Raw genomic sequence first — 55604 nt, 5'->3', positions numbered from 1 at the left:
GCCGACGCTCCGCCACTGCGGCCGGTCGACGCTCCCGGCGTCTGGCACTGGCTCGACGTGTAGGCGCCGATCGACCGGCATCGACGCACGTCGCCGCCTTGCACGTCGACCTGGGCGGCGCGCCAAGGCGCGCTCGTTAGTGTCCCCCACATGCCCAATCCCCTCAAGGACGACGCCCTCCTGCTCCTCACCCGCGGCTACGACGCGGGAGCCGAGATCTGGAAGCGCGCTCGGCCGGGGGCCAGGGCGGCACCCATGCGCGTGCTCGGCAAGGACGCGATGTTCGTGCGCGGCGCCGAGGGCGTGCGGCTCTTCTACGACGAGCAGAGCGTGCGCCGGCACGGCGCGATGCCGTCGTTCATCCAGGAGTCGCTCTTCGGCCACGGCTCGGTGCACACGCTCGACGTCGGCGAGCACCGCCACCGCAAGGAGACGTTCCTCGGCCTCGCCTACGACGACGCGCAGGTGACTCGGCTCGAGCCGTTCCTCGAGCAGGAGTGGCGGCGCGAGCTCGAGGCGTGGCGGGGCGGTGTCGAGCGCTCGGCGTACGACGCCGCCGTCGGCGCGATCGGCCGCGCGATGCAGCGCTGGGCGGGACTGCCCGGCACGCCGGATGCGCAGACCCGGTGGGCGCGTCGGCAGGCGCAGATCGTCGACGGCTTCGGCGTGCCCTACTCCCCCGAGTACCTGCTGACGATCGTCAATCGCACCTGGTCGGATCGCCATGCGCGCAAGCTCATCGAGGCCGTGCGCGACGGCCGGCTCGAGGCGACCGCCGGCACCGCGCTGCACGCGTGGGCGTGGCACCGCGACCCGGACGGCGAGCTGCTCGACGCGCGCCTCGCCGGGATCGAGCTGCAGAACTCGTTCCGACCGGCGATCGCCGTCGCCCGGTTCGTCGCGTTCGCCGCGAAGGCGCTCCACGAGCGGCCCGACTGGCGAGCGCGGATCGCCGCCGAGACGGCCGAGCGCGGGATGCTCACGGGCGGCCCGCTCGCGACGGCGTTCGCGCACGAGCTGCGGCGCACCGTGCCGTTCGTGCCGATGCTGCCCGCGGAGGCGATCCGCGACCTCGAGCTCGACGGCCAGCGCGTCGCCGCGGGTGACAGCGTGTTCATCGACGTGCTGGGCACCGACACCGACGACGCGAGCTGGTCGACGGCGCAGTCGTTCGACCCCGAGCGGTTCGTCGGCGTCGACGACTTCGAGTCGATCGAGGCGTTCGTGCCGCAGGGCGGCGGCCACCCCAGCACGGGGCACCGCTGCCCGGGCGAGAAGGTCACGCTCGCGACGCTCACGAGCGCGATCGCGGCGCTCAGCGACCCGAGCGTGGCGATCGACGGCGAGGGCCTCGGCGTCGACCGACGCCGCATGCCCACGAAGCCGGCCTCGGGCGGGCGCGTGCGCGCAGCATCCGCCGAGCCCGCCGCGACCGGCGGGAAGTGCCCCTTCCACTGAGCGGCCGGATGCGCGGCGCAGACGGTGCAAATTGCTCCACCGCGCCTGAGCATGACTCGATAGGGTCGGGTGACATCCGACGAGGAGGTCGCCATGGCCCAGAGGCCCACGCAGACAGGGATCCAGCGGACGTCGCCGGAGGCCCCCGCGCTCGCCGTGCAGCGCACGATCGACAGCTCCGGCCGGCGCGCGCCCTCACCGAGCGCCAGGCACAGGGCAGCCGCGATCGGCATGCTGATCGCGGGGTGCGCGCTCGTGGCCGCAGGGCTCCTCGGGGCGGGCGCTCGCCTCAACGCCGCGGTCGCCACTGCGCGGGAGGGCTCGCTCGACCCCATGGCAACCTTCTTCCTGGGTGCCGACGGCGCCTCGGTGCCGGAGCTGCTGCTCACGATCGCGCTGCTCGCGCTCATCCCCCTCGGCCTCGTGGTGGCCTGGCTCGGCTACCGGCGAGTCACCGACGACGGCCCGTCGCTGCCGGGCGTGCATGTGTCGAACACGCCCAACGGCGTCATCGGCCAGGGCCGCGGGGGCGTCGGGTACTGACGGCCGCTCACCGTCGGCGAGGCTCGAAGACCCTGCCCGAGGCGATGTCGGCCTCGAGCGCCTCGAGGCTTCGACCGCGCGTCTCGGGCACCTGCGTGGCGATGAACGCGAGCGCGAGCGCACCCACGCCGGCGAAGAGGAAGAACGTGCCGGTGATGCCGAGCCCGCCGAGCAGCGACGGGAACGACAGCGCGAGCGCACCGTTCGCGAGCCAGTGCGCGAACACGGCGATGCCGATGCCGAGACCGCGCATGCGCAGCGGGAAGATCTCGGAGAGGTAGACCCACACCGCGACGTTGAGGAACGTCTGCATCGAGCCGACGAAGGCGACGACGAGCGCGAGGATCACGAACGGGCGCGCCGAATCGCCCGGCTCGAGCAGCATCGAGGCGGCGCCGATGAGCAGGTGGCACGCCGTCGTGAGGCTGAAGCCGATGAGCAGCGTCGTCCGGCGGTCGAGCCGGTCCATCATCCACAGCGCCACGAAGCCGCCCAGCACGGCGATGACGCCGGGCGCGACGTTCGCGATGAGCGCCGCCGACTCCGAGAAGCCCGACTCGACGAGCACCGTCTGCCCGTAGTACATGATCGAGTTGATGCCCGTGAGCTGCTGCGCGACGCCCACGCCGATGCCGACGAGCAGGATGCGACGCAGCCAGCGGCTGCGGAGCACCGCGGCGAGCGACATCCGCCCAGTCTCGTGAGCCGCCACACGATCGACGGCCGCGAGCTCTGCCTCCGCCCGCGCCGGCGCCCGCACGCTGCGCAGCACCGCGAGCGCCTCGTCGTGCCTGCCGCGCGCCGCGAGCCAGCGCGGCGACTCCGGCATCCGCAGCATGCCCGCGAACAGGGCGATCGCGGGCAGCGCGCAGACGGCGAACATGACGCGCCAGACGCCGTCGAGGTGCCCGAGCGTGCTGCCGATCACCGCGTTGACGACGAACGCCGCGAGCTGCCCCGAGACGATCGCGAGCTCGTTGCGCCCCGAGATCGACCCGCGGATCTCGAAGGGCGCGAGCTCGGCGAGGTACACGGGCACGACGGTCGACGCCCCGCCGACCGCAAGACCGAGCAGCACGCGACCCACGACGAGCAGCGCGAAGCCTGGGGCCGCGACGAGCACGACCGTGCCGACGAAGAACAGCAGCGCGAGCGCGAGGAGCACCGTGCGGCGGCCGAAGCGATCGGAGCAGCGCCCGCCGACGAGCGCGCCGACCGCGGCGGCGAAGACGAGCGAGCTCGTCACGATGCCCTCGGTGAGGGCCTCGAGGCCGAGCTCGGCGCTCATCGGGCGCAGCGCCCCGTTGATGACGCCGGTGTCGTAGCCGAACAGCAGGCCGCCGAAGCACGCGACGATCGAGATCACGCCGAGCCGGCGCCCGTGCGGTCCGGGCGTCAGGGGCGGGAGCGCAGGCTCGACAGCGATGGGATGCGGTGCGACAGCCACGATCGTTCCTCCGGTCTCGTGCGCGATCGCACCGCTTCGATCATGCCGTGCCGCGGATGCCGCGAGCGACGTGCCGGCCTACAGCTCGTCGAGCGGCTCCGCGTCGATCACCTCGTCGCCGTCGCCCTCCGCATCGAACGACCACTGCGCCGGCCGGTCGGCGCCCTGCGCACCGACCCACAGGCCCGAGCCCCCCGGCTGCACGTCGACCACGACCGTGTCGCCGTCGCGCACCTCACCCGCGAGCAGCGCCCGCGCGAGCCGGTCGTCGATCTCGCGCTGCATGAGCCTGCGCAGCGGTCGCGCGCCGTACATCGGGTCGTAGCCGCGCTCCCCCAGCCACTGCCGCGCCGCATCCGTCACCTCGACCACGAGCCGGCGCTCGCGCAGGCGGCGGTCGAGGCCGCGCACCTGGATGTCGACGATCGAGCCGAGCTCGTCGATCGACAGCGAGTCGAAGATCACGATGTCGTCGAGGCGGTTGATGAACTCGGGCTTGAACGCCGAGCGCACCGCGCCCATCACCTCGTCGCGCGCCTGCTCGGGCGCGACCGTCGGGTCGGTCAGGTACGCAGAGCCGAGGTTGGAGGTGAGGATGAGGATGGTGTTGCGGAAGTCGACCGTGCGGCCCTGGCCGTCGGTGAGCCGGCCGTCGTCGAGCACCTGCAGCAGCAGGTCGAAGACCTCCGGGTGCGCCTTCTCGACCTCGTCCATGAGGATCACGGAGTAGGGACGGCGGCGCACCGCCTCGGTGAGCTGCCCGCCCTGCTCGTAGCCGATGTAGCCGGGAGGGGCGCCGACGAGCCGCGCGACGGAGTGCTTCTCGCCGTACTCCGACATGTCGATGCGCACGAGCGCCTTCTCGTCGTCGAAGAGCAGCTCGGCGAGCGCCTTGGCGAGCTCGGTCTTGCCGACGCCGGTGGGGCCGAGGAAGAGGAACGAGCCGGTGGGCTTGTCGGGGTCGGAGACGCCCGCGCGGGTGCGGCGCACCGCGTCCGACACGGCCGAGACGGCCTGGCGCTGCCCGACGACGCGGTGCCCGAGCTCTGCCTCGAGGGCGAGCAGCTTCTCGGTCTCGCCCTGCAGCAGGCGACCGACCGGGATGCCCGTCCATGCCGCGACGACACCGGCGATGTCGTCGGCCGTCACCTGGTCGCCGACCATGCGCGCACCCGCCTCGGCGGCGGTCGCCTCGGCCTCCTTGAGCTGCGTCTCGATCTGCGGGATCTCGCCGTAGAGCAGGCGCGACGCGCGCTCGAGGTCGCCCTCACGCTGGGCCCGCTCGGCGCGGCTGCGCAGCTCGTCGAGCTGCTCGCGCAGCCCGCCGATGCGGTTGAGGCTCGCGCGCTCGGTCTGCCAGCGCGCGTCGAGCTCGGCGAGCTCCGCGCGCTGCGTGCTGAGCGACTGCTCGAGCTGGGCGAGGCGCTCCTTCGAGGCGTCGTCGCGCTCACGCTTGAGGGCGAGCCGCTCGATCTCCATGCGATCGACCGTGCGGCGCAGCTGGTCGATCTCGGTCGGCGCCGAGTCGATCTCCATGCGCAGGCGGCTCGCCGCCTCGTCGATGAGGTCGATTGCCTTGTCGGGCAGCTGCCGGGCGGTGATGTAGCGGTTCGAGAGGGATGCGGCGGCGACGAGCGCGCTGTCGGCGATCGTGACCTTGTGGTGCGCCTCGTACCGCTCCTTGAGCCCACGCAGGATCGCGACGGTGTCCTCGACGCTCGGCTCGCCGACGTAGACCTGCTGGAAGCGGCGCTCCATGGCCGCGTCCTTCTCGATGAACTCCCGGTACTCGTCGAGCGTCGTCGCGCCGATGAGGCGCAGCTCGCCGCGCGCGAGCATGGGCTTGAGCATGTTGCTCGCACCCTGGCTGCCCTCGGCGGCGCCGGCGCCCATGATGACGTGCAGCTCGTCGATGAACGTGACGATGCGGCCCTCGGCCTTCGCGATCTCGGCGAGCACGTTCTTCATGCGCTCCTCGAAGTCGCCCCGGTACTTCGAGCCCGCGATCATCGCGTTGACGTCGAGCGAGACGAGCGACTTGCCCTTGAGGCTCTCGGGCACGTCGCCGGCGACGATGCGCTGCGCGAGCCCCTCGACGACGGCCGTCTTGCCGACGCCGGGCTCTCCGATGAGCACGGGGTTGTTCTTCGTGCGGCGCGAGAGCACCTGGCTGATGCGACGGATCTCCGCGTCGCGGCCGATCACCGGGTCGAGCCTCCCCGACCGCGCGACCGCCGTCAGGTCGGTGCCGAACTGCTCGAGCGCCGTCCGCTGATCCTCCTGACCAGGCATCATGCCGCCCATCCGTGCCATCGATTCCCCCATCGTCCGAAACTTGAGTGGTGTTGACTCAAGTTTACTCCGGATGCTGGACATTCGCTAGGTGCGAATGACTCCGCCGCCGCACTAGGCACACGGCAGTCGCGCAGTGCAGACTTCGCTCACGGCCGAGAGGAGCCCGCCATGGCGACGTCAGGCAGCATCTGGGCGATCGCGCCCCTCATGGCGCTCTCGCTCACGCTCGCTGCGTGCCAGCCGGGCGCCCTCGCGGCAACGACGAGCGCCGCGCCGAGCCCCCCGGCGTCGGCGACTTCGACCCCGACGCCGGCGACGTCCCGCACCCCGACCCCGACCCCGTCGCTCGCGCTCGACACCGGCGCCGGTCCGGACCCCGTCGGCGAACCGGCAGCGGAGCCCCCGCCCACCCCTACGAGCTGCGCCGAGATCGACGCCTCCCCGCTGGCCGAGCATTGGCGGTCGTCGGGCTACGTGCTCGAGCCCTTCGACGGCGTGATCGTAGGCGGCAGCTTCCCGCCGGCCGACGGCAACGGCGGAACGCTCGCCGTGCACTGCATCCTCTGGACCGCGGATGGCGCCTTCGGGCCGCACGTGCTCGTCGAGCTGTATCGCGGCGCCGATGCCGCGGCCGCGGTCGCGCATCCCTCGCTCGTCGACCACAGCTCCGCGCTGCTCGCCACGGCGCACGGCGAGATCACCCTCGTCGACAGCTCCCACGAGGGCGTCTCGTCCTCGCAGGAGACCGTGGGCGGCCACGGCGACGCGCTGCTGCGCACCTTCACCGTCGGCATGCCGCTCTCGTTCCCCGAGATGACGGGCCCGCATGCCAGGATCCTCCTCTTCGAGAGCGTCTTCGGCCCGGCGCTCCCGGCACCCTGATCCTGGACGCCACCTGGGAGAACCGGCTCCGCAGGTGCGGGCGACGGATACTGGGGTACGGGACGCCGACAGCGACACCCGTCGAGCACGTGACGTGAGCGATCGAGGAGAGCGACATGAGCACCACAGACCCGCACGACGACACCCCGCGAAGCCGGCCCTACGACCCGAACCCTGGCGGGCAGGGCGCTGCCGCAGCGCCCGCCGCGCGCCCGGCCCGCGATGGCGACCGCGACGGCGACGGCATCACCGATCATCGCGAGCGCCAGCAGCACGAGGATCGCGACCGCGACGGCATCGCCGATCACCGCGAGCGTGCGCACGCCGACGCGGCCCCAGCTGCCGCCATCCGGCACGATCGCGAGGCCGTGGTCGCCCGCGAGCGCGAGCGGTTCGGCGGCGTCAAGGTCGGGTCGGCGTTCTTCGGCTGGCTCACGGCCACGGGCGCGCTCGTGCTGCTCACCGCGCTCGTCGCGGCGGTCGTCGCGCTCATCGCCTCGTTCTCCGGCGAGGTCGCTGACGCGGTCGAGGGTGCGCAGCGAGACCTGCAGTCGACCGGCATCTGGGGCATCGTCATCCTGCTGGTGATCTGGTTCGCCGCCTACTACTGCGGCGGCTACGTCGCCGGGCGCATGGCGCGCTTCGACGGCGCGAAGCAGGGCGTGGCGGTCTGGGTGTGGGCCGTCGTCATCGCGATCGTCGCCGCCGTCGTCGGCCTCGTCGCCGGCCAGAACTTCGCGCTGCCGGAGGGCACGATGCCCACGCTGCCGCTGCCGGAGGACCAGGCGACGCTCGCCGCGATCATCTCCGCCGTCGTCGTCGCCATCGTGGCGCTCGTCGGCGCCGTGCTGGGTGGCCTCGCGGGGATGCGCTTCCACCGCCGCGTCGACCGGGCGGGCTTCGAGACCGCAGCGCCGCGCTAGCCGGACGGCGCGCAGAACCGCACCCGCGCAGACGCGGGCGACCTCGCGGCCGCGCGTGCTAGACACGGCGCATGTCGGCTGTCGCGCCCAGAGCTGGCGAGGAGCGCAGCGCGAGGGCTCGGATCGTCGGGATCGCGCTCATGGTCGCGAGCGCCGTCGTCGCCGTCGTCGCCGCGATCTTCGTCGCGCGCCCGCCGTGGGGTGTGCCGGCCGCGGTCGTCCTCGCGCTCGGCGCCGTCGGCGTGGCCGCGGGACTCCTGCTGCAGCGGCGCGGAGCCGCGCGAGCGGAGGTGTCGCACGACGGGATCGTGCGCTGGACCGCGGTGCGCGAGCGTCGCGCCGCGCTGCTCTACGGCGGGTTCCTGCTCGTCGCGAGCGCCGCGACGGGCGTCGGCCTGCTGCTCCCCGGCGTGGACAGCGAGCTGATGCCCGCGCACGCCTGGGCCATGATCGGCGTCCTCGGCGTGTGCGGCGCGGTAGTGCTCGGCCTGGGGCTGCTGCGGACCCCCGCAGCCGTGACCGCGAGGGAACGGCCGACCGAGGAGCCCGTGGTCGACGCCGCAGGATGGATGCGCCTGGGGCCGCGCGGTCCAGCGCTCGACCCTCGCGCCCTGACGTCGTCGCTCTTCGCCGTCCAGCTCGCCCAGGCACCGCTGCTGCTCGTCGGCCTCCTGCCCGTCGTGCTCGACCTCGGGCCGTCGGCCGTCGTCGCGGCCATCGCGGTCGCGGTGCTCACGGTCGTCACCGTCACGCTCGTCGTCGCGCGGCGCGCGCGCCCGGCGTGGATCGCGCCCGACGGCTCCGCGATCCGACAGGGCTCGCGAACGGTGCCGGCCGCCGAGGTGGCGTGGGCCTCGCTCTCGCCCATGCCGCTCGCGCCCGACGCGACAGCGCGGAGCCTCGCCCTCGCGCTCGGGTTCCAGCGCCGCGGCCGGGCGACCATGCACCTGCGCCGCCGCGGTCGGCTCGCACTGTCCGAGCGGGAGACGGTCGCGCTCCTCGCACTCGTGGAGCGCTCCTCGATCGAGCTCCCGCACGACGCGCACGATCCCACCGGTCGCTTCTCGAAGTCGTTCCACCCCAACCACCTGACGAAGGCCGAGGCGCTCGCCGTGGTCGCGCATCCGCCGGGCGACGGCGAGGCACTGCCCATCGCCTCCGGGTAGTGTCCGCGAGCGCGGTGCCGACCGCCGGGCGCGCGCCACGGCTACGCTCGCGGTGATCGGACGAGCATCCGCTCGACCACGATCCCGCGAGCGTCAGGAGCGCGCATGCAGAGCACCCCGATCCGGGCGTCGCCCCTCCGCCGCATCCTGCTCGTCGGCCGGGCCGTCATCGCGCTCGCGATCCTCGCGGCCATCGTCGGCCAGCTGATCACGAGCATCGGCTACTGGACCGCTCGCGGCGACGCCTCGATCCCGCTCGACCTGCTCAACTTCTTCAGCTTCTTCACGATCGAGTCGAACATCATCGCCATGGTCGTGCTCGCGGTCCTCGTCGCCGCGCAGCTCGGCCGCCCCCGCATCGGGCGCCGCTTCGACGTGCTGCTGCTGTGCGCCTCGACGTACATGGTCGTCACGGGCATCGTCTACAACACGCTGCTGCGCGGCATCGAGCTGCCGCAGGGTGCGACGCTCGGCTGGTCGAACGAGGTGCTGCACCTCATCGCGCCGCTGTGGCTGCTCGTCGACTGGCTGCTCAGCTCGGCCAAGCGCGACGTGCGCTTCGCCGATGTCAGCATCGTCGCGATCTTCCCGGTCGTGTGGCTCGGGTACACCCTGCTCCGCGGCCCGAGCACGCTCGACCAGGCGACCGGTCGAGACTGGTGGTACCCGTACCCGTTCCTCGACCCGGCCACCCACGCCAACGGCTACGCAGGCGTCGCGATCATGTGCGTCATCGTCGCCGCGACGGTGCTGCTGGTCGCCGCGGGCCTCGTCGCCGTCTCGCGCGCTCAGCGCCGACGCGCTGACGCTCCGTCCCCGATCCCTGCCTGAGTCTGGTCATCCCCCGGGATCCCGCACCATCGAGCGTCAGGAGCGAGCATTCCGGCCACCCGGGTCATGACGACGACCGTCCGGCGCGTGCTGCTCGCCGGGCGGGCGATCGTCGCGGTCGCCATCCTCGCCGCGATCGTCGGCCAGCTCGACACGAGCATCACGTTCTGGACGGCTCGTGGCGACGCCTCGATCCCGCTCGACGTGGCGAACTTCTTCAGCTTCTTCACGATCCAGGCGAACCTCATCACGATGCTGGCGCTGGTCGCACTCGTCGTCGCGCAGCTGCGACGGCGACGCCGGGTCGGTCGCCTGCTCGACGTCGTGCTCCTGTGCGCGACGACGTACATGGTCGTGATGGGCCTCGTCTACAGCACACTGCTGCGCGACGTCGAGCTGCAGCAGGGCGCGACCCTGGGCTGGGCGAACGAGGTGCTGCACCACGTCGCGCCGCTCTGGATGCTCATCGACTGGCTCCTCAGTGCGCGCAAGCGGGCCGTGCGCTACCGGGACCTGGGCATCGTGGTCGTCTTCCCCGTGCTGTGGCTCGTGTACACGCTCGCTCGCGGACCGGTCACGCCCAATCAGGTCAACGGCCGAGGATGGTGGTACCCGTACCCGTTCCTCGATCCGGCGATCCACACGAGCGGCTACGCGAGCGTCGCGATCGTGTGCATGGTGATCGCCGCGGTCGTCATGCTCAGCGCAGCCGTGCTCGTCGCGTACGCACTGTGGCGCGGACGCGCATCCGGCAGACTCGTGTGACCATGAGCGCACTCCACACCACGCACCTCGGCGAGCAGGGCTCCCCGGTCGTCTTCTGCCACGGTCTCTTCGGGCAGGGCAAGAACTGGACCCAGATCGCCAAGTCGCTCGCCGACTCGCACCGCGTGACGCTCGTCGACATGCCGAACCACGGGCGCTCCGAGTGGACCGACCGGCTCGACTACGTCGAGATGGCGGATGCGGTGGCGGACGTCATCGACGAGCCCGTGACCCTCGTCGGCCACTCGATGGGCGGCAAGGCGGCGATGCTCACGGCGCTGCGGCATCCCGAGCTCGTCGAGCGGCTCTGCGTCGTCGACGTGTCGCCCGTGCAGTACCGCGAGAGCGACGAGTTCCGCGGCTTCATCGACGCGATGCTGGCGATCGACCTCGGCGCGCTCGACTCGCGCGGCGAGGCCGATGCAGCGCTCGCGGCTGCCGTGCCGGACCCCGGCGTGCGCGCGTTCCTGCTGACGAACCTGCGCCGCGAGGGCGACGGCTGGCAGTGGCTGCCCAACCTCGAGGTGCTGCGGCGCGACCTGTCGACGCTGCGCGGCTGGCCCGAGACCGACGCCGTCTACGACGGGCCGGTGCTCTGGATCGCGGGCGCCGACTCCGGCTACGTGCGCGACGAGTTCCGCGAGGCCATGGAGGCGCGCTTCCCGCGCGTGCGCCGCGTGACGGTCAAGGGCGCCGGCCACTGGGTGCACTCGTCGCAGCCGGCGGTCGTCGCCGAGCTGCTCGACCGCTTCGTCGACGCCCCGGCCTGAGCACCGGCCTGACCACCGGCATGCGGAACGCCGCGACGTGGTGGACGTCGCGGCGTTCGCGGGTGCAGGGGCCGTCAGCTCAGCGCTTGACCTCGATCACGGAGAGGTCGCTGCCGAGCTCGACGTCGACCTCCTGGCCGTCCTGCGCGAGCTCGACCTCGAAGCGGCCGTCGTCCTCCGACTCGATCGACAGCACCGTGCCGCCGCCCGCGGCCGCGATCGCGGCCTCGCTGATGTCAGCGATGCGGGCCGTGTCGAGCGGCGCGTCGTTCGAGGTATCGCCGTCGTCGTCGGCCGTGACCACGGCGTCGCCCGACTCGGGCACGCGCACGTCGACATCGCTGCCGTCGTCGAGGCGCACGTCGACGCTCCAGCCGCTGCGCTCGACCTCGACGCTCGTGGCGCTGCCGCCGCCTGCCGCTCGGATGGCGGCCTCGATCGCGGTGACGAGGTCGGTCGGCTCGGAGGATGCGGCGTCGCCGGCGGCGATCGCGGCGTCGTCGCGGTCGTCGCTGTCGTCGCTGTCGTCATCGGTCGCGGTGCCGGTGCCGGTGCCGTCGGCCGACTGCGTCGCGACGGGCTCGTCTCCGTCGTCGATCGCCTCGGCGACGGTGAGCCCGACGCCGGCGACGGCGAGCACGACGAAGGCCGCGCCGGTGCCGACGAGGATCGGCTTGACGATGCCGCGGCCGCGCTTCTGCGTGGATGCGGCGGCCGCGTCGTGCTGCTCGGTGGCGGTCGCGTCGGCCGCGACGGCGCCGGACGCCTCGGGGCTGCGGGGCTGCGGGTCATTGGAGGACTGCGCGTCGTTGGACGACTGCGCGTCGTTGGAGAACTGCGCGTCGATGGGCTGCGGGTCGTTGGACTGCGGGTCGTTGGGAGTCTGCTCGTTCATGAGGACCACCTTCCCCGTCGGGTGCTGACGCGAGTCTGAACGATGCTGAACGCGCGTTCAGGCATCGCGCTCGACGCTCGGCGCTGCCGGGAGCTCGAGCACGAACCGCGCGCCGCCGGCGGGTGAGCTCGAGACCCAGGCGTCGCCGCCGTGCGCCCTCGCCACCTCGCGCACGATGGCGAGGCCGAGCCCTGAGCCGCCGTCGTCGCGCGCCCTGCCCTCGTCGAGCCGCACGAACCGCTCGAAGACGCGCTCCCGATCCTCGACGGGCACGCCGGCGCCGTCGTCGTCGACCCACAGCAGCGCGCGGCCCGCCCGCACGACCGAGCCGAGCGCGATCCGGTCGCTCGCGTGCCGGAGCGCGTTGTCGACCAGGTTGCGGCACGCGCGCACGAGCAGCCGCTCGTCGCCGAGCACCGGAGCGCTCCGCACGGCCGAGCCGTCGACCGCGCGCCCGAGGCTCCGCACGCGCGACAGCTCGGCGTGCGCGATGTCGTCGAGGTCGACCGGTCGGCGCTGCCCCACCTCGTGCTCGTCGAGGCGCGCGAGCAGCAGCAGCCCCTCGACGATGGCGTGCATCCGCTCGCCCTCGTCGACCACGACGTCCGCGAGCTCGCCGGGCGCGACCTCGTCTGGGTGCGATCGCGCGAGCTCGGCGAACTGCCGCATGGTCGCGAGCGGCGAGCGCAGCTCGTGCGACGCATCCGAGACGAAGCGCCGACGCGACCGGGCGCCCTCCTCGACGCGCGCGAGCATCCGGTTCATGGTGCCCGCGAGCCGATCGAGCTCGTCACCGCGACCCGTCGCCTGCACGCGCCGGTCGAGCGCGCTCGCATCGATCGCGTCGACCTCCGAGCGGATGCGCTCGACCGGTGTGAGGGCGCGGTCGACGACGATCCAGACGACGGTGCCGACCAGGATCACCGCGAGCGGCACCGCGACCGCGAGCAGCGCCGTCGCCGAGCGGACCGCGTCGTCGATCGCGGCAGTCGAGCGGGCGACGACGATCGTGCCGGCGTCGACCTGCTCGGCGACGACGATGTAGCGCTCGTCGGCGACCGTCGCCACGATCGGGTCCCGGCCGCCGGGCACGGGCACCTCCGCGGCAGGATCGGCGTTCACCACGACGCCCGCCTCGGAGCGCAGCGCCACCAGGAGGTCGTCGTCGCGCTCCACGAGCGCAGCGGTCTGGATGGTGCCCTGGTCGATGCCCTCCGCGAGCGCCGCGAGCTCGTCGGCGAGCTGCTGCGCGGCGGAGGCCTGCAGCATCCGATCGAGCGTCCACACGATGGTGACGGCGCCGAGCCCGAGCGCGACGGTGACGACCGCGAGCGCCGCCGCGAGGATCCGCAGCCGGATGGATGCGCCGCGGCGCGACCGCGACGCATCCGCGGCTCGCTCAGCCACCGTCGGCCGCCAGCCGGTAGCCCGCGCCGCGCACCGTCTCGATCGCCTCGCGCCCGAACGGCCGATCGACCTTGCGCCGGATGCGCCCGACGTAGACCTCGACGATGTTCGGATCGCCGTCGAAGTCCTCCGACCAGACGTCGTCGAGCAGCTCGCTCTTCGTCACGACCTCGCCGCGGCGGCGCATGAGCAGCTCGAGCACCGCGATCTCGCGTGCCGTGAGCTCGAGCGCGACGTCGCCCCGGTGCACGGTGCGCGCGGCGGGGTCGAGGCGCAGGTCGCCCGCCTCGAGCACGACCGGCCGAGCGCGGCCGCCGCGGCGGGCGAGCGCCCGGATGCGCGCGACGAGCACGGGGAACGAGAACGGCTTCGTCAGCCAGTCGTCGCCGCCGGTGTCGAGGCCCTCGACCTCGTCCCACTCCCCGTCCTTGGCGGTGAGGAAGAGCACGGGCGTCCAGATCCCCTCCGCCCGCATCGTCTGGCAGACGCGGTAGCCGCTCATGCCCGGCATCATCACGTCGAGCAGCACGACGTCGTACGAGAACTCGCGCACGCGCCAGAGCCCGTCGACCCCGTCGTGCGCGACGTCGACGGTCATGCCCTCGGCGCGCAGGCCGCGGCGGATGCCGTCGGTGAGGCGCGCTTCGTCGTCGACCAGGAGCACGCGCATGCGTCGAGCATGGCCCGTGCGCACTGACGCGCGGCTGAACACCGCGCGTGTCGACGCTACGCGCGCGGCGCGAGCAGGGCGGCGGCGTGCTGCAGCCGCCACTCGAGGCTCGGATCCGGCGGCGAGCCGGTCGAGTCGAGCGGCACGGTCCGCACGCCCGCACCGATCTCGACGGCGAGCGAGGCGCGCGCATTCGGCGTCCACTCGGACGGAGCATCCACCGAGACCTCCACGGGCGTGCCGCGCCAATGGAGCATGCGGATCGGATGGGCCGTCTCGAGCACGATCGGGTCGGCCCACGGCACGTCGTACTGCGCGACGGCGGTGTCGTCCGGCAGCACCGAGAGCCACTCGAGGTTCGCGGCGATGCTGTCGACGAGCGCCGCGGTCACCGCGCCCCGGTCGACGCCCGGCTGGATGCCGAGCAGCGCGACGTGGATGCGCACCGGCGTGCCCTCGATCTCGCGCGTCGCGCCGACGAGCACCGTGCGGCCGTGCGCGTTGAGGCTGCCCGTCTTGCCGCTGTCGATGCCGGCGGAGCCGAGCGCCTCGTTGGAGTTCGTCACGGCGCCGACCCGCGGGAGCGTCGTCGCGGCCATCCCGGTGATCTCTCGCAGCGCGGGCCGGGCGTCGACCTCGTCCATGAGCTGGATGAGCCCCGCGGTCGTGGCGAGGCCGCGATCGCTCAAGCCGCTCGCGTCGGCGACCGTGACGCCCTCGATGCCGTGCTCGGCGAGCCACTGCTGCGCGGCGGCGACGTAGGCGTCGTGGCTGCCGAAGGCCCAGTCGGCGAGCGTCACCGTCGCGTTCGACGCGCTCATGAGCATGGCCGCCTCGAGCAGCTGGCGCTGCGTCAGCACGTCGCCCGCGGCCACCGGCAGCACGGTCGCGCCGTCGCGGACGCCCGCGGCGAGGTGCGCGACATCGCCGTCGTCGAGCACGATCGACGGCCCCTGCTCACCGACCGCCAGGGGTCGCGCGTCGAGCAGCACGAGCGCGAACAGCAGCTTGGCGATGCTCGCCATCGGTCGGGCCGCCGGATCGCCCGTGGCGCCCGCCGCGCCGGCGACGCCCTCGACCTCGAACCCCGCGGCCTCGATGCCGGCGGGCCACGCGATGCCGCTCGCCGCGCCGACGTCGACCAGCACCTCGTCGACGCTGAGCGCCGGGGCAGGCGGTGCTGCGCTCGCGACGGTCACGCCGCCGCCGACAGCGAGGGCGATCGCCGTGAGCCCCGTGAGCGCGACGTGTGCGCCGCGGATGCGGCGCGGTCGCCGCGCGGGCGGTGCGGGCTCGAGCGGCGGTCGGTTCGACAGGGATCGGGGGCGGTGTGTCTGCAGCGTGGTCACGTCCTCGGCTCGTGGCGGGTGTGCTGGTGCGGGGGCAGCTGGTGCGGGGCTGGTGCAGCGGTGCGATGGCGGGGCTCGCTCGCGACATGCGCTCACCGCGCGCGGCTCCGCAGGGGTGCAACCGATAACAGCGTGCGCATATTCCTCCCCGCCGCCCGCGCGGGCCCGGTCGCGGCATCCGGCAGAATCGTCTCCATGCCCGCAGCCGACGAACCGCTCGCCAAGGTCGTCCTCATCGGCGGAGCGTCGGGCTCCGGCAAGTCGCGCATCGCCGAGCAGTCGGGACTGCCCGTGCTGCGGCTCGACGACTTCTACCGCGAGGGCGACGACCCTGCGCTCCCCCGCCTCGAGACGGGCGAGATCGACTGGGACCACCCCGGCTCGTGGCACCTCGACCGAGCGATCGACGCACTTGAGGAGCTCGCCCGCACGGGCCGCACGGCCGCCCCGGTCTACGACATCTCGCGCAGCGCATCCGTCGGCTCCCGCGACGTCACCCTCGACGGTGCCCCGCTCTTCGTCGCCGAGGGCGTCTTCGTCGGCGAGGTCGTCGCCCTCGCCGAGCGCCGCGGGATCCTCGCCGACGCGATCTGCGTGCACCGCTCCCGCTGGGTGACGATGGGGCTGCGGTTCGTGCGCGACCTGCGCGAGCGTCGCAAGGCGCCGCTGTTCCTCGTCAAGCGCGGCATGCTGCTCGCGCGCCGCGAGCCGGTGATCGTCGCCCGGCTGACGGATGCGGGGTGCCGGCCCGTGCGCGTGCACGCGGCCAGTCGGATGCTCGCGCGCGCCGCGCGTCGGGGCTGACGCCGCTACTCCTCGATCTGCACCTCCTTGCCGTCGACGACCACGTAGGTCGCCGTGCGGAAGGGGGCGGGGGTGAGCGCCATCGCGACGGCACCGCTCGCGGCGACGCGCACGTCCGTCACGTCGAAGCCCGAGGGGCGGGCGACGTCGTCGAAGAGCCGCTTGCCTGGCCCGACGACCGTGGGGAAGACGATCAGGCGCAGCTCGTCGAGCAGCTGCTCGGCGATGAGCGTCTGCAGCAGCTGCCACGAGCCGTGCACCTGCAGCTCGCCGTCGCCCGCGTCCTTGAGGCGACGGATGCGCGCGACCACGTCGTCCGCGATGATCGCCTCGGTGCCGGCCCACGAGGCATCCGCCGCTCCCATCGTCGTCGAGACGACGTGCTTCGGCGCCGTGTTGAGGCGCTGCGCGACGGGGTCGGCCGGGTCGGTGACCTGCGGCCAGTAGTCGGCCATCATGCGGTAGGTGACCCGGCCGAACAGCAGCGCGTCAGTGCGCTCGAACCAGCCGACGACGACCTCGCCGACCGTCTCGTCGAAGGCCGGCGCGACCCAACCGCCGTACCGGAAGCCGCCGCTCGTGTCCTCGTCGGCCCCGCCCGGGCCCTGCATGACGCCGTCGAGCGTCATGAACTCGTGCGCGATCAGGCGCATCGCTCCTCCTCGTCCGGGGCCGCGACCGCGCTCGTCGCACTGCGGCGTGGTCGAGCATGCTCGCGGCGGCGGCACCTGGCAAGGGGCGCGATCGGCGGACCGCCGCGCGGCCCAGCGTCAGGTGCCCGGGACTCCCTGCTCGCCGCCGAGCATCTGCACGACGTCGGTGCGCGGCACCCGGATCGCCGAGGGCAGTGCCGGATCGATCACGATGTCGTCGACGTGCGCGAGCGCCTCCAGCAGCGGGAGCAGCGTGCGGTGCGTCAGCAGCTGCGGATCGCCGGGCAGCCCGAACGCGCGCCAGGAGTCCATGTCGAGGAACACCGGCAGCACGCGGAGCGCACCGTCGAGTGCGACGCGCGGCTGCCCGCCGTCGACCGCGATCGCGACGGGCACCTGCTGCAGGCCGAGCGCGACCGCTGCGATGTCGCCGCGGTGCAGGCCCTCGCGCAGGCGCGCGACGGCATCCATCGCCGCTGGACTCATGTCGGTCATCGTCGCCTCGCCATTCGTGATCGTACCGGGCGGCGATCGCTGAGAGCCCACCGTCGGACGCCACCCCGACGTCACAGATCGCCACGTTCTGTGTCAGAGATCCCTGTGAATGAACCGAATCTGACTGGCAGTCGACGGGCGAGAGTGCTAATCTGGCTCCGCTCCTCGGGGCCAGCCCCGAGGGTGGCCAGAGACACCGGGACCGTCGCATGGGGGCGGCGGCCCGACGTTGAGGAGGTGGTTGTCAATGGCACTGACCTTCGACCCGTTCCGCGAGATGGACCGCATGGCCGCTCGACTGCTCACGAGCGGCGGCTCGGAGCGAGCCTCGAGCTGGATGCCGATGGATCTCTACCGCGCGGGCGATCACTACATCGTGAACGTCGACCTGCCGGGCGTCGACCCCGGCTCGATCGACCTCGATGTCGACGCGAACACGCTGACGATCCAGGCCGAGCGCACGATCGGTGCGCAGGACGGCGCGCAGTGGCTCGCGCAGGAGCGACCCGCGGGTCGATACATGCGGCAGCTGGGGCTCGGCAACGACGTCGACCTGGAGCAGATCCAGGCGCACTACGAGCACGGCGTGCTCATGCTCACCATCCCGGTCGCCGAGCGCGCGAAGCCCCGCAAGATCACGGTCGAGCAGCGGGAGCGGCAGTCCGAGATCAGCTCGGGCGGCGACTCGCAGCAGAGCGACGCCCTCGCTGGAGCCGGCGCCTCGACCGACAGCTAGCGCGGCTCTACGCCCCACGCGGCGGCGCCCTCGTCCCCAGCGGACGGGGGCGCCGCCGCGCGCGCATGCGCTCGCCGCGCCTCGCGGCGCGCGATCGCGAGCCACGTGCGCGGCCCCGCGAGCCATCCGATGACGGTCGAGACGACGATCGACCCGACGACGTAGATCGCGGCGACGATCCAGAAGCCCACGACGCCCGTCAGCAGCACGACGAGCCCGAGCAACCAGCTCGAGAGCGTCGACAGCACCGCCTGCAGCGCGGTGCCGATCGCGGCGCCGCGGAAGGTGACGGCCACCGCCGACGGCACGCCGGCCCGCCGCATACGGCGCGTGCTGAGCCAGCAGCCGAGCGCCATCGCGCCCACCGCGAGCAGCACGAGCCCGAGCACGAGCGGCACGAGCGGCGAGCCGTCGAGCTGCTCGACCCACTCGACGACCGGGCGGCCCCACTCGACGTCGTCGAACAGGTCGACGACCGCCGAGCGCACGATGAGCAGCACGATCGCCGCGACGAGCAGGCCCCACACGAGGCTCGCGCCCGCCGCGACCAGCGAGAGCCCGGCCGCACCAGCGGCACGGACCGCCGCGCGCTGGCCCGCGTCGAGCGGATCGGGCGGAGCCGGCCTGTGCGCACGGCTCACCGCGGCCCCGGCTCCCCGCGCAGCTCGACACGCGTGAGCTCGGCCTCGTCGCGCGCCCGGGCCTCGGCCTCCTCCGCCTCGGCGAGGGCGCGGAAGTCGACGCGCGGCCGGGCGGTCGAGAGGAAGAGCCAGCCGAAGAGCAGGCCGACGCCACCCGTGAGCACGATCGCGATCGCGAGCAGCGAGAACAGCAGCGTCCACATCGAGCCGATCGTGAGCGACGCCGAGCTCGACGCGAGCACGAAGAAGAGGCCGCCGAAGAGCGCGCCCGGCCACACGACGATGCCGATGAGCCCGGTCGCCGCCGTGGTGCAGAGCCAGGCGAGCCACGTCGAGCGGTGCGGCTTCGCGAGATCGGCCGACTTCGCCCACAGCGCGTTCGCCAGCCAGCCGAGGGCGAGCACGACTCCGCCGATGAGCAGCCCGATGAGCACCGTCGCGCCGACGCGCTCGGGCGTCGACCAGAGCGAGACGACGGTCGTGAAGGAGTCGGCCTCGAAGTCGGCCACGTCGTCGCCGGTGCTGTGCAGCAGGTACGCGAACCCGACGATCATGAAGAACGCCGTGAGGAAGTGCGTCGCGAGCGCCATGAGCGTCTGGCCGACCCACGAGCTGAGGATGGCCGCGGTGCGCTGCCGCTTCGTCCACTGGATGCGCGGCGGCACCATGACGAGCTGGACCGGCTGGGCGCCGTAGGGCGAGGCGCCATACGGGCCAGCACCATACGGGCCAGCGCCGTACGGGCCAGCGCCGTACGGGAGCGGCTGTCCGTAGCCGGGCGCCACCTGTGGGTAGCCGTACGCGGGCGGGCCGTAGCCGGGCGCCGGCTGGCCGTAGCCGCTCGGCACGAACCGCTGCGGCATCGAGTCGGCCACCGCCGGCACGAGCCCCGGCGGCAGCATCGCGCCCTGCGGCGGGAAGCCGGCTGCGGGGTTCACGACGCCGTGCGCGGGCACGCCGACCGGGCCGAGCGCGAGCCGCTCGCGACGCAGCCGAGCTCGCTCCTCGGCGCGCGTCTCCAGCGCCTTCGCGGGCACGAGCGTGTCGGCCGGCGGCGGAGCCTGCGCCCGGAGCTGCCGGGCGCGCCCTGCCGCGGCGGCGCGCGAGGCGGCGTCCGCGGGCACGGGGGTGTCGGCGCCGGGCGGCGGCGGAGCGCCGGCCGGGTCGCCGGGATCGGTGAGCGCCACGATCGATCAGTCCCTGATCGATGCGCCGCGCGGCTCGGACCGCGGCCGAGGAGAGTCGGTCACGCCGACATCATCGCATCGCTCGCTGGAGCGGCGGCGAGCGGCCGGGCCGGACGCGTCAGCGGCTCGGGCGCCAGAGCACGACCGAGCCGGGCTTCGACGGGCGCGCGCCCGCGCGGATCGTCGTGATGCCCGCGGTGCCGGCCGCGAAGACGCGGCGTCCCTGCTGCTGCATCACGGCATCCGCCAGCGCCGACTCGAGCTCGCGGACGCGCGTGCGCAGCTCGCGGTTCTCGTCGCTCATCTCGAGGATGCGACGGATGCCCTCGAGCGAGACGCCCTCGCCCGACAGCATCTGCACCTGCTTGAGCCGCCCGATGTCGCGCATCGAGTAGCGGCGGGTGTTGCCCGCCGTGCGGCTCGGCTGCACGAGGCCCAGCCGGTCGTACTGGCGCAGCGTCTGTGCGTGCAGGCCGGCCAGCTCGGCGGCCGCCGCGATCGAGAAGATCGGCGACGTCTCGTCGAAGCCGGCCGGCACGGGCGCCATCAGGCAGCCTTCGCCTTCGCGAGCAGCTCGGCTCGCGGCGACTCGCTCGGTCCGGCCTCGACGAACTTCTCGAGGTGCTCGACCTGCTCCTTCGTGAGGTGGCTCGGCACCGCGACCTGGATGGTCGCGAGCAGGTCGCCCGTGCCCTTCCGGCCCGCGACCCCGCGGCCCTTCACGCGCAGCACGCGGCCCGAGGGCGTGCCGGGTGCGACCTTGAGCCGCACCGGGCCGCCGCCGAGCGTCGGCACCTCGATCGTCGCCCCGAGCGTCGCCTCGGCGAACGTGACGGGCACGTCGACGCGGAGGTTGAGGCCGTCCATCGTGAAGACCGGGTGCGGCCGCACCTGCAGGGTGAGGATGAGGTCGCCGGGCTCGCCCCCGCTCGGCGAGGGGTCGCCCTTGCCGGCGAGCTTGATCTTCTGGCCGTCGTGCACGCCCGCAGGCACCTTGACGGTCATCGACTTGCCGGCGACGGTGAGCTTGAGCGTGTCGCCCTGCACCGCCGACGTGAAGTCGAGCGCCGCGCGAGCGGTGACGTCGCGCCCCTTGGCCGGTCGGCGGGCACCGAAGGGGCTGCCGCCGCCGAACATGCCGCCGAGCAGGTCGTCGAAGTCGCCCTGCGAGTACTGCACCCGCGGGCCGCCGCCGAAGCCGCCGAACACGTCCTCGAAGCCGCCGGAGCCGCCCGGCGCGAACCGCGGACGGCCACCGGCCATCGCGCGGACCGCGTCGTACTCCTGCCGCTGCTTCGGGTCGGAGAGCACCGCGTGCGCCTCAGAGATCTCCTTGAAGCGCGCCTCGGCCTTGGCGTCGCCCGGATTGGAGTCCGGGTGGAACTGCCGCGCGAGCTTGCGGTACTGCTTCTTCAGATCGGCAGGCGCGACGTCCTTCTGCACGCCGAGGGTGGCGTAGAAGTCCTTGTCGAACCAGTCGTTGCTGGCCATGCGCCTCCCCCGACTACTCGGCCGGGACGAACACCGCGACCTTGGCGGCGCGCAGCATGCGGTCGCCGACGCGGTAGCCCGACTGCACGACATCGGCGACGACCATCTCGGTCACCTCCGGGTTCGGCAGCTGGGCGATCGCCTCGTGCTTGTCGATGTCGAACGCCTCGCCGACCTCACCGAGCTTCACGACGCCCAGCTGCTCGAACGAGCCGCGCAGCTTCTGCGCCACGATCGCGAGCGGTCCCTCGGCGAGGTCGCCGTGCTTCTCGGCGAGGTCGAGGTCGTCGAGCGCCGGCAGCATCGCCTTGATGACGGATGCGGTCGTCGCGTCGCGGTCGCCCGCACGCTCCCGCTCGGTGCGATTGCGGTAGTTGACGTACTCGGCCCGCAGCCGGGCGAGCTCGTCGAGCTGCGCGGCCGACTTGGCCTCGAAGCTCGCCCGCTCGGCCTCGATGGCCGCGGCCTCGCTCTCGAGCAGGGCACGGTCCTCGTCGGTCAGGTCGTCTTGTCCTGAGCCTGCCGAAAGGTCGGAGGCAGGCGCCTCGTCGGTGCCTGCGGCCGCGCCGTCAGCCGCATCCGCTGCCCCGGCGTCGGCCGAGGCGGACGCCGCCGCGGGTGCGGCGGCGTCCGTCGACGCGTCGGGGGCCGAAGCGGGCTCGACGGGCTCGGTGGGCTCGTTCTGCATGTTCGACTCCTCGCGCTCGCTCACGGCTGCTTCTTCTCGTCCTCGTCGTCCACGACCTCGGCGTCGACGACGTCGTCCTCGGCGGAGGGGGCGTCGCCCTGGGGCGCCTCGCCGCCCTCGGCACCGTCGGCCGGCTGCTGCGCCTGCGCCTGCTGGTAGATCGCCTCGCCGAGCTTCGACTGCGACTGCTGCAGCCGCTCGACGGCCGTCTTCACGGCCTCGTCGTCGTCGCCAGCGAGGGCCGACTTCACCGCATCCACATCGGTCTGCACCTCGGACTTCACGTCGTCGGGCAGCTGCTCCGCGTTGTCGGTCAGCACCTTCTCGACCGAGTAGACGAGCGTCTCGCCGGTGTTGCGCAGCTCGGCGGCCTCGCGGCGGGCGTGGTCGGCTGCCGCGTTCTCCTCGGCGTCCTTGACCATGCGCTCGATGTCGTCCTTCGAGAGGCTCGAGCCGCCCGTGATCGTCATCGACTGCTCCTTGCCGGTGCCCTTGTCCTTCGCCGACACGTGCACGATGCCGTTCGCGTCGATGTCGAACGTGACCTCGACCTGCGGGATGCCGCGGGGCGCCGGTGCGATGCCGGTGAGCTCGAACGTGCCGAGCGGCTTGTTGTCGCGGGTGAAGTCGCGCTCGCCCTGGAAGACCTGGATCGCGACGGAGGGCTGGTTGTCCTCGGCGGTCGTGAAGGTCTCGGAGCGCTTCGTCGGGATGGCGGTGTTGCGCTCGATGAGCTTCGTCATCATGCCGCCCTTGGTCTCGATGCCGAGCGACAGCGGAGTGACGTCGATGAGCAGCACATCCTTGCGCTCACCCTTCAGCACGCCGGCCTGGAGGGCGGCGCCGACGGCGACGACCTCATCCGGGTTCACGCTCTTGTTGGGCTCCTTGCCGCCCGTGAGCTGCTTCACGAGCTCGGTGACGGCGGGCATGCGGGTCGAGCCGCCGACGAGCACGACGTGCGCGATGTCGCCGACCTTGATGCCGGCCTCGCGGATGACGTCCTCGAAGGGCTTGCGGGTGCGCTCGAGCAGGTCCTTCGTCATGTTCTCGAACTGGGCGCGCGTGAGCGTCTCCTCGAGGTTGGCGGGGCCGTTCTCGGTGAGCGAGAAGTAGGGCAGCTGGATGCTCGTGGTCGACGACGACGACAGCTCCTTCTTCGCCTGCTCGGCGGCCTCCTTGAGGCGGCGCATCGCGATCTTGTCCTTCGACACGTCGACGCCCGACTGCTCCTGGAAGCGCTTCTTCAGCCACTCGACGACGCGGTCGTCCCAGTCGTCGCCGCCGAGGCGGTTGTCGCCGGCGGTCGAGCGCACCTGGATCGTGGAGAAGTCGTCGTCCTTGCCCACCTCGAGGAGCGAGACGTCGAACGTGCCGCCACCGAGGTCGAAGACGAGGATGAGCTCGTCCTCCTTGCCCTTGTCGAGGCCGTAGGCGAGCGCGGCCGCGGTCGGCTCGTTGATGATGCGGAGCACGTTGAGGCCCGCGATCTCGCCGGCTTCCTTCGTGGCCTGGCGCTCGGCGTCGTTGAAGTAGGCAGGCACGGTGACGACCGCGTCGGTGACGGGCTCGCCGAGGTACGTCTCGGCGTCGCGCTTCAGCTTGCCGAGGATGCGCGCCGAGATCTCCTGGGGCGTGTACGCCTTGCCGTCGATGTCCTGCTTCCAGCCGGTGCCCATGTGGCGCTTGACCGACGAGATGGTGCGGTCGACGTTCGTGACCGCCTGGCGCTTCGCGGGCTCGCCGACGAGCGTCTCGCCCTCCTTGACGAAGGCGACGACCGACGGGGTCGTGCGGAAGCCCTCCGCGTTGGCGATGACGGTGGGCTCGCCGCCGTCGAGGAACGCGACGACGGAGTTGGTGGTGCCGAGGTCGATGCCGACTGCTCGTGCCATGGTTGTGCCTCCTGTTCGCAGCTGCGCTGCGTCTGACTGCTGTGACTGCTCTGCCTGATTCCGGCGGAGGAGACCACCGACATCACGGGGAGCATCCGTGGATGCGCCCTAGCCGGTGATCTCGTCCCCCGGAACCGCAGGTGCGACTTGAGTCGCGATGGCTCAAGTTTCGCACCTTGAGTCGAGTGCAGTCAAGTTTCGCTCCTGTGCATCGCCCGTGAATGCTGGCAGCCGGTAGCGTTGACGTCGTGGTGAGAGGCAACCGGCGGCTGCACCGCGAGAGCACCCGGCACACCCTCGCCTCGCTCATCGCGGGCGCGTTCGCGGCACTCGCCGTGCTGGGGATGGGCCTCATCGCCGACGTCGACCTCTCGACGCGATCGTCGCTCGCGAGCGTGCTGACGCTCGCATTCGGCGCCTACGGCCCCACGTTCCTCTGGCTCTCGCACCTCGCCTTCCGCTCGCTCTCGGGCGACCGGCTGCGCGCGCGGCTGCGTCGCTCGGAAGAGCTGAGCGCGCTCGTGCGGGTGCTCTACGGCGGCGGCCCGACGTCGTGGGCGGTGCTCATCGTCGTGGTCGGGGTCATCTCGGTCGTGCTCCTCGCGACCAGCGGCGAATCGATCGACCTCTGGCTCATCGCCTCGTGCGTGCTCGGGGTCGGCGGCACGTGGGTGCTGCTCGTCGCCGTGTTCGCCGTCGAGCACATGCGCGGCTGGGCGGAGCGAGGCGGCCTCGAGTTCCCGGGCGACGAGCAGCGCGACTTCTCCGACTTCGTCTACCTCTCCGTGCAGCTCTCGGCCACGTTCTCGTCCGCGGACGTCGCGCTCACGAGCCGACCGGCGCGACGCCTCGTCACCCTGCAGTCGATCGTCGGCTTCGCGTACAGCACGGTCATCATCGCGGTCTTCGCCTCGCTGCTCATCTCGCTCGCCGCCTGAGCATCCTGCGCGGCCGGGACGCGCGGCTCGGCGCGACACCTCCCGTTCGCCTGCCGGCCCTACGCTCATGCCATGAGCGCTCCTCAGCAGCCGACCGGCGCATCCGCGGCCGACAGCCCCTCCCCCGACGGCGCGTCGCCCGACGGTCTCGTGCAGCCGTCGCAGGTCGGCATCGCGCCGCTGCCGCGCCGCGAGCTGAGCCGCCGCGCCACCGCGTGGGCGCTGTGGGACTGGGGCTCCGCGTCGTTCAACGCGGTCGTGACGACGTTCGTCTTCAGCCGGTACATCGCATCCGACCTCTTCGTCGACCCCGAGATCGTCGAAGCAGGCGGCGACGGGCTCACGCGCGCGCTCGCCGACAACGCCTCGATCGTGGCGTGGGCGATCGCGGTCGCCGGGCTGCTGGTCGCGCTGCTCGCGCCCGTCATCGGCCAGCGGTCGGATGGCGGCGGTCGCCGCAAGCTGTGGGTCGCGGTCAACACCGGGGTCACCATCCTCGCGATGATCGGCATGTTCTTCGTGACGCCGGTGCCCGAGTACCTGTGGCTCGGCGCGGCGCTCCTCGCGGCGGGCAACCTCTTCTTCGAGTTCGCGTCGGTCAACTACAACGCGATGCTGCACCAGGTCTCGACGAAGGCGGCGCTCGGCCGCACCTCCGGCTACGGCTGGGGCATGGGCTACGTGGGCGGCATCGTGCTGCTCGCGCTGCTGCTCGTGCTCTTCATCTTCCCGCTCGGCGGCGAGGGCAACGGCGTGCTCGGCATCCCGACCGGCCGCGAGGGCGGCTCGCTCGACGTGCGCCTCGCGGTGCTCGCGAGCGCGTTCTGGTTCCTCATCTTCGCGCTGCCGCTGCTGCTCAAGGTGCCCGAGCTGCCGCCGACCGGTGTCGTGCCCAAGCGGGTCGGCATCCTCGAGTCGTACCGCATCCTCTTCGGCACCATCGCCCGGATCGGCCGCACCGCGCCGAAGACGCTGCTGTTCCTCGTCGCCTCGGCAGTCTTCCGCGACGGGCTCTCGGGCGTCTTCACGTTCGGCGCCATCATCGCGTCGTCGGTCTTCGGCTTCAGCGCGACCGAGGTCATCCTCTTCGCGATCGCCGCGAACGTCGCCGCGGGCGCCGGCACCTTCGTGGGCGGGTGGGCCGACGACCGGTTCGGCCCCAAGCTCGTGATCGTCCTGTCGCTCGTCATCCTGTCGCTCTCGGGCCTCGCGGTGCTGTTCGTCGAGGGCAAGGGGCTGTTCTGGGTCTTCGGCCTCGCGCTGTCGACCTTCGTCGGGCCGGTGCAGTCCGCCTCGCGCTCGTTCATGGCCCGCATCACGCCCGAGGGTCGCGAGGGCGAGATGTTCGGCCTCTACGCGACGACCGGCCGCGCGGTCTCGTTCCTCGCGCCGACGCTCTTCGGCATCTTCGTCTCGGTGACGGGCGACACCCGCTTCGGCATCCTCGGCATCGTGGTCGTGCTGCTCGCGGGCCTGCTGCTCGTGCTGCCCGTGCACCCGAAGCCCACGGTGATCGAGGACGACCGGGCGGTGCGCGCGCCGTAGTCGTGGGTGTTCCCGGTACGGATCGGCGGGTGTGCCTGCCAGCACCCGTGATCCGGTACGGGAGATCTGGCGTGCTCGGAATCGGCGGTACCGGGTTGCGGGTGCGCGAGCCGTCGACCCGCGACCCGGTACCAGGACCCGTCGCCGACCCCGACCGCTCCCTGCTCCGGCTCACCCACAAGCCGGTGCGGATGCCGCACGCGCGCAGCGCGGGCTGGGTCACCATGCGCGGGTGAATCGTCGAGCACCGCTCCCCCACCCCTTCGGCGACGGGCCGTTCGCGGTCGCGGCCGCGCTCGACGGCGGCGTCTCGCCGAGCAGGCTCCGCAGCGCTGACCTCGTGGCGCCGTTCCCGGGGGTTCGCGCCTTGCGCGAGCCGGCAGACGTGATGGAGCTGGCTGCCGCGTTCGCGCAGCGCATGCGACCCGGACACGTGTTCGCCGGCGTCACGGCGGGTCGCATGTGGGCACTCCCGATCGCTGGCGCGTGGGAGCGCTCGGAACCGCTCGTCATCGGCGTGCCGGCCGGAACGATTCGGACGCGAGCGAAGGGGGTGCGCACGCGCGAGTTCGACACTTCGAGGCTCGAATCGGGCACCCTCGACGGGCTCCCGCTGCTCGGGCCGGCTTCGACCGTGATGTCGCTCGCGCGGGAGACGGCCCACGTCGATCTCGTCGTGCTGATCGACGCGCTCGTGACGCCCTCGAAGCGGTATCGCGACCTGCGACTCGTGCGCCGGCCGTTCACCGATCCCGCAGCGCTCGCCGCGTTCGCCGAGCGGTGTCGCGGGCTCCATGGCGCCTCCGCGTTCGCCGCGGCCCTGGCAGACGTGCGCGTCGGCGCCGACTCGCCGCAGGAGTCACGCTCTCGGCTCGCCATCGTCGCCGCGGGCCTGCCGGAGCCGGTCGTGCAGTTCGAGGTGTGGCTCGACGGGGTGCTGCGCGCCGAGCTCGATCTCGCCTACCCGGACTGGAAGATCGCGATCGAGTACGAGGGCGAGCACCACCTGACCGATGCCGCGCAGTGGGCGAAGGACATCCGCCGTCAGGAGCTGCTCGAGTCGCTCGGATGGATCGTGATTCGCGCGACGAAGGCCGACCTGCAGCACGGCGGTCGACGGCTCGTCCAGCGCGTGCGCGCCGCGCTGGCGCGCCGAGGCATCGCGGCCTGATGGCTTCCGGCACGGGTTCGCGGGTGCTCGCTCCGGCGACGCGCAGATCCGTGCGACCGGGCGTGAGGCGTCGGAGGCGCCGGTACGGGTCTGCGGGTGCTGCCCGGGCGCACCCACTGACTCGTACCGGAGACCGCGCTTGCGGATGCGCGAGCATGGGGGCATGCGAGCGGGGACGCGGGGCATCACGAGCATCGAGCTGCTGCTCGACGAGCAGGCCGAAGCGCGCGTGCGCGCCGATTGGGATGCGCTCGCGGCCGCCGGGATGTCGAGCATGGCGGCGCACACCTCCGCGAGCAACCGCCCGCACGTCACGCTGCTCGCGCGCCCGACGGCAGTGCCGCAACCTCTGCGCGTCGAGGCCGCGCTCCCCCTGCCCCTCGTGCTCGGCCCGCCGCTGCTGCTCGGCGAGGGCGAGCGGCGGGTGCTCGCACGCTCGATCGTGCCGTCGGCGGCGCTGCTCGCGCTGCAGGCGGCCGTGCTCGATGCGACGGGCGAGGGCGACGAGGCTGCGCTCTTCGCGCCGGGCCGCTGGATGCCGCACGTCACGCTCGCACGGCGCATCCGACTCGTCGACCTGCCGGGGGCGCTCGGCCGCCTCGGACCGCCCATCGAGGCGCACGGCGTCGCGCTGCGCCGATGGGATGCCGCGACCGCGACCGTCTCGACCGTCGCGATGGGCTGAGGGCGGCTAGGCCGGCCAGGCCTCGGCGAGCTTCGCGAGCAGGCGGGCGAGCTCGGCGCGCTCCGCCGGCGCGAGCGCCTCGGCCGCCGTCGCGACCTCGGCCGCACGAGCCTCGGCATGCGCGGCGATGTGCGCGCGCCCCGCCTTCGTGGCCTCGATGACCACCCGCCGACCATCGGTCGGGTCGGGGATGCGCCGCACGAGCCCGGCGTCGGCGAGCGACTGCACGAGGCGGGATGCGCGCGGCTGGTCGACGCCGATCGCATGGCCGAGATCGGTGATCGAGCGCGGCGCCTCTGCGCGCACGATCGCATGCAGCATCCGGCGCGCACCCATGGCGCCGCGCGGGCCGCCCCCGCGGCGCGGGTTGCCGTCGCCGTGCGGATGGTCGTCGTCGTGCGGATGGTCGTGGTCGGCGTCGATGGCGTCATGGCCGCGGGCCCGACCGCGCTGGCCGTGGCCGGCGCCTGGACCGCCGTCGACGTGCGGCGGGCGGCCGAAGCCGCCCGGACCGCCGCGACCCGTTCTCGGAGGTCGACGCATGCCGATGCGATCGAGCGCCTCGGCGATGCGTGCGACGTCGTCGTCGTCGGAACCTGATGCTTGACGAGTGGCGGACATGTATGTCATTCTACATGTACATGCACAATGACATGCAGTTGCCCGGGTCGACTGGGCGGCACGCAGCCGGAGGGCTGCTTCACGACGAGAGGAGATCGCGATGCGATCCGATGAGCACTTCACCCACGACGGCCGACCCGAGTCCGAGGACGGCCAGCCCACGCCCGAGCAGGAGGACGGCACCGAGCAGCAGACGGTCGCGACCGACGCCGAGCAGCACGAGCACGCCGAGCACGAGCACGCCGAGCACGCGGACGGGCATCAGCACGAGCACGCGCGCGAGCACCACGCCGCGCACGAGCACGGGGCGCACCCTTGCTGCCCGCACGGCCACGGCCACGGCCACGGCCACGGCGGACGCGGTCACGGCGGACGCCGTCACGGCGGCGGCCACGGCTTCGGCCACGCCCACGGGTTCGGCCACGGCGAGGGCCAGGGCCACGGCGAAGGCCACCGCCATGGCTTCGGCCCCCGACGCGACCACGGCCACCCCACCATCGCGCGCAGCATCATGAAGTCGGCACGGCGCATCCGCCGGTCGGGCCTGTCGCCCGAGCAGCTGCAGCACCGCATCGCGGCGACCGTCAGTCACGCCGACTACGTGACGACCATGCGCACGCTGCGGCGCATCGGCATGGAGCTGCGCGACCAGCACTGACCCCCGGGCCACGAAGGCGCTCCTGCTTCGGCAGGGGCGCCTTCGTCGTCGCACGAGCGCGGGCGAATAGATCGAGTCGTCGGGCGTTGGCTTCAGTGACCGGCGCACGACATCGAGGGCTACAGGCAGCTCATGGACGTCAACCTGCACTCCGTCTTCTACGGCCTGCACTTCCAGCTGCCGCAGATCGTCGCCGCGGGCGGCGGCGCGGTCGTCAACACCTCGTCGATCCTCGGCGTCGTCGGCGACGCGAACGCGCTGCCGTACGTCGCCGCGAAGCACGGCGTCGCGGGGATGACGAAGTCGGCGGCGATCAGCTACGCCGACAAGGGCGTCCGCATCAACTCGGTGCACCCCGGCTACATCGACACCGCACTGCTGGCCGACCTGCCGAAGGACCTCTACGACGGCCTCGTCAGCAAGCACCCGATCGGCCGCCTCGGCAAGGCCGAGGAGGTCGCCGAGCTCGTGCTCTTCCTGCTGTCGGACAAGGCGAGCTACATCACGGGCTCGCAGCACCTCGTCGACGGCGGCTATACGGCGCAGTAGCTCTATGGCGCAGTAGCTCTATGGCGCAGTAGTGCCTGTGCCGCGCAGCGCTGCTTCCGAGGGCCGGTCCGCGATCGCGGGCCGGCCCTCGTCGCGCTCACACGAGCGGGTCGCCCGGGCGCACGCGCTCCGCCTCGAGCGACGGATGCCCGAGCACCCGACCGATGAAGTGGCCGCTGCCGCCGACGAGCGTGACGTCGAGGTCGAGGTCGGTCGCGACCATCCAGGCGGGCGTCGCGTGCGGCGCGGCGGGCCACAGCAGATTGGGCGTGCGGCCAGGGTCGGGCCAGTCCTGCCGCCATCCGAGCCCTGCCGTCTCGACCCAGCGCGGGTCGCGCAAGGCGCTCAGTCGTCCGCGCAGCAGCACGTGGTCGCGGCCCTGGCCGTCGCGCGGCAGCCCGAGCCCGTCCCCGCGCTCCATCGCCGCCCGGATCTCGGGATCGACCGAGGCGAGCCGCGCGACGCGCGCCTCCGCCTCGGCCTCGGCCTCGCGCTGCGCGCGCTCCGCGGAGGTGAGCCCGTCGTCAGGCCAGAAGAAGAAGGCGGCAGACCCGCTCGGGTCGAGCCCGCTCCCCTCCCAGACGGCCGCGAGCACCTCCGCATCGCCGTGCTCGTCGAGCAGCAGCTCGGTGAGCGGGCTCAAGAGCGGCAGCGGGACGTCGCCGGCGTGCGGCTCGTGGATCTGTCCGCCCTTGGGGAGGGTGTGCCCGTCGAGCATGCGGCCACCGTCGGGCAGGTCGTGCCCGCGCTCGCCGAAGCGCGAGAGCCAGGCGGTATGCGGCTGCCGCTCGCCGAGGCGGTCGCCGATGAGGGTCGCGGCCTCGGCCCAGGTGAGCTCGCGGTCCTCGAGCGGCAGCTGCCCCCACTCGTCGGGCGCGGCGCCGGCGACCGGGGTGCTGAGCGTCGCGGGGTGCAGGATGCGCGCGTAGGCGTCGAAGACGGGCGGCACGACCGAGGCGACCGTGCCGTCGAGATCGTGCAGCGCCTCCTGCACCCAGCGCGCGACCTCGACGTCGCGCTCGACCCGCAGCGGCCCGGCCATGAGCCTCAGCCGCTCAGTCGGTCGTGTCGGCGTCGAGCACCGTGCGGTGGAAGCTCTGGAACGAGCGCGACGCCGTCGGCCCCCGCTGCCCCTGGTAGCGGTTGAGGTTGGCGCCCTGGCCGTACGGGTGCTCCGACGGCGAGGAGAGCTGGAAGTAGCAGACCTGCCCGATCTTCATGCCCGGCCACAGCTTGATCGGCAGCGTCGAGACGTTCGAGAGCTCGAGCGTCACGTGGCCCGAGAACCCGGGATCGATGAAGCCGGCGGTCGAGTGCGTCAGGAGCCCGAGGCGGCCGAGCGACGACTTGCCCTCGAGCCGCGCCGCGACGTCGTCGGGTAGCGTCACGCGCTCGTATGTGGCGCCGAGCACGAACTCGCCGGGGTGCAGGATGAACGCCTCGTCGGGTCCCACCTCGACGAGCCGCGTGAGGTCGGGCTGGTCCTCGGCGGGGTCGATGAACGGGTACTTGTGGTTGTCGAAGAGCCGGAAGCCGCGGTCGAGCCGCACGTCGACGCTCGAGGGCTGCACCATCCCCAGGTCGAGCGGATCGAGGCCGAGGTCGCCCGACGCGAGTCGGGCACGGATGTCGCGGTCGCTGAGCAGCACGGGCCGAGCGTACCGCCCGCGCCGAGCCCGCAACTTGCTCGTGCGGCATTCAGGCCGATGGAGGAAGATGGGCCACGACAGACGGCTGCGAGGAGGTGACCATGGCTGTGCATCGCAACCGACGGCTCGAGGACTGGATCGAGCTCGCCTCGGCCGCCGTGGAGCGCGCTCGCCGGTCGCTCGGCGACGCGGAGGTCGCGCGCCGCACCGAGGCCTCGGTCTCGGACGAAGACTACGAGACGACCGTGCGCGTGCTGCGCACGCTCGGCCGCGACCTGCAGGCGACCACGACCGACTTCAGCGCGCTCGACGCGCGGCTGCGCGGCGGCTCGCACGGCGAGCACGCGCCGCATGTGCCCGAGGCCCCGGAGGATGTGGCGGATGCCCCATCGCCCGAGGGCGCGGACGCGACCGATCCCGCGGGGTCGGCCGAGGCATCCGCCCAGCCGCTCGCTCCGGGCGAGCAGCCGGCGCTCGACGGGCTCTCGCCGAGCGAGTACGCCGCGCTGCGCCCCGCGGAGCTCGCCAAGCGCCTCGCGCGGCTGCGCAACCCGATCCTGCCGCACCCGCGGCACGGGCGCGCGAAGTAGCGCGCGGCCGCGTCAGCGCGCCCAGACGCCGCGGGCGATGCAGTACACGCCGTAGAACATGAGGCCCACGGCGATCGCGATGAGGGCCAGGACGCCGCCCGGCACAGTCGTGAGCGACTGGAGCGCGCCGTCGAGCCCGCCGGCCTCGCCCGGCTGGCCCATCGCACCGGCGATGACGAAGAGCGCCCCGACGATGGTGACCGCGATGCCCTTGGCGACGAAGCCGGGCGCGCCGAGCGTCTCGACGAGACGGCGGAAGCGGCGAGGAGGGTCGACGTCCTCGAAGAAGCTGCGGCGCACGCCGCGGAGCACGAAGGCGATGCCGACGCCCGCGATGACGAGCCCCGCGATGCCGAGCACCCACGGGCCGAGCGGATGCTCGAGCACCCTCGACGAGAACGACTCGGTCGTCTCCTCGCCGTCGATCGAGCCGCCGACCGCGAAGACGAGCGCGGTGCCGCCCACGACGGCGTGACCGATGCCGCGCCCGGCAGCGCGCAGGGCATCGCGGCGCTCGTCGCGCGAGGAGGCGACCGCGATCACGAACGCGTGCAGCGCGAGCCCGACGAGCGCGATGCCCACGACCCACAGCGCGAGCCCGCCGAAGGGTGTCTCGCGCAGCGTGCGCATCGCGCCGGACTGATCGGCCGAGCCGCCTCCGCCGAGCGCGACGCCGAGCGCGATGCCTCCGATGAGCATGTGGACGACGCCGTTGGCCGACTGGCCGACGGCCTCCACCCAGCCGGCCGCACGGTGATCGTCGACCTCGGCCGCGGCGTCCTGCGCCTTGTGGGCAGCGCGGTCGACGCCGTTCGCCGCGCCCTCCGCGCTCATCTGCCGGGCCGGATCATCGCGACCAGAGGCCGCGCGCGAAGCAGTAGACGCCGTAGAGCATGAGCCCGAGGGCGATCGCGACGAGCGCGATCACACCGCCCGGCACGGTCGTGAGCGACTGCAGCGCACCGTCGAGCCCACCGGCCTCCTCCGGGTCGTGCTGCACGGCCGCGACGATGAAGAGCACGCCGACGATCGCGATGGCGAGGCCCTTCGCGACGTAGCCCGCGGTGCCGAGCACGTCGACGAGCCGGCGCCAGCGGGAGGGCGGGGCGACGTCCTCGCGGAACTTCTGCTTCACGCCCTTCACGACGAAGTACGCGCCGACCGCGGCGATCCCGGCGCCCACGAGTCCGACGAGCACCGCGCCGAACGGGTTCGCCATGAGCTGCGCGGAGAACGACTGCGCCTGCGACTCGCCGTCGGAGCTACCGCCGGTCGCGGCGACGAGCGCGGTCGAGCCGACCGCGCCGTAGGCGATGCCCTTGGCCGCGTCCTTGACCGCGTCCTTCCAGTCGCGACGCGACTCGGCGATGGCGGTGACGAACGCGAGCAGCGCGAGCCCGACCATCGCGAGCCCCACCGCCCACAGCGCGATGCCGCCGACCGGGGTCTCGCGGATGGCCTGCATGGCGCCCGACTGGTCGGCCGAGCCTCCGCCGCCGAACGCGATCCCGAGCGCGATGCCGCCGATCACGAGGTGCACGACGCCGTTCGCGATCTGCCCGGCGCCCTGCACCCACGAGGCCGCGCGATGCTGCTCGGCGCCCGCCGCCGCGTCCTGCGCCTTGTCGGTCGCCCGACCCGCCGCGTCCTTCGCCGTCGATGCCCGAGGCCGAGATCTTCCACCAGTGCTCATGTGCCCCACGCTAACGCTCAAGAGTGTCGATGGTTTCTCATCAAGTCGCTGGTGCGCTCGGCGAGGCAGGTCCAGGATGTTCGCCATGACCGGCGTGCACCGGCCCGTGATCCGCACCCCCGACCAGCGCATCCGGGTCTTCGTGAGCTCGACCCTGCGCGAGCTCGCCGAGGAGCGGCGCGCCGCGCGCGCCGCGATCGAGCGGATGCGCCTGGCACCGGTCATGTTCGAGCTCGGCGCGCGGCCGCACCCGCCCCGCGCGCTCTACCGCTCCTACCTCGCGCAGAGCGACGTCTTCGTGGGCATCTACGCCGACAGCTACGGCTGGGTCGCGCCCGACGAGCAGGTCTCGGGGCTCGAGGACGAGTACAACCTCGCGCCGCCGGAGATGCCGAAGCTCATCTACATCCGCGCCTCCGAGCACCGCGAGCCGCGGCTCGAAGAGCTCATCGACCGCATCCGTTCGGACGACACGGTCGCCTACCTGCCCTTCACGACGGCCGAGGACCTCGAGGAGCAGGTGTCGAACGACCTCGCGACGCTCCTCGCGGAGCGGTTCGACGAGTCGAGGATGCAGCCGGCCGGCGGCGCGGAGGAGATCCCGCCCACGCCCGAGTCGCGCATCCCGGCGCCGCCGACGACGACGATCGGGCGCGAGCGGGAGATCGCCGACGTGCGCGAGCTGTTCGAGCGCGGCACGAAGCTCGTGAGCCTCATCGGGCCAGGCGGCATCGGCAAGAGCAGGCTCGCGATCGAGGTCGCGCAGCACACGGCCGACCTGTTCCCGGACGGCCGCTACTTCCTGCCGCTCGAGGGCGTCTTCGAGCCGGGTCTGCTGCTGCCCACGATCGCGTACGTGCTCGGCATCCGCGACAACGGCGAGGCGGCGCTCGAGGAGCGCATCGCGCGCGCCCTCGCCGGTCGACGCGTGCTGCTCGTGCTCGACAACTTCGAGCAGATCGTCGAGGCGGCACCGCTGCTCGTGCGGCTGTTCGACGTCGCGCCCAGCGCGAGCATGCTCGTCACGAGTCGCACGGTGCTGCGGATCCGCGGCGAGCGCGTCTACGAGGTGGGCGCGCTCGGCGTGCCCGATGCGGTCTTCCATGCCGCGGCGGCACGCGTGCTCCGCTCCCCCGCGGGCGCGCTCTTCGTCGACCGCGCGCAAGCGGTGAAGCCCGACTTCGCCCTCACCGACGAGAACGCCCGCGCGGTCGCCGACATCTGCCGGCGGCTCGAGGGGCTGCCGCTCGCGATCGAGCTCGCGGCGGCGAAGGTGCGCCTCCTCACGCCGAGCGGCATCGCGCAGCGGCTCGAGCAGAGCCTGCCGCTGCTCACCGCGGCCGCGCGAGACCTGCCCGACCGGCACCGCACGATGCGGGCGACGATCGACTGGAGCGTCAGCCTGCTGCCGGCCGAGCAGCGAGCGCTGCTCGAGGACCTCGGCGTCTTCGCCCGCCAGTTCACGCTCGAGGCGGTCGAGGCGCTCGGCACCGGCAGGCCCTGGGAGGGGCAGGCGATCGACGGCATCGCCGCGCTCGTCGACGCATCCCTCGTGAAGCAGGCCGAGATCGGTGGCCGCTCGGTGCTGTCGCTGCTCGCGGTCGTCCGCGAGCACTCGCTCGGCCGGCTCAAGGAGCACGGCGAAGCGGGGCAGATGCGCGCCGCGCACGCCGACTACTACAGCGACCTCGTCGCCGCGCTCGCGCCCGGACTGCGCGGCGCCGGGCAGAGCGACGCGGTCGTGCAGCTGGGCCTCGAGCTGCCGAACCTGCGCGCCGCCGTGCGCCACCTCGTGCACATCGACCGGCTCGACGACGCGGGCGATTTCGCCTGGCGACTGCTCGTCTACTGGTGGATCGCCGGCTTCTTCGGCGAGGTGCGCGTCTGGATGCTCGAGCTGCTCGGCAAGGACCAGCCGATCACGCCGCACACGCGCGCGGTCGCGTGGTTCTTCGCGCTCTGGAGCGAGATGTGGCAGCACCCGACGGAGGAGGTCGTGGCGGGGCTCGGCGAGTGCGTGCGGCTGTTCACCGAGAGCGGCGACGGCGATGCCGCGGCGATGGCGTCGGCGGCGCGCGCGACGGCCAGGCTGCAGCTGCCGCTCCCCGACCTCGACGCCGCGGAGCGCGAGCTCAGCGAGGCCGTGGAGCGGCTGCGCGAGCTCGGCAACGCGTGGGCGGAGGCGATCACCGAGGTGTCGCGCGGCCGGCTCGCGTGGCTGCGCGGCCTCACCGACGACGCGCAGGCGTGCTTCGACCGGGCGACGGGCGTCGCCGAGGCGGTCGGCGACCAGTTCACGCTGTCGGTCGCCGGCAACCACCAGGCGCGGCTGCAGCTCGTGCGCGGCGACGTCGACGTCGCCGAGGCCGGCTGCGTGCGCACGCTGCTCGTCTCGGTGCGGCTGCACTTCGAGGAGGGCGTCGCGTACGCGCTCGAGGGCCTGTGCGCGGTGGCGGCCGCACGGGGCGAGGCCGAGCGCGCGGGGATGCTGTCAGCCGTCGCCGACGCCATCCGGCACCGCATCGGCGTCTTCGATGCCGAGGCGTTCACCGTGCACACGCCGCAGCTCGACGCCATCCGCGCGGCAGAGCCGGCGGCGGTCGCGGAGGGCGAGCGGCGCGGACAGGAGTTGACCGTCCCCGAGGCGATCGTGCTGGCGCTGCCCGAGCGCGAGCGCGCCGGCGTCGCGAGCGCGCTCGCGCACTGGTGAGCCGCCGGCTCCACGGTTCGCCCCGGCCGCTCGGATAGCGTGGCCGGATCGAGCGAGGGAGCACCATGAGCGACACGAGCGCATCCGCCGACGCGGCGGCGACCGCCTGGCACGGGCAGGAGGGCGACCCGATCGTGGTGCTCGCCCACGACTGGAACGGCCGGCTGCCGTGGATCGACGAGTTCGCCGCTCGGCTGGCCGCCGAGGGCTTCCGGGTCGCGGTGCCCGACTTCTTCGACGGGCGCACCGCGACGGGCGACGCCGAGGCCGGCGCGCTGCTGCGGGAGCGCCTCGCCGACCTGCCGGGAGCGCTGCACCTCGTGAGCGAAGCGATCGGCGAGGCGCGCGCGCTCGGCAGCGCGCACGCCGCGGTCGTCGGCTTCTCGATGGGCGCGTCGATCGCGCTCGCCTACGCGGCGCAGGGCTCGCTCGACGCCGTCGTCGCCTACTACGGCTCGGCGCGCGGCGGCGTGACGCCCCGGGTGCCGATCCTCTTCCAGCTCGCCGAGACCGACGACTGGAGCGGCGTCGAGTCGCCCGAGGCGCTGCAGTCGCGGCTCGCGGGCGAGGGCTTCGACGGCGTCGAGCTGCTGCACCACGAGGGCGCCGTGCACGGGTTCCAGAACGCGCAGATCGAGCAGCGGTTCCACGCGGATGCGTCTGCGGCGGCGTGGGAGACGACGCTCGCGTTCCTGCGGGAGCACCTGCAGCGCGTCGAGTAGCGCGTCTCGCTCCGGGCCCGCGGTCCTACTCGACGAGCGGAGTGGCGGGGGTGCTCGGCGCGGCCGCGAACGTCGAGCGCAGCAGCCGCTCGAGGGCCGGCACGCCCTCCGCGAGCGCCGCGCGCTGCCGCGCCGCGCCGTTGCCCTCGGTGCGCAGCCGCTCGATGAGCGCTTCGACCCGCTCGCGGTCGCCCGCCGCGTCGAGCGCCGGGCCAGCCGCCTCGAGCAGCCGCCCGATCACGTGGCGGGCGGGAGCGATGGACGCCGTGACCGGGTCGACGAGCACGTCGTCGAGCCCGTGCCGCGCGGCGTGCCAGACCGCGGCGTCGAGGTGCTCGGCGTGCGCGGCCGCATCGGCGTGCGGCAGGTCGCCCGCGGCCGCCGACTCGACGAGCGCTCGCGTCAGCAGCGCGACGCCGACCGACTCCTCGGCGCTCAGCTGGGCGTCGAACACCCGCAGCTCGACCGTCGGGTAGCGCTCCGCGAGCCGCATCATCCAGAACACCGAGCTCGCGTCGAGCGTCGCGCCCAGCCCGATGAGCGCGCGCACGCGCCGCTCGTAGTCGGCGGCGTCGGCGAACTCCGGCGGCACCGACGCGGTCGTGAAGCGGCGCCCGACGATCGTCCGCCAGCTCGCGAAGCCCGTGTCGGCGGCACCGAAGCACGGCGAGTTCGCGGTGAGCGCGAGGAGCGGCGCGAGCCACGGCCGCAGCGCGCGCATGACTTTGACCCCCTCCTCGCGCGAGGCCACCGCGACATGCACGTGCAGCCCCTGGATGCGGTGGTCCGGGTGGATCGCGCCGAGCTCCTGCACGAAGCGCGCGTACCGCTCCCCTGCCGCGGTCGCGGAGCGGCCCGCGCCGAATGCGGTGCCGGTGCTCGCGGCGATGAGCCCGCGGCGCGCGACGGCACCGGCGACCGCGCGACGGAACTCGCCCACGACCCGGTCGGCCGCATCCGCATCGGCGAGCACGGGCGACGAGAACTCGATCTGCGCGCGCAGGAACTCGTGCGTGATCCAGTGCATCCCGGACTCGAGCTCGACGAGCTCGGCGATCACCTCGTCGGCGACGTCGACCGGCACGAGCGAGCCCGGCTCGAGCAGGATGACCTCCTCCTCGATGCCGAACGTGCGCGGTGCGCGGCGGACCGGCTGCTCGAGCGTCATGGCCGGATTGTGCTCGACGAACCTGGAACCCACCAGGGTCGGCGGCCCGTGGACTCACAGTCGAGGGCACTGGTGGAGTCCAGGTCGATCAGGGAAAGTGTGCTCATGCGCGCCATCTGGAAGGGCTCCATCACATTCGGGCTCGTCAACGTGCCCGTCAAGCTCTACTCGGCCACCGAGGAGCACGACCTGCAGCTGCACCAGGTGCACGACGCCGACGGCGGACGCATCCGGTACGAGCGCAAGTGCGAGGTGTGCGGCAAGAAGGTCGAGTACTCGCACATCGACAAGGCGTACGACGACGGCGAGCAGACGGTCGTGCTCACCGGCGACGACCTCGACGCGCTGCCCGCGGAGCGCAGCCGCGAGATCGAGGTGCTCGAGTTCGTGCCGAACGAGCAGATCGACCCGATCCTCTTCGAGCGCAGCTACTACCTCGAGCCCGACTCGAAGAGCCCGAAGGCGTACGTGCTGCTGCGGCGCGTGCTCGAGGAGACCGAGCGCACCGCGGTCGTGCGCATCTCGCTGCGGCAGCGCACGCGGCTCGCGACCATGCGGGTGCGCGACGACGTGCTGCTCGTGCAGACGATCCGCTGGTCCGACGAGGTGCGAGCGGCGGAGTTCGCGTCGCTCGACGACGACGTCACCGTCGGCAAGCGCGAGATGGACCTCGCGCGCTCGATCGTGCGCGACCTCGAGGCCGACTTCGAGCCCGAGCAGTACGTCGACGAGTACCAGGAGCAGCTGCGCACCCTCGTCGAGGCGAAGCTCGACCAGGGCGAGGCGCTCGACACCGCCGCGACGTTCGGCGAGACCGACGACGACGAGGGCGCCGAGGTGATCGACCTGCTCGAGGCGCTGCAGCGCAGCGTCGAGAAGCGCAAGGGCTCGAGTGCCTCGAGCGATGCGGATGCGACGGACGACGAAGAGGGGTCGTCCGGCTCGACGCGCGGCCGGGCGTCGAAGGCTGGATCGTCGAAGGCGGCGTCGTCGAAGGCCGCGTCGGACGAGGAGTCGACCGCGACGAAGACGCGCACGGCGAAGAAGCCGGCGGCGAAGTCGGGCGCGACGTCGACCGCTGCCAAGAAGCCCGCGGCGAAGAAGCCCGCGGCCAAGTCGACGTCGGCGACGTCGACCGCGAAGAAGCCCGCCGCGAAGTCGACCGCCGCGAGCAAGCGGAAGTCCGCCTGAGGTGGCGGCGGCCGACCGGATCGTCGTCGGCGGGCGGTCCCTGCGCTTCTCGAACCCCGACAAGGTGCTGTACCCGTCGACCGGGACGACGAAGCGTGACGTGCTCGAGTACGTGCTGCGCGCATCCGAGCCCCTGATCGCCCACGCGGGCGGCCGGCCCGTGACGCGCAAGCGCTGGACCGAGGGCGTCGGCACGGAGCAGAAGCCGGGGCAGGTGTTCTTCCAGAAGACGCTCGAGAAGGGTGCCCCCGATTGGGTGCGGACGGTTGAGCTGCAGCACTCGACCGGGCCGAAGCAGTACCCGGTGCTGACCGAGCCCGCGGTGCTCGCGTGGATGGCGCAGATGGGCGCGCTCGAGCTGCACGTGCCGCAGTGGCGGATGCTCGACGGCGAGCGCCAGAACCCCGACCGCCTGGTGCTCGATCTCGACCCCGGGCCCGGCGCCGATCTCGACGACTGCGCGCAGGTCGCGCTCTCGGTGCGCGAGCTGCTCGAGGACATCGGGCTGCACCCGGTGCCGCTCACGAGCGGGTCGAAGGGCATCCACCTCTACGCGCGACTCGACGGCACCGTCACGAGCGAGCAGGCGAGCGAGGTCGCGCACACGCTCGCCCGGTCGCTCGAGGCGATGCATCCCGAGCTCATCGTGAGCGACATGAAGAAGGCGCTGCGCACGAACAAGGTGCTGCTCGACTGGAGCCAGAACTCCGGCTCGAAGACGACGATCGCGCCCTACTCGCTGCGCGGCCGGCTGCGCCCGACCGTCGCCGCTCCCCGCACGTGGGAGGAGGTCGAGGCGGGCGGGCTGCAGCAGCTCGAGCACCTCGAGGTGCTCGAGCGGCTCGAGCGCGACGGCGACCTCATCGCCTCGCTCGACCCGCCGCCCGACCGGCTCGCGAAGTACCGCGGCATGCGCTCGGCGCACCGCACGCCCGAGCCCGTGCCCGCCGACCCGCCGACCTCGACGGACGGCCGCTCGTTCGTGATCCAGAAGCACCAGGCGAGCCGGCTGCACTACGACTTCCGGCTCGAGCACGACGGCGTGCTCGTCTCGTGGGCCGTGCCCAAGGGGCTGCCGTCGACGCCGAAGCAGAACCGGCTCGGCGTGCAGACCGAGGACCACCCGCTCGAGTACGGCTCGTTCGAGGGCACGATCCCGAAGGGCGAGTACGGCGCGGGCACCGTGCAGATCTGGGATGCGGGCAGCTACGAGCTCGAGAAGTGGCGCGACGACGAGGTGATCGCGACGCTGCACGGGCGGCCCGACGGCGGGCTCGGCGGCGATCCCTACCGGTTCGCGCTCATCCGCACCGACGCCGACAAGCGGCAGTGGCTCGTGCACCGCATGAAGGAGCAGGACGCGGAGCGCGACGCGCGGCTCAAGGGCTACGCCCCGTCGAAGGCCGAGCTGGCGCGGCAGGCGAAGGGCGAGGCCGGCGACGAGGCCGAGTCGGTGCCGGCCGCTCCGCGACGGAAGCTCGGACGCAGGCTCAGCGCGCCGAACGCCCCCGCCCCGCGCGCGAAGGGCGACCGCCCCACCGACCTGCGGCCGATGCTCGCGACGCTCGGCGACGCATCCGAGATCGACGACGACCGCGAGTGGTCGTTCGAGGTGAAGTGGGACGGATGGCGCGTGATCGTCGAGCGCGTCGGCACGACCGTGCGGCTGCTGAGCCGCAACGGGCGCGACCTGTCGGGCGCGTTCCCCGAGCTCGTCGAGGCGGTGCCGAAGGCGGTCGATGCGGATGCGGTGCTCGACGGCGAGATCGTGATGCTCAAGCGCGGGGCGGCCGACTTCGAGGCGCTGCAGGATCGCGGCGGGCTGAGCGGGCGGCCCGCCGCCCGGGCCGCGAAGGCGACGCCGGCGACGATCATGCTCTTCGACCTGCTCGAGCAGGATGGCGAGCGGCTCGTCAACGAACGGCTCGACGACCGGCAGTCGCGGCTCGACGAGCTCGTGCACGAGAGCGCGCGCGTGAAGATCTCGAAGCCGCTGCGGGGCTCGCTCGAGCGGATCCTCGAGGTGACCGCCGAGCGCGGGCTCGAGGGCGTGATGGCGAAGCGGCACGACAGCCGCTACCGGCCCGGCAAGCGCAGCGACGACTGGCGCAAGCTCAAGCACCTCGAGGTGCAGGAGGTCGCGGTGGTCGGGTGGCTCGAGGGCAACGGCTCGCTCGCCGGCACGGTCGGCTCGCTCGTGCTCGCCCGGCCGGGCGACGACGGGCGGATGCGCTACGCCGGCCGGGTGGGCTCGGGCTTCTCGGCGGCCGAGCGCGACCGGCTGCGGGATCAGCTGCGGCCGCGGCGCACGGCGCCCGCGATCGAGGGGCTGCCGAACGACGTCGCGAAGAAGGTGCGCTGGGTGCGGGCGGCCGTCGGCGAGGTCGAGCACACGGAGCAGACCGCCTCGGGCGCCCTCCGCCACCCGGTCTGGCGCGGCTTGCGCGCCGACAAGGCGCTCGCCGACCTGAACCCGTCCTGACGACGCCGGTCGAGCAGCAGCCGGCGCAGTCGGCCGCGCATCGAGACCCCCGCCCCGCTGGCAGACTCCTCCTCATGACCACCGACCTCCTCGACCTCGCCTCGCTCCTCACCGACGAGGAGCGCGCCGTGCAGTCTCGCGTGCGGGCGCTCGTCGACCGCGAGATCCGCCCGCAGATCGCCGACTGGTTCGAGCGCGCCGTCTTCCCGCGGGAGCTCGTCCCCGCGCTCGCCGCCGAGGGCCTCCTCGGCATGCACCTGACCGGCTACGGCTGTGCCGGCCGCAGCGCCGTCGAGTACGGCATCGCCATGCAGGAGCTCGAGGCCGGCGACAGCGGCATCCGCACCTTCGTGTCGGTGCAGGGCTCGCTCGCGATGACCGCAATCGCGAAGCACGGCTCCGAGGAGCAGCAGTCCGCGTGGCTGCCTCGCATGGCCGCCGGCGAGGCGATCGGCTGCTTCGCCCTCACCGAGCCGGATGCCGGCAGCGACCCGGGCGCGATGCGCACGTTCGCGCGCCGCGACGGCGACGACTGGATCCTCGACGGCGAGAAGCGGTGGATCGGCCTCGCGTCGATCGCCGACGTCGCGGTCGTGTGGGCGCAGACCGACGACGGCGTGCGCGGGTTCCTCGTCGAGACGTCGACGCAGGGCCGCCCGACGCCCGGCTTCACGGCCACGCCGATCGCGCCGAAGCTCTCGATGCGGGCATCGATCCAGTGCGACATCGCGCTCGACGGCGTGCGCGTGCCGGAGTCGATGCGGCTGCCGGATGCGCGCGGCCTGCGGGCGCCGTTCGAGTGCCTGGGCGAGGCCCGGTTCGGCATCGCGTGGGGCGCGCTCGGCGCCGCCCGCGACGCGCTCGAGACGACGCTCGCCTACGTGGGCGAGCGCGAGGTGTTCGGCCGACCGCTCGCGGGCATGCAGCTGACGCAGGCGCGGCTCGCCGAGATGGTGCTCTCGCTGCAGCAGGCGCAGCTGCTCGCGCTGCACCTCGGCCGCCGGAAGGACGCAGAGCTGCTGCGCCCGCACGAGATCTCGATGGGCAAGCTCGCCTCGTGCCGGGCGGCGATCGACATCTGCCGCGAGGCTCGCGCGCTGCTCGGCGGCAACGGCATCACGCTCGACCTCTCGCCCATGCGGCATGCCGCGAACCTCGAGAGCGTGCGCACCTACGAGGGCACCGACGAGGTGCACACGCTCGTGATCGGGCAGGCGCTCACGGGCATCTCGGCGTTCCGCGGCTGAGCCACCCGCCGGTCGAGCCGCTCCCGACTCGCGGCCGCCTCACCCTGCCCAGAGCACGAGCCCGGTGAGCTCCTCGACGGGCACGGCACCGAAGTCGCGGGAATCGATCGACACCGCTCGGTTGTCACCGAGGACGAAGACATGGCCGGCAGGCACGCGCATCAGCCCGAAGAACGTCCCGTCGACGTGTCGGGGGTCGACGTACGGCTCCGCGACCGCGACCTCGTCGACGTACAGGACGCCGTCCCGGATGGCGAGGGTCTGCCCGGCGACGGCGACCACGCGCTTGAGCATGCTGCGACCGTCCACCGGGTCGCGGAGGACGACCAGCTGCCCGGCATCGGGGCTGCCCGCTGCCTGCTGCCACCGGCCGACCAGCACCGTGCTGCCCTGCGCCACCGTCGGCGCCATGCTGTCGGAGGCGACCGTGAGGGGCTCGACGACCCACAGGCGCAGGCCCAGCACGGCGGCGACCCCCAGCAGCACCGCCACGGCGATGCCGACGGGGGTCGAAGTCGTCAGCTGCCGTCGTCCCACGAGGCCGGCGCTGCCGTGATCGGATCGTTCGCGTCGACCTCGCCGTCGGCCAGCCCGACGCTGAACTGCACCATCATGTCGTGGTCCTCGTGCGGCAGGTTGTGGCAGTGCATGATGTACTTCCCGCGGTGCGGGCCGAACTTCACGAGCACCCGCACGATCTCGCGCTCGCCGACGTAGACGGTGTCCTTCGGTCCGAGCTCGTACGGGAACGGCGCTTGGCCGTTGCGGCTGAGGACCTGGAAGTCGACCAAGTGCATGTGGATGGGATGGAACCAGCCGTCAGAGCTGTTCTCGAACTCCCAGATCTCGACGGCATTGAGACCCGGGTCGGCGACCACCTTGCGGAATCCGCTCGCCACGACGTCCTGCCACGTGTCCTCGCCGATCGTCCACAGGTTGGTCCGGTCGTTCCGCTTGACCCGGAACCTCCTCGTCTTGGTGGACTGCGCTGTGGTCAGCGACATGATCTCGCTGCCCGCCAGCACCGTGGGGATCGTGTTCCAGGTCGGATCGCCGGTGTTCACCGGTGTGTCGACGACGTCGAACGCCATGATCTTGTCGGTGTTGGCGTAGGCGACGTTGTTGTCGTTCGAGAGGTTGCGCAGCAGGATGCGCTGACCGTTCGTGTACTTGCGGAAGTCGATCAGCACCTCGTAGCGCTCAGCGCTGGCATGCCGGTAGCTCGAGACGCTGCGCGCGACCGGCATGAGGCCTCCGTCCGTCGCCACCACGATCAGCGGGTCGCCGGTGCTCAGCGTCGGCCGCAGCGAGCGCGAGATGCTGGCGTTGAGAATGCGGAAGCGGTAGACGCGCCGCTGCACCTTCATCGTGGGCCACGGCTTCCCGTTGACCAGGATCACATCGCCCCACAGCCCGGAGTGGCTGTTGTGGTCGTAGCCGAGGCTCCCGTTGGCCGCGAACATCGCGTCGTTGATCGTGAGGGCCACGTCGAACTCGCCCTGCGGCAGCAGCTGACGCTCCTGCGGGTCGTGGACGTGGTACTGCGCGGCGAGTCCTGCGTAGACGTTCAGAGCCGTGGTGTGGACGCTGTGGTCGTGGTACCAGAGGGTCCTCGCCTGCTGGTAGTTGGGGTACTGGTAGTCCTTCTTGAACCCCCGGTTCGTGAGGTCGCTCGCGTAGCCGTCGAACTGCGGCAGCGAGGCCGAGCCGTGCAGGTGCGTCGACGTCGCCAGCAGGTGGCCGCCGAACGGGTGCCGCAGGGGAAGCTGGTTCCGCACCCGCAGCACGGCCTTGGTGCCCCGCTCGACGCTGATGGTCGGTCCGGGGAAGATGCCGTTGTACCCGAGGATCGGCGTCCGCAGGCGCGGCAGGATCGCCGCGACCGCTGCCATCTGCGTCACCGTGTAGTACTGCACCGGGTGGCCGTCCACCGGGTCGATCCCCGTCGCGTTCGGCTGCAGGATGGGCGCGCGCGTGAGGGCGGTCAGGTACGGCCGCGGCATGTCGGCGGTGCTCAGCCGGCTCGCGGACTTCGCGTCGACGTTCGCGAGCGGGATGGCCAGCGCGCCTGCTGCGCCGAGCACACCGACTCCGCCGGCCAACAGGAACTGGCGTCGTGTCAGAGCCATCGGTCTCTCCTCGCCTCGGGTGCACGACCGAGGATCCAGACCGCTGCTTGGAATAACCTTGTTATAGAACGCCGCGACCGGTGCTCGCCACTCGGGCCTCGACGAGCGTGCCCGCGCCCGGCCGCGACATGACATCGAGGGTGCCGCCGACGGATTCGATCGCATCCCGCATGATCTGCAGGCCGAGGTGACCGATCGGCGGGTCGCCGTCGGCGTCGAAGCCGAGACCGTCGTCGCGGATCGTGAGCACGGCGCTGCCCCCGTCGTCGCGGAGCGAGACCTCGACGGCCCGTGCCGCGGCATGCTTCGAGATGTTGCTCAGCGCCTCGCGGGCGACTCGGTAGAGCGTCGCGGCCGCCTCGCGCTCGGGATCGTCGCCGTGCGCGGCATCGACGGAGACGTCGATCCCGCCTGCACGCAGCGGTTCCGCCAACCGCTCGAGGGCCGCCGGCATGCCGAGCCGCTCGAGGCTCGGCGGGTAGAGCTCGATGGTCATCGCCCGCAACCGGCGCACGCTGTCCTGCAGGATGGAGACCGCATGCTCGAGCAGAGGCCCCTGCAGGGGTGTCGCCCGCACCTCCTCGGCCTCGAGGGCATACGACAGTCCGGAGAGATCCTGCATCACGTCGTCGTGGAGGTCTCGAGCGATGCGTCGTCGCTCGACGTCGGAGACGTCGACGAGACGCTGCAGCAGCTCGCGGCGCGCCGCCTGGTCGGCTTGGATGCGTCGAGCGAGCCTCACGGCCGGCACCAGCTGCGCCAGCTGCAGCACGGCGAGGGCGAGGAGGAGCGCAGGCGCCATGTCGCCCAGCACGAGCGCCTGCTCCGCGCGGACGTCCGCCTCGTCGTAGTGCGCCTCGACGACGAGGGGCACGCCGGAGGCCGACTGCGCTCGCACGGTCACCTCGACCAGCTGACCGGCACCCGCGCCGAACGCATCCTCCAGGTCGCGCTCGCTCTCGATCGTCGCGCTGCCGGCCCCTCCGGCGAACAGATCCCGAGCCCGGTCCGGCAGCGGGAGCTGCTGGCCGATCAGCTCGGCCGCGTCGGAGTAGACCACGCGCCCATCCGCGTCCCAGATCCTGATCCGCAGCACCGGCACGTCGTCGAGCCACGGTCCGAGCCGCGCGTCCAGGCCCTGGATCGCCGCACGATCCCCCGCGAGGAATCGATCCGTGACGAGCGGGCCGATCGCCAGGTCGGCGATGCGCTGCGTGCTGCTCCGAGCGTTGTCGAGCGCGTGGCGCTCGGCCTGCCCGAGGATCCAGAAGGTCACCGGCGTCACGACGATGATCAGGGCAGCGAGACCCATCAGCAGGAACCGCAGCACCGCCGAGCGCACCGCGGATCGCTCCTCGAGCCTCGAGGCGGCTCCGGACCGCTCAGACACTCGAGGCGCTGGCCCACGCACGTCGGCCCGGGACCACCAGCCCGAGGTCGGCAGCGATGACCACAGCCTCCAGCTGCGAGTGCGCGCCGAGCTTGGCGAGGATCGACTTCACATGGCCGCGGCACGTGTGCTCCGAGATCCGCAGCGCCCGCGCGTTGGTCCGCACGTCGCTGCCGACCGCCAGCAGCCGCAGCACGCTGAGCTCGCGCGGGGTGAGGGCCGCCGCTCGAGGGTCGAGCCCCGCGGCCCCGTCCGCGCGGTGCGTCAGCAGCGACGCCTGGACCACGATGCTGCCCGGGCGCGCGTGCCGGAGCGAGTCCAGCAGCGTCGCGAGCGAGCCGTCCTTCGGGAGGTAGGCGCAGATGCCGATCTCGGCGGCGACCTCGAGCGCTTCCGGGCGGGGGTCACCCGTCAGCATGACGATGCGCGCGCTCGGATCGTCGGCGATGATCATGGCGGCAGCACGAAGCCCATCGCCGTCCGGCAAGTGGTGGTCCATCACCACGACATCCGGGCGGAGTGCGTCGTACGCCGCGAGCGCTGCCTCGACACCGCGCGCCGATCCGACGCACGCCAGGTCGGGCTCCCGCTCGAGCGCGCCCGTCAGCAGCTCCGCGAAGGTGGTGTGGTCGTCGACGATCAGCACGCGGACGATCGCGCCGCCGTCGGTCTGTGCACCCATCGTCCCGCCTGCCGCCCCGTCCGAGCCTTCCGAGTGCGGTCAGTATCCGCCCGATCCGGGCGAACTGAGGAAAGAGTGAGGACTTCTTGGATGCCCGGTCATGCCACCTGGATCGCGCGGCGGAGGAACGATGCGAGCACGTCGCCCGCGTGCCGGACGGCGTCATCCGTGCGGGCCTCCGCGAGATCCTCCTCGAAGCCCGCCTGGGCGCCGCGCACCAGCTGATCGTGCAGCACGAGGAGCGCCGACACCGCATGGGACAGCTCCCCGTGGCCCGTGGCCGTCGCCTGCAGGAGTCGCGTGTGCGCCGCACGCAGGGCGGGGCTCGGCTCGCAGCCCAGCTCGCGGTCGAGCACGAGTCGGCAGCGGCCGTACGCCCGCAGCCCCTCGGCGTACTGACGGCTCCGTTCGAGCGCGAGGATGAGCGCCATCCAGGCTCCCTCATGCAGCGGATCGTCGAGGAGCGCCTGGTTCGCCCACAGGATCGCCTCATCGTTCGCACCGAGGGCTGCGGCCGATTCGGCAGCGAGGACGCGAGCGGCGCTGACCGCGTCGGCGTGACGACGCCGCGCCTCGTCAGCCCACGCGGGCCGGAGCTCATCGCCGAGCAGCGGCCCGTTCGCGAGGGACAGCGCCTGCACGACGAGCGGATGGGCGATCGCCGCCTCGGCGCGTTGCGCGCGGTGCAGGAGGGCGTCGAAGCGTGCCAGGTCGAGGTCGACGACCGACTCGTCGATGAGGTAGCCCCCCGTGGTCGTGCGCAGCGGCCCCGACCTGCCGAGCGCCGGCTGCAGGTGCCTCCGCAGCACGCTCACGTAGCTCTCGAGCGCCGCGCGAGCCTCCCTCGGCACCTTGTCGCCCCACAGCAGATCGATCAGCACGTCCTTCGAGACGGGCACGCCCCGGCGAAGCAGCAGGATCTCCAGGATCTGGCGCGGCTTCGGGCCGCCCAGGTCGTGCGCGTGCAGCACCATGGCGTCGCGGCGCACCTCGAGCGGGCCGATGATGGTGACCGACAGCTGTGCGGGCTCGTCGACGGGTTGCGCGTGCATCGTGCCCCCAGGGTCGCGGTGGTTCAGGTGGACCCATCCTGAGGGCGCGCATCGGGGCGAGACAGCCCCTAGTACAGAGGAGGCACGGGCCCCCAACGCTGGGGGTTCACCGACCGGCGGTGTGGTGCCCGACGCCGAGCGCGAGCCTTCCGCCATGCTCACCCTCGAGCGTGAGCGCGATCGCCCTGTTGGGGATCTCGAACACGAGCGTCGCGCTCACGACCTCCCCCTGCCCAGCGGCGTGCGCCTCCGGCGACGCCCAGACCGGGGGGAGCCGGTCCGTGCTCAGTCCGAAGATCGTGTAGTCCGTGGCGGTGAACTCGATCCCGTCGGCGTCGAGCGCCGTCAGCTCGAGCTCGACGCGGACCAGGTGCGCACCGTCCGGCGTGGGCTCGGTGAGCACGGCCGGCGCGTCGGTCGGGAGCCATCCGTCGCGCTCGAGCGGGATGACCCCGTTGACGCGCGCGACACCGCCGGGGAGCTCGGCGGACGCGCCGAGCGGCGCGATCGGCCCGCTCCTGGCCGTGAGGCCTGCGAGCACGGCCAGCGCCACGCCGATCAGCACCAGGATGGCGACGGCGAGCAGCACCCGCGGGCGACGGAGCCGCTCGAGCAGGGTGGGACGCGCCTGTCGAGTCGCGGCGTCGCGCACCGGATGCCGCGAGGCGTCTGGAAGCTCGCGCTCGAGCGCTGAGAGGGCCATGCGGTCACCCTGGATGGCGAGCCTTGGGAAAACCCTGTCGCCCTCGCGGCGCTGCGAGCCGAGGATCCGGTCAGCTCTGGCGAACGTCCCACACGTGGTGCTCGAGGTCGTGCAGCGCGTAGACCAGCAGCGTCTCGACCGTGAACACGGAGCCGCCCCCGCGCCTGCCGGAGCGGTCCCACGCGTCGGACGGCACCGCATCCGCCGCGTTCGCGAGCTCGGCCGCCGCGAGGTCGAGCTCGACGGCGACGTGCTCGAACGGCTGGTTCGCGTAGTCGCCGTCGATCGCAGCCTGATCCTGATCCCAGTTCGCGAACTCGGGGGCGTCCTCGGTGAGCATCTGGTCGAGCCGTGCGCGCATGACGGTGCAGACATCGCGCACGTGCGCCGCGTACTCGAGCGGCGACCACGTCGACTCGTCGGGGCGCTGCTCGACGCCCTCGCCGTGCAGGCGCGCGTGCATGGCCGCAGCGGCGCCGCGGATGCGCCGACTCACGTCGCTCTGGTCGACGGTCGCGGGGTCGAAGCCGCACTCGGGGCAGCGCTTGCGGAGCACCCAGGTCCAGTCCTTCGTGTCGGGCTCGATCGGCATGCCCAGAGCATGCCACGACGACGCTCGCGCGGCACGGATCATCCCGCAGGATGACGGGCCCGCGACGGCGGGAGGATGCGCCGCCGAGACCGCGATCCATAGCGTCGAGGCAGGCTGAGAGGAGCCCCCATGTCGATGTTCTCCATGCTCGGGACGGTCGCCGAGCTCGCACTCGCGACGCTCGCGCTCGCGACCGGCACCGTCGTCGTGCTCGGCCTCGTCGTCGCGCTCGGCGTCTGGGTCGCGGGCTCGATCGCAGCGCGGTCCGCCCGCCGCAGTTGACGCTCGGACCTCGCTGCGCGCTCGCGCAGCATGAGCGCGCTTGCAAGGGCATCGGCGGGGCAATACGCTATTCCTGAACGATCGGTCACTAATTCGCCATCGTTGACGACGCAGTCAGGAGTCCCATGCCCGAGGCCTTCCTCATCGGCGGCGCGCGCACGCCCGTCGGTCGCTACGGCGGAGCGCTCGCGAGCGTCCGTCCCGATGACCTCGCAGCACTCGTGCTCGGCGAGGCCGTCTCCCGCGCGGGCATCGATCCGGCGCTCATCGACGAGGTCATCCTCGGCGGTGCGAACCAGGCCGGCGAGGACAACCGCAACGTCGCGCGCATGGCCGTGCTGCTCGCGGGCCTGCCCGACTCGGTGCCGGGCATCACCGTCAACCGCCTCTGCGCATCCGGCCTCTCGGCCATCGTGATGGCGTCGCAGATGATCCGCTCCGGCGACGCCGACATCGTCGTCGCGGGCGGCGTCGAGTCGATGACGCGCGCGCCATGGGTGCAGGCGAAGCCCGAGAAGGCGTGGGCGAAGCCCGGCGAGGCCTTCGACACCTCGATCGGCTGGCGCTTCGCCAACCCGAAGCTCGTCGCCCGCGACAAGGCGACCTTCTCGATGCCCGAGACGGCCGAGGAGGTCGCGCGCGTCGACGGCATCTCGCGCGAGGACGCCGACGCGTTCGCGCTCCGCTCGCATCAGCGCGCGATCGCCGCGATCGACGCCGGCCGCTTCGCCGATGAGATCGTCGCCGTGCAGACGCGCGGCACCGAGGTCACCGTCGACGAGGGCCCCCGGCGCGACACGACGCTCGAGAAGCTCGCGAGCCTGCGGCCCGTCGTGGGCGGCGGCTCGGTCGTGACCGCCGGCAACAGCTCGTCGCTCAACGACGGCGCGTCGGCGATCGTCGTCGCGAGCGAGGATGCGGTGCGTCGCCTCGGGCTGACCCCGCGCGCCCGCATCGTCGGCGGCGGCAGCGCCGGCGTGGCGCCCGAGGTCATGGGCCTCGGCCCCGTGCCCGCGACCGAGAAGGTGCTCGCGCGCGCCGGGCTGTCGATCGGCGACATCGGCGCCGTCGAGCTCAACGAGGCGTTCGCGACCCAGTCGCTCGCGACCATCCGCCGGCTCGGCCTCGACCCCGAGATCGTGAACGCCGACGGCGGCGCGATCGCGCTCGGGCACCCGCTCGGATCGTCCGGCGCTCGGCTCGTCGTGACGCTGCTCGGCCGCATGGAGCGCGAGCACGCGCAGCGCGGCCTCGCCACGATGTGCGTCGGCGTCGGCCAGGGCAGCGCGATCGTGCTGGAGCGCGCGTGACCCGCAATCGGGACGGGCGATGAGCGAGAGCCTGCGGATCGAGGAGCGCGGCAGCTTCGTGCTCGCGACGCTCGACCGACCCGAGAAGCGCAACGCGATCGACCAGGAGCTCGTCGACGCGCTCCACCTGCTGTGCGCGCGCCTCGAGGTCGAGCGCCGCACCCTCGTCACCACGGGCTCGGGCGGCACGTTCGCCGCCGGCGCCGACATCGCGCAGCTGCGCGACCGGCGGGCGACCGACGCGCTCGCGGGCATCAACACCAGCTGCTTCCAGCGCATCCGCGCGCTGCCGATGCCGGTCATCGCGGTGCTCGACGGCTACGCGCTCGGCGGCGGGGCCGAGCTCGCCTACGCCGCCGACATCCGCATCGGCACGCCGACGCTCAAGATCGGCAACCCCGAGACGGGCCTCGGCATCATCGCCGCGGCCGGCGCGACGTGGCGGCTCAAGGAGATCGTCGGCGAGGCGCTCGCGAACGAGATGCTGCTCACCGGCAGGCAGCTCGACGCGCAGGAGGCGCTCGCCGCCGGCCTCGTCTCGGCCGTGCTCGAGCCCGAGGCGGCGCTCGAGCGGGCGACCGCGATGGCAGAGCGCATCGCGAAGCTCGACCCGGCAGCCACGCAGGCGACGAAGCGCGCGCTCCTCGCGCCGCGCGACGCCCACCCCGAGATCGACCTCGCCGAGCAGGCGGTGCTCTTCGAGAGCCCCGAGAAGCACCGGCGCATGACCGAGTTCCTCGAGCGGCGCAGCCGCTCCGCAGACGGCACAGGGAGAGCGAAGCGATGAGCGCAGCGATGCAGGACGACACGGATGCCGTGGTCGGCGCAGGCGCCCCGGAGCGCGTCGGCGTGCTCGGCGGCGGCCGCATGGGCGCAGGGATCGCGCACGCGTTCGTGCTCGCCGGCAGCCAGGTGGTGGTCGTCGAGCGCGACCACGAGTCGGCCGAGGCCGCCGAGGAGCGCGTGCGCGCGAGCCTCGAGAAGAGCGTCGCGCGCGGCTGGGCCGAGCCGATCGACGAGCTCGTCGGCCGCTTGCGCGTCGCGACCGACGTCGCCGCGTTCGCCGACGCCGACCTCGTGATCGAGGCCGTGCCCGAGGTTCCGGGGCTCAAGGCGGATGCGCTGGCCCGCGTCGAAGCCGTCCTCACCGACCGCGCGGCGCTCGCGAGCAACACGTCGTCGATCTCGATCGACGCCCTCGCGGCGAACCTCGCGCGCCCCGCCCGCTTCCTCGGGCTCCACTTCTTCAACCCGGTGCCCGCATCCGCCCTCGTCGAGATCGTGCTCGGCGACGCGACCGACCCGGCGCTCGCCAACAGCGCCCGGGCGTGGGTCGAGGCGATCGGCAAGGCGCCCGTGACCGTGCACGATGCGCCCGGCTTCGCGTCGAGCCGGCTCGGCGTCGCGATCGGGCTCGAGGCGATCCGCATGGTCGAGGAGGGCGTCGCAAGCCCCGGCGACATCGACCTCGCGATGGAGCTCGGCTACAAGCACCCCACCGGCCCGCTGCGCACGACCGACATCGTCGGGCTCGACGTGCGGCTCGGCATCGCCGAGCAGCTGCACCGCGAGCTCGGGGAGCGGTTCCGGCCGCCCGAGCTGCTGCGCCAGATGGTGGTCGAGGGCCGTCTCGGCAAGAAGAGCGGCCGCGGCTTCTACGACTGGACGTCCGAGTGACGTCCACCCCAGTGCACCCGACAGACGAGAGAGCGAGTCGACGATGACCCACACCCAGACGCAGACGCAGACGCAGACCAAACTCCTGCCCAGCTACGTGCAGGACGGCTGGTGGCAGCCCACCGACGAGGCCGCCGCCGACGCGACCATCGTGCGCGACGCCTCCACCGGCGAGGAGGTTGTGCGCGTCTCGACGACCGGCCTCGACCTCGCCGCGGCGCTCGAGCACGCGCGCACCGTGGGGCAGCACAGCCTCGCGCCGCTCACCTTCCACCAGCGCGCGATCCTGCTGAAGCAGATGGCGCTCGCGCTCACCGAGCGCAAGGCGGAGCTGTACGAGCTCTCGAGCCGCACGGGCGCGACGAAGAACGACTCGTGGGTAGACATCGACGGCGGCATCGGCGTGCTCTTCACCTACTCGTCGAAGGGGCGCCGCGAGCTGCCGCAGTCGACGATGTACCTCGACGGCCCGGTCGAGACGCTCTCGAAGGACGGCTCGTTCCTCGCCCGCCACATCTGCACGACCCTCCCCGGTGTCGCGGTGCAGATCAACGCGTTCAACTTCCCCGTCTGGGGCTCGCTCGAGAAGCTCGCCCCCGCCTTCCTCGCCGGCATGCCCACGCTCATCAAGCCCGCGACGCCCACGGGCTACGTCGCCGAGCACATGGTGCGCATCCTCGCCGAGTCGGGACTGCTGCCCGCGGGCGCGATCCAGCTCGTATCGGGCTCGGCGCGCGACATGCTCGACCACCTGCGGCTCGGCGACACGGTGAGCTTCACCGGCTCCGCGTCGACCGCCGAGCGCCTGCGCCTCCACGACGTCGTGCAGACCGGCGGCGTGCGCTTCACGGTCGAGACCGACTCGATCAACGCATCCGTGCTCGGCCCGGACGCCGCCGAGGGCACGCCCGAGTTCGACGCGTTCGTGCGCGGCGTCGTGAGCGAGATGACGTCGAAGGCGGGGCAGAAGTGCACCGCGATCCGGCGCGCGCTCGTGCCGACCGGCATGTCGGATGCGGTGGCGAACGCCGTGCGCGACCGCATCGCCGCGAAGGTGGTCGTCGGCGACCCGCGCGCCGAGGGCGTCACGATGGGCCCGCTCGCCTCCATCGAGCAGCGCGACGAGGTGCTGAAGCAGCTCATGAAGCTGCGCGAGGGCGGCGGCCAGATCGTCGTCGGCGGCGACGCGGCTGCCGTCACGCTCGCCGACGGCTCGATCGGCGAGGCGCTCGAGGGCGCGTTCGTCGCACCCACGCTGCTGTCGTTCCGCGACGCCGAGTCGGATGCGCTCAACAGCGTCGAGGCGTTCGGCCCCGTCGCGTCGATGGTCGAGTACGGCAGCCCCGAGCAGGCGGCCGAGATCGTCGCGCGCGGCGGCGGCTCGCTCGTCACCTCGGTCGCGAGCCACGACCCGGTGTTCGTCGCCGAGCTCACGCGGCGCATCGCGCCGCACAACGGCCGCATCCTGCTGCTCGACCGCGACGACATGCGCGCATCCACCGGTCACGGCTCGCCGCTGCCGATGCTCGTGCACGGCGGCCCCGGCCGAGCCGGCGGCGGCGAGGAGCTCGGCGGCATCCGCTCGGTGCTCCACCACATGCAGCGCACCGCCATCCAGGGCTCGCCGACCATGCTCACCGCCCTCACGGGCGTCTGGCACCAGGGCGCCGCGTCGTCGACGGATGCGCCGCACCCGTTCCGCAAGTCGCTGGCCGAGCTGCGCATCGGCGACCAGGTCGTCTCGGAGCGCCGCGAGATCTCGCTCGACGACATCGAGCACTTCGCGGAGTTCACGGGCGACACCTTCTACGCCCACATGGACCAGGAGGCCGCCGAGGCCAACCCGTTCTTCCCGGGTCGCGTCGCGCACGGCTACCTGCTGCTGTCGTTCGCGGCCGGGCTCTTCGTCGAGCCGGCGCCGGGCCCCGTGCTCGCGAACACGGGCCTCGACAACCTGCGCTTCGTGACGCCGGTCTCCCCCGGCGACTCGCTGCGGGTCACGCTCACGGCGAAGCAGATCACGCCGCGCGAGACCGACCCGTACGGCGAGGTCCGGTGGGATGCGGTGCTCACGAACCAGGACGACGAGATCGTCGCGCAGTACGACCTGCTGACGTACGTCGCGAAGGAGCAGTAGCGGCTCGTGCCGCGGGTGCACGAACGGCGGGGGTCCAGCC

At 72.8% G+C, this 55604-nt stretch carries 57 protein-coding genes (1 of these 57 running past the window's edge); 29 read left to right on the top strand and 28 right to left on the bottom strand.

Going from position 1 to position 55604, the window contains the following annotated elements; genetic code table 11:
* The 3 genes from ABD106_RS10085 to ABD106_RS10075 all read left to right on the top strand — a co-directional run.
* Positions 1-63 carry the 3' portion of a hypothetical protein gene (locus ABD106_RS10085; protein WP_343919959.1) on the top strand. 264 nt of this gene lie to the left of the window's left edge, so only the last 63 of its 327 coding nucleotides appear in the window; its start codon lies off the left edge, out of view; the stop codon is at positions 61-63.
* A gap of 87 nt (positions 64-150) precedes the next feature.
* Entirely contained in the window at positions 151-1458 is a 1308-nt protein-coding gene (locus ABD106_RS10080) for a cytochrome P450 (RefSeq protein ID WP_343919957.1), read from the top strand.
* Positions 1459-1551: 93 nt separating this feature from the next.
* Positions 1552-2001, top strand: coding sequence for a hypothetical protein (locus ABD106_RS10075; protein ID WP_343919955.1), 450 nt, complete (start codon positions 1552-1554; stop codon positions 1999-2001).
* Between the two features lie 7 nt (positions 2002-2008).
* Here ABD106_RS10075 and ABD106_RS10070 read toward each other — a convergent pair whose 3' ends face one another.
* On the bottom strand, positions 2009-3448 hold the full coding sequence (locus tag ABD106_RS10070; RefSeq protein WP_425545739.1) for a sugar porter family MFS transporter: 1440 nt from the start codon (positions 3446-3448) through the stop codon (positions 2009-2011).
* A gap of 78 nt (positions 3449-3526) precedes the next feature.
* Positions 3527-5761, bottom strand: coding sequence for an ATP-dependent Clp protease ATP-binding subunit (locus ABD106_RS10065; protein WP_425545738.1), 2235 nt, complete (start codon positions 5759-5761; stop codon positions 3527-3529).
* A 150-nt stretch (positions 5762-5911) separates the two neighbouring features.
* Here ABD106_RS10065 and ABD106_RS10060 point away from each other — a divergent pair, with 150 nt between their 5' ends.
* From ABD106_RS10060 to ABD106_RS10035, 6 genes are all read left to right on the top strand, one after another.
* Positions 5912-6625 (top strand): hypothetical protein, encoded by a 714-nt coding sequence (locus tag ABD106_RS10060; protein ID WP_343919951.1) that lies wholly within the window; start codon positions 5912-5914, stop codon positions 6623-6625.
* A 116-nt stretch (positions 6626-6741) separates the two neighbouring features.
* A complete protein-coding gene (locus ABD106_RS10055) occupies positions 6742-7548 on the top strand; it encodes a hypothetical protein (RefSeq protein ID WP_343919949.1) in 807 nt (268 codons plus the stop codon).
* Positions 7549-7619: 71 nt separating this feature from the next.
* On the top strand, positions 7620-8714 hold the full coding sequence (locus ABD106_RS10050) for a hypothetical protein (RefSeq protein ID WP_343919947.1): 1095 nt from the start codon (positions 7620-7622) through the stop codon (positions 8712-8714).
* A 105-nt stretch (positions 8715-8819) separates the two neighbouring features.
* Complete coding sequence (locus ABD106_RS10045) at positions 8820-9545, top strand: Pr6Pr family membrane protein (RefSeq protein WP_343919945.1); 726 nt, start codon at positions 8820-8822, stop codon at positions 9543-9545.
* 66 nt (positions 9546-9611) lie between these two features.
* Positions 9612-10310: a Pr6Pr family membrane protein gene (locus ABD106_RS10040; RefSeq protein ID WP_343919944.1), complete on the top strand. Its 699-nt coding sequence runs from the start codon at positions 9612-9614 to the stop codon at positions 10308-10310.
* 2 nt (positions 10311-10312) lie between these two features.
* Positions 10313-11080 (top strand): alpha/beta fold hydrolase, encoded by a 768-nt coding sequence (locus tag ABD106_RS10035; RefSeq protein WP_343919942.1) that lies wholly within the window; start codon positions 10313-10315, stop codon positions 11078-11080.
* Positions 11081-11159: 79 nt separating this feature from the next.
* Here ABD106_RS10035 and ABD106_RS10030 read toward each other — a convergent pair whose 3' ends face one another.
* The 4 genes from ABD106_RS10030 to ABD106_RS10015 are packed head-to-tail and all read right to left on the bottom strand — an operon-like array spanning position 11160 to position 15401.
* Positions 11160-11975, bottom strand: coding sequence for a hypothetical protein (locus ABD106_RS10030; protein WP_343919940.1), 816 nt, complete (start codon positions 11973-11975; stop codon positions 11160-11162).
* Between the two features lie 57 nt (positions 11976-12032).
* On the bottom strand, positions 12033-13382 hold the full coding sequence (locus ABD106_RS10025) for a sensor histidine kinase (RefSeq protein ID WP_343919938.1): 1350 nt from the start codon (positions 13380-13382) through the stop codon (positions 12033-12035).
* A complete protein-coding gene (locus tag ABD106_RS10020) occupies positions 13375-14052 on the bottom strand; it encodes a response regulator transcription factor (RefSeq protein ID WP_343919936.1) in 678 nt (225 codons plus the stop codon). Before ABD106_RS10020 ends, ABD106_RS10025 begins: the two co-directional genes overlap by 8 nt.
* 56 nt (positions 14053-14108) lie before the next feature.
* Positions 14109-15401: a D-alanyl-D-alanine carboxypeptidase family protein gene (locus ABD106_RS10015; RefSeq protein WP_343919934.1), complete on the bottom strand. Its 1293-nt coding sequence runs from the start codon at positions 15399-15401 to the stop codon at positions 14109-14111.
* A gap of 195 nt (positions 15402-15596) precedes the next feature.
* Between ABD106_RS10015 and ABD106_RS10010 the strand changes: the two genes are divergently transcribed.
* Positions 15597-16205, top strand: a complete 609-nt coding sequence (locus ABD106_RS10010) for a uridine kinase family protein (RefSeq protein WP_343919932.1) — start codon at positions 15597-15599, stop codon at positions 16203-16205.
* Between the two features lie 5 nt (positions 16206-16210).
* Here the strand turns inward: ABD106_RS10010 and ABD106_RS10005 are convergent, their stop codons facing one another.
* Positions 16211-16858, bottom strand: coding sequence for a dihydrofolate reductase family protein (locus ABD106_RS10005; RefSeq protein ID WP_343919930.1), 648 nt, complete (start codon positions 16856-16858; stop codon positions 16211-16213).
* A gap of 117 nt (positions 16859-16975) precedes the next feature.
* Complete coding sequence (locus ABD106_RS10000; RefSeq protein WP_343919928.1) at positions 16976-17344, bottom strand: hypothetical protein; 369 nt, start codon at positions 17342-17344, stop codon at positions 16976-16978.
* 256 nt (positions 17345-17600) lie between these two features.
* On the opposite strand from ABD106_RS10000, the gene ABD106_RS09995 reads away from it, so the two are divergent.
* Complete coding sequence (locus tag ABD106_RS09995; RefSeq protein ID WP_343919926.1) at positions 17601-18089, top strand: Hsp20/alpha crystallin family protein; 489 nt, start codon at positions 17601-17603, stop codon at positions 18087-18089.
* Here the strand turns inward: ABD106_RS09995 and ABD106_RS09990 are convergent.
* The 6 genes from ABD106_RS09990 to dnaK all read right to left on the bottom strand — a co-directional run bounded on the left by ABD106_RS09990 (position 18086) and on the right by dnaK (position 23991).
* On the bottom strand, positions 18086-18730 hold the full coding sequence (locus ABD106_RS09990; protein ID WP_343919924.1) for a hypothetical protein: 645 nt from the start codon (positions 18728-18730) through the stop codon (positions 18086-18088). The genes ABD106_RS09995 and ABD106_RS09990 overlap by 4 nt on opposite strands.
* Positions 18727-19917, bottom strand: a complete 1191-nt coding sequence (locus tag ABD106_RS09985; protein ID WP_343919922.1) for a hypothetical protein — start codon at positions 19915-19917, stop codon at positions 18727-18729. The genes ABD106_RS09990 and ABD106_RS09985 overlap by 4 nt, the downstream gene beginning before the upstream one ends.
* Positions 19918-20035: 118 nt before the next feature.
* Positions 20036-20464, bottom strand: coding sequence for a heat shock protein transcriptional repressor HspR (locus ABD106_RS09980; RefSeq protein ID WP_343919920.1), 429 nt, complete (start codon positions 20462-20464; stop codon positions 20036-20038).
* Positions 20464-21408 carry a DnaJ C-terminal domain-containing protein gene (locus ABD106_RS09975; protein ID WP_343919918.1) on the bottom strand — a complete coding sequence of 315 codons (945 nt, stop codon included), beginning with the start codon at positions 21406-21408 and terminating at the stop codon, positions 20464-20466. The genes ABD106_RS09980 and ABD106_RS09975 overlap by 1 nt, the downstream gene beginning before the upstream one ends.
* 13 nt (positions 21409-21421) lie before the next feature.
* The gene (locus ABD106_RS09970) at positions 21422-22120 is read right to left on the bottom strand and encodes a nucleotide exchange factor GrpE (protein ID WP_343919916.1); all 699 of its coding nucleotides are present in this window, start codon (positions 22118-22120) and stop codon (positions 21422-21424) included.
* Positions 22117-23991: a molecular chaperone DnaK gene (dnaK, locus tag ABD106_RS09965; RefSeq protein ID WP_343919914.1), complete on the bottom strand. Its 1875-nt coding sequence runs from the start codon at positions 23989-23991 to the stop codon at positions 22117-22119. Before dnaK ends, ABD106_RS09970 begins: the two co-directional genes overlap by 4 nt.
* Before the next feature lie 248 nt (positions 23992-24239).
* Here dnaK and ABD106_RS09960 point away from each other — a divergent pair, with 248 nt between their 5' ends.
* The 4 genes from ABD106_RS09960 (at position 24240) to ABD106_RS09945 (ending at position 28330) form a co-directional block, all read left to right on the top strand.
* Positions 24240-24929 (top strand): DUF1345 domain-containing protein, encoded by a 690-nt coding sequence (locus ABD106_RS09960; protein ID WP_343919912.1) that lies wholly within the window; start codon positions 24240-24242, stop codon positions 24927-24929.
* A 72-nt stretch (positions 24930-25001) separates the two neighbouring features.
* Positions 25002-26474, top strand: a complete 1473-nt coding sequence (locus tag ABD106_RS09955; RefSeq protein ID WP_343919910.1) for an MFS transporter — start codon at positions 25002-25004, stop codon at positions 26472-26474.
* A 232-nt stretch (positions 26475-26706) separates the two neighbouring features.
* Positions 26707-27645, top strand: a complete 939-nt coding sequence (locus ABD106_RS09950) for an endonuclease domain-containing protein (protein WP_343919908.1) — start codon at positions 26707-26709, stop codon at positions 27643-27645.
* A 163-nt stretch (positions 27646-27808) separates the two neighbouring features.
* Positions 27809-28330, top strand: coding sequence for a hypothetical protein (locus ABD106_RS09945; protein ID WP_343919906.1), 522 nt, complete (start codon positions 27809-27811; stop codon positions 28328-28330).
* A 6-nt stretch (positions 28331-28336) separates the two neighbouring features.
* On the opposite strand, the gene ABD106_RS09940 is transcribed toward ABD106_RS09945, so the two are convergent.
* Complete coding sequence (locus tag ABD106_RS09940) at positions 28337-28651, bottom strand: MarR family winged helix-turn-helix transcriptional regulator (protein WP_343919904.1); 315 nt, start codon at positions 28649-28651, stop codon at positions 28337-28339.
* Here ABD106_RS09940 and ABD106_RS09935 point away from each other — a divergent pair.
* Entirely contained in the window at positions 28643-28930 is a 288-nt protein-coding gene (locus ABD106_RS09935; protein ID WP_343919902.1) for a hypothetical protein, read from the top strand. The genes ABD106_RS09940 and ABD106_RS09935 overlap by 9 nt on opposite strands.
* Positions 28931-29030: 100 nt before the next feature.
* On the opposite strand, the gene ABD106_RS09930 is transcribed toward ABD106_RS09935, so the two are convergent.
* Positions 29031-29441, bottom strand: a complete 411-nt coding sequence (locus tag ABD106_RS09930) for a hypothetical protein (RefSeq protein WP_343919900.1) — start codon at positions 29439-29441, stop codon at positions 29031-29033.
* A 21-nt stretch (positions 29442-29462) separates the two neighbouring features.
* Here ABD106_RS09930 and ABD106_RS09925 point away from each other — a divergent pair, with 21 nt between their 5' ends.
* Together ABD106_RS09925 and ABD106_RS09920 are read left to right on the top strand one after the other, a co-directional pair.
* Complete coding sequence (locus ABD106_RS09925) at positions 29463-29609, top strand: hypothetical protein (RefSeq protein WP_343919898.1); 147 nt, start codon at positions 29463-29465, stop codon at positions 29607-29609.
* A 111-nt stretch (positions 29610-29720) separates the two neighbouring features.
* Positions 29721-30158 (top strand): SDR family NAD(P)-dependent oxidoreductase, encoded by a 438-nt coding sequence (locus tag ABD106_RS09920; RefSeq protein WP_343921042.1) that lies wholly within the window; start codon positions 29721-29723, stop codon positions 30156-30158.
* Between the two features lie 97 nt (positions 30159-30255).
* On the opposite strand, the gene ABD106_RS09915 is transcribed toward ABD106_RS09920, so the two are convergent.
* Both ABD106_RS09915 and dcd read right to left on the bottom strand, forming a co-directional pair.
* Positions 30256-31200 (bottom strand): hypothetical protein, encoded by a 945-nt coding sequence (locus ABD106_RS09915; protein ID WP_343919896.1) that lies wholly within the window; start codon positions 31198-31200, stop codon positions 30256-30258.
* A gap of 13 nt (positions 31201-31213) precedes the next feature.
* Positions 31214-31807: a dCTP deaminase gene (gene dcd, locus ABD106_RS09910; protein WP_343919894.1), complete on the bottom strand. Its 594-nt coding sequence runs from the start codon at positions 31805-31807 to the stop codon at positions 31214-31216.
* A gap of 101 nt (positions 31808-31908) precedes the next feature.
* On the opposite strand from dcd, the gene ABD106_RS09905 reads away from it, so the two are divergent.
* On the top strand, positions 31909-32397 hold the full coding sequence (locus ABD106_RS09905) for a hypothetical protein (protein WP_343919892.1): 489 nt from the start codon (positions 31909-31911) through the stop codon (positions 32395-32397).
* A gap of 12 nt (positions 32398-32409) precedes the next feature.
* Here the strand turns inward: ABD106_RS09905 and ABD106_RS09900 are convergent, their stop codons facing one another.
* Both ABD106_RS09900 and ABD106_RS09895 read right to left on the bottom strand, forming a co-directional pair.
* The gene (locus tag ABD106_RS09900) at positions 32410-33231 is read right to left on the bottom strand and encodes a DUF1206 domain-containing protein (RefSeq protein WP_343919890.1); all 822 of its coding nucleotides are present in this window, start codon (positions 33229-33231) and stop codon (positions 32410-32412) included.
* Between the two features lie 13 nt (positions 33232-33244).
* Entirely contained in the window at positions 33245-34090 is an 846-nt protein-coding gene (locus tag ABD106_RS09895; RefSeq protein WP_343919888.1) for a DUF1206 domain-containing protein, read from the bottom strand.
* Between the two features lie 85 nt (positions 34091-34175).
* On the opposite strand from ABD106_RS09895, the gene ABD106_RS09890 reads away from it, so the two are divergent.
* Complete coding sequence (locus tag ABD106_RS09890; protein WP_343919886.1) at positions 34176-36800, top strand: DUF4062 domain-containing protein; 2625 nt, start codon at positions 34176-34178, stop codon at positions 36798-36800.
* Between the two features lie 65 nt (positions 36801-36865).
* Positions 36866-37522, top strand: a complete 657-nt coding sequence (locus ABD106_RS09885) for a dienelactone hydrolase family protein (RefSeq protein WP_343919884.1) — start codon at positions 36866-36868, stop codon at positions 37520-37522.
* Positions 37523-37547: 25 nt separating this feature from the next.
* Here the strand turns inward: ABD106_RS09885 and ABD106_RS09880 are convergent, their stop codons facing one another.
* Positions 37548-38690 (bottom strand): carboxylate-amine ligase, encoded by a 1143-nt coding sequence (locus ABD106_RS09880; RefSeq protein WP_343919883.1) that lies wholly within the window; start codon positions 38688-38690, stop codon positions 37548-37550.
* Between the two features lie 105 nt (positions 38691-38795).
* Between ABD106_RS09880 and ku the strand changes: the two genes are divergently transcribed.
* The 3 genes from ku to ABD106_RS09865 all read left to right on the top strand — a co-directional run bounded on the left by ku (position 38796) and on the right by ABD106_RS09865 (position 43610).
* Complete coding sequence (gene ku / locus ABD106_RS09875) at positions 38796-39881, top strand: non-homologous end joining protein Ku (RefSeq protein WP_343919881.1); 1086 nt, start codon at positions 38796-38798, stop codon at positions 39879-39881.
* 1 nt (position 39882) lies between these two features.
* Positions 39883-42363 carry an ATP-dependent DNA ligase gene (locus tag ABD106_RS09870; protein ID WP_343919879.1) on the top strand — a complete coding sequence of 827 codons (2481 nt, stop codon included), beginning with the start codon at positions 39883-39885 and terminating at the stop codon, positions 42361-42363.
* Positions 42364-42437: 74 nt separating this feature from the next.
* Complete coding sequence (locus ABD106_RS09865) at positions 42438-43610, top strand: acyl-CoA dehydrogenase family protein (protein WP_343919877.1); 1173 nt, start codon at positions 42438-42440, stop codon at positions 43608-43610.
* Positions 43611-43649: 39 nt separating this feature from the next.
* On the opposite strand, the gene lepB is transcribed toward ABD106_RS09865, so the two are convergent.
* The 7 genes from lepB to ABD106_RS09830 form a co-directional block, all read right to left on the bottom strand.
* Positions 43650-44147 carry a signal peptidase I gene (gene lepB, locus ABD106_RS09860; RefSeq protein WP_343919875.1) on the bottom strand — a complete coding sequence of 166 codons (498 nt, stop codon included), beginning with the start codon at positions 44145-44147 and terminating at the stop codon, positions 43650-43652.
* The gene (locus tag ABD106_RS09855; RefSeq protein ID WP_343919873.1) at positions 44129-45739 is read right to left on the bottom strand and encodes a multicopper oxidase family protein; all 1611 of its coding nucleotides are present in this window, start codon (positions 45737-45739) and stop codon (positions 44129-44131) included. The genes lepB and ABD106_RS09855 overlap by 19 nt, the downstream gene beginning before the upstream one ends.
* A gap of 61 nt (positions 45740-45800) precedes the next feature.
* On the bottom strand, positions 45801-47081 hold the full coding sequence (locus ABD106_RS09850) for a sensor histidine kinase (protein WP_343919871.1): 1281 nt from the start codon (positions 47079-47081) through the stop codon (positions 45801-45803).
* Between the two features lie 40 nt (positions 47082-47121).
* On the bottom strand, positions 47122-47811 hold the full coding sequence (locus ABD106_RS09845) for a response regulator (protein WP_343919869.1): 690 nt from the start codon (positions 47809-47811) through the stop codon (positions 47122-47124).
* A 98-nt stretch (positions 47812-47909) separates the two neighbouring features.
* On the bottom strand, positions 47910-48863 hold the full coding sequence (locus ABD106_RS09840; RefSeq protein ID WP_343919867.1) for an AfsR/SARP family transcriptional regulator: 954 nt from the start codon (positions 48861-48863) through the stop codon (positions 47910-47912).
* 106 nt (positions 48864-48969) lie between these two features.
* The gene (locus ABD106_RS09835) at positions 48970-49566 is read right to left on the bottom strand and encodes a hypothetical protein (RefSeq protein WP_343919865.1); all 597 of its coding nucleotides are present in this window, start codon (positions 49564-49566) and stop codon (positions 48970-48972) included.
* Between the two features lie 70 nt (positions 49567-49636).
* Complete coding sequence (locus tag ABD106_RS09830) at positions 49637-50158, bottom strand: DinB family protein (RefSeq protein WP_343919863.1); 522 nt, start codon at positions 50156-50158, stop codon at positions 49637-49639.
* A gap of 129 nt (positions 50159-50287) precedes the next feature.
* On the opposite strand from ABD106_RS09830, the gene ABD106_RS09825 reads away from it, so the two are divergent.
* From ABD106_RS09825 to paaZ, 5 genes are all read left to right on the top strand, one after another.
* Positions 50288-50440, top strand: coding sequence for a hypothetical protein (locus ABD106_RS09825; RefSeq protein WP_343919861.1), 153 nt, complete (start codon positions 50288-50290; stop codon positions 50438-50440).
* 125 nt (positions 50441-50565) lie between these two features.
* Entirely contained in the window at positions 50566-51750 is a 1185-nt protein-coding gene (locus tag ABD106_RS09820; RefSeq protein WP_343919859.1) for a thiolase family protein, read from the top strand.
* Between the two features lie 19 nt (positions 51751-51769).
* A complete protein-coding gene (locus ABD106_RS09815) occupies positions 51770-52537 on the top strand; it encodes an enoyl-CoA hydratase/isomerase family protein (RefSeq protein WP_343919857.1) in 768 nt (255 codons plus the stop codon).
* An 8-nt stretch (positions 52538-52545) separates the two neighbouring features.
* The gene (locus ABD106_RS09810; protein ID WP_343919855.1) at positions 52546-53427 is read left to right on the top strand and encodes a 3-hydroxyacyl-CoA dehydrogenase family protein; all 882 of its coding nucleotides are present in this window, start codon (positions 52546-52548) and stop codon (positions 53425-53427) included.
* Between the two features lie 43 nt (positions 53428-53470).
* The gene (paaZ, locus tag ABD106_RS09805; protein WP_343919853.1) at positions 53471-55564 is read left to right on the top strand and encodes a phenylacetic acid degradation bifunctional protein PaaZ; all 2094 of its coding nucleotides are present in this window, start codon (positions 53471-53473) and stop codon (positions 55562-55564) included.
* Positions 55565-55604: the final 40 nt, after the last annotated feature.

Origin of the sequence: Agrococcus citreus, assembly GCF_039527715.1 — a bacterium.
Lineage (GTDB): Bacteria > Actinomycetota > Actinomycetes > Actinomycetales > Microbacteriaceae > Agrococcus > Agrococcus citreus.
This window is presented reverse-complemented; position numbering and strand designations above follow the sequence as displayed.

Coding starts and splice junctions, on each gene's coding strand:
- ABD106_RS10080 (WP_343919957.1), top strand. CDS start 151: ATGCCCAATCCCCTCAAGGACGACGCCCTCCTGCTCCTCACCCGCGGC.
- ABD106_RS10075 (WP_343919955.1), top strand. CDS start 1,552: ATGGCCCAGAGGCCCACGCAGACAGGGATCCAGCGGACGTCGCCGGAG.
- ABD106_RS10065 (WP_425545738.1), bottom strand. CDS start 5,761: ATGGCACGGATGGGCGGCATGATGCCTGGTCAGGAGGATCAGCGGACG.
- ABD106_RS10060 (WP_343919951.1), top strand. CDS start 5,912: ATGGCGACGTCAGGCAGCATCTGGGCGATCGCGCCCCTCATGGCGCTC.
- ABD106_RS10055 (WP_343919949.1), top strand. CDS start 6,742: ATGAGCACCACAGACCCGCACGACGACACCCCGCGAAGCCGGCCCTAC.
- ABD106_RS10050 (WP_343919947.1), top strand. CDS start 7,620: ATGTCGGCTGTCGCGCCCAGAGCTGGCGAGGAGCGCAGCGCGAGGGCT.
- ABD106_RS10045 (WP_343919945.1), top strand. CDS start 8,820: ATGCAGAGCACCCCGATCCGGGCGTCGCCCCTCCGCCGCATCCTGCTC.
- ABD106_RS10040 (WP_343919944.1), top strand. CDS start 9,612: ATGACGACGACCGTCCGGCGCGTGCTGCTCGCCGGGCGGGCGATCGTC.
- ABD106_RS10035 (WP_343919942.1), top strand. CDS start 10,313: ATGAGCGCACTCCACACCACGCACCTCGGCGAGCAGGGCTCCCCGGTC.
- ABD106_RS10030 (WP_343919940.1), bottom strand. CDS start 11,975: ATGAACGAGCAGACTCCCAACGACCCGCAGTCCAACGACCCGCAGCCC.
- ABD106_RS10020 (WP_343919936.1), bottom strand. CDS start 14,052: ATGCGCGTGCTCCTGGTCGACGACGAAGCGCGCCTCACCGACGGCATC.
- ABD106_RS10010 (WP_343919932.1), top strand. CDS start 15,597: ATGCCCGCAGCCGACGAACCGCTCGCCAAGGTCGTCCTCATCGGCGGA.
- ABD106_RS10005 (WP_343919930.1), bottom strand. CDS start 16,858: ATGCGCCTGATCGCGCACGAGTTCATGACGCTCGACGGCGTCATGCAG.
- ABD106_RS10000 (WP_343919928.1), bottom strand. CDS start 17,344: ATGAGTCCAGCGGCGATGGATGCCGTCGCGCGCCTGCGCGAGGGCCTG.
- ABD106_RS09995 (WP_343919926.1), top strand. CDS start 17,601: ATGGCACTGACCTTCGACCCGTTCCGCGAGATGGACCGCATGGCCGCT.
- ABD106_RS09980 (WP_343919920.1), bottom strand. CDS start 20,464: ATGGCGCCCGTGCCGGCCGGCTTCGACGAGACGTCGCCGATCTTCTCG.
- ABD106_RS09975 (WP_343919918.1), bottom strand. CDS start 21,408: ATGGCCAGCAACGACTGGTTCGACAAGGACTTCTACGCCACCCTCGGC.
- dnaK (WP_343919914.1), bottom strand. CDS start 23,991: ATGGCACGAGCAGTCGGCATCGACCTCGGCACCACCAACTCCGTCGTC.
- ABD106_RS09955 (WP_343919910.1), top strand. CDS start 25,002: ATGAGCGCTCCTCAGCAGCCGACCGGCGCATCCGCGGCCGACAGCCCC.
- ABD106_RS09945 (WP_343919906.1), top strand. CDS start 27,809: ATGCGAGCGGGGACGCGGGGCATCACGAGCATCGAGCTGCTGCTCGAC.
- ABD106_RS09935 (WP_343919902.1), top strand. CDS start 28,643: ATGCAGCATCCGGCGCGCACCCATGGCGCCGCGCGGGCCGCCCCCGCG.
- ABD106_RS09940 (WP_343919904.1), bottom strand. CDS start 28,651: ATGCTGCATGCGATCGTGCGCGCAGAGGCGCCGCGCTCGATCACCGAT.
- ABD106_RS09925 (WP_343919898.1), top strand. CDS start 29,463: ATGAAGTCGGCACGGCGCATCCGCCGGTCGGGCCTGTCGCCCGAGCAG.
- ABD106_RS09915 (WP_343919896.1), bottom strand. CDS start 31,200: ATGGCCGGGCCGCTGCGGGTCGAGCGCGACGTCGAGGTCGCGCGCTGG.
- ABD106_RS09905 (WP_343919892.1), top strand. CDS start 31,909: ATGGCTGTGCATCGCAACCGACGGCTCGAGGACTGGATCGAGCTCGCC.
- ABD106_RS09900 (WP_343919890.1), bottom strand. CDS start 33,231: ATGAGCGCGGAGGGCGCGGCGAACGGCGTCGACCGCGCTGCCCACAAG.
- ABD106_RS09895 (WP_343919888.1), bottom strand. CDS start 34,090: ATGAGCACTGGTGGAAGATCTCGGCCTCGGGCATCGACGGCGAAGGAC.
- ABD106_RS09890 (WP_343919886.1), top strand. CDS start 34,176: ATGACCGGCGTGCACCGGCCCGTGATCCGCACCCCCGACCAGCGCATC.
- ABD106_RS09885 (WP_343919884.1), top strand. CDS start 36,866: ATGAGCGACACGAGCGCATCCGCCGACGCGGCGGCGACCGCCTGGCAC.
- ABD106_RS09880 (WP_343919883.1), bottom strand. CDS start 38,690: ATGACGCTCGAGCAGCCGGTCCGCCGCGCACCGCGCACGTTCGGCATC.
- ku (WP_343919881.1), top strand. CDS start 38,796: ATGCGCGCCATCTGGAAGGGCTCCATCACATTCGGGCTCGTCAACGTG.
- ABD106_RS09865 (WP_343919877.1), top strand. CDS start 42,438: ATGACCACCGACCTCCTCGACCTCGCCTCGCTCCTCACCGACGAGGAG.
- ABD106_RS09855 (WP_343919873.1), bottom strand. CDS start 45,739: ATGGCTCTGACACGACGCCAGTTCCTGTTGGCCGGCGGAGTCGGTGTG.
- ABD106_RS09845 (WP_343919869.1), bottom strand. CDS start 47,811: ATGGGTGCACAGACCGACGGCGGCGCGATCGTCCGCGTGCTGATCGTC.
- ABD106_RS09840 (WP_343919867.1), bottom strand. CDS start 48,863: ATGCACGCGCAACCCGTCGACGAGCCCGCACAGCTGTCGGTCACCATC.
- ABD106_RS09835 (WP_343919865.1), bottom strand. CDS start 49,566: ATGGCCCTCTCAGCGCTCGAGCGCGAGCTTCCAGACGCCTCGCGGCAT.
- ABD106_RS09830 (WP_343919863.1), bottom strand. CDS start 50,158: ATGCCGATCGAGCCCGACACGAAGGACTGGACCTGGGTGCTCCGCAAG.
- ABD106_RS09825 (WP_343919861.1), top strand. CDS start 50,288: ATGTCGATGTTCTCCATGCTCGGGACGGTCGCCGAGCTCGCACTCGCG.
- ABD106_RS09820 (WP_343919859.1), top strand. CDS start 50,566: ATGCCCGAGGCCTTCCTCATCGGCGGCGCGCGCACGCCCGTCGGTCGC.
- ABD106_RS09815 (WP_343919857.1), top strand. CDS start 51,770: ATGAGCGAGAGCCTGCGGATCGAGGAGCGCGGCAGCTTCGTGCTCGCG.
- ABD106_RS09810 (WP_343919855.1), top strand. CDS start 52,546: ATGCAGGACGACACGGATGCCGTGGTCGGCGCAGGCGCCCCGGAGCGC.
- paaZ (WP_343919853.1), top strand. CDS start 53,471: ATGACCCACACCCAGACGCAGACGCAGACGCAGACCAAACTCCTGCCC.